This window comes from Pantoea sp. SM3, assembly GCF_000963995.1.
GTDB lineage: Bacteria > Pseudomonadota > Gammaproteobacteria > Enterobacterales > Enterobacteriaceae > Pantoea > Pantoea rwandensis_B.
On the sequence record NZ_JZRD01000052.1, the window covers coordinates 1 to 45,822 of the forward strand.

Below are 45,822 nucleotides of genomic sequence, written 5' to 3' on the forward strand. Positions count from 1 at the left end.
AAAACCATGCTCATCCAGTATCTGACTGACGACTTCCGGCACGGATTTATTCACAAAGAAGCGATGTGTGCGGTATTGCTTATCCAGAAGCGCAAAGCGGGGTTCAATAATAATGAGATAACTGACCTGGTCGGCGGAACCCGTCAGGCGGCGGAAATCGGTTATATAACCGTGAACAATCTTCTGCGATTCGAATTTCTGCAGAGGTCCAATGCCCATAGTTAGCGTCACCGCTTTGCGCAGCATCCGGTCTGGTGAAATGTCATTATCCGGGCTGTTGAACATCACGCTGTAAAGGTAGTTCTCGCTCAGCGCTTCCATGCCCGTAAGATTTTCCACATCAATCGGTGAATTGCAGGCTGGAATCAATAAAGAATAACGATTGAGCGTAGAGGAAAGTTCCGATACCGTACTTTGTATTAGGTCCGAGGGGATCATTGTCATTCTCTCCTTGATGACGAATTGTTATATCCCTCATAACGGCAGAAGGAATAACGTCTGGAAAAATCTAACTGATGTCCGAAAAGAGTTGCATTAATTTATGACAATCAATGCCAGTTCTTTGTATCATCGAAAATTCGTTTAAGTGCAAAACTGTAAAGAACATAGCCAACAACAAGCTCTAATAAAGACAACATCCCCCATCCTATTCGCCACTGATCCTTGGAAAAGAAAAAAAACCAGATTGCAAAGCTAAATCCTGAAATAGAAAGCCCTAACCCCAACCCCTGAAAAAACCTTGAAATTAGTGATAATAATATTTGTCGGATTTTCATAACCCCTCAAAGAAGTACTTACATATTTTCTTGAATTCTTCCGGATTGGTGTCAGCGATATCACATGCTTTTTCATAGGGAGCAACAACATCCTCTATAAGAAAATAAAATAAATCCAGGTCACCTCTACTCTTTAACTTGTACCAGCGGTCAAAATTTCTTTGCCTCAAAGCCAGAGAGGTATACACCGCCCTGGATTCTTCGGCTCCGATAGCCAGTAACCCAGATATCGCAAAGCCAGAAATAATGGATCCGAGCATACTGCTCAGCAGGACTCTTCCCAAGTTAACACCCGTCATTGAGGTAAAAGTGGCCCCGCCTGTCACAGTAGCGGATACGTTGCTCAAGACTTTCAACACATCATGTCTGTCAATTTTGTCCACAAACTCATCTGTGAACACTTCTATCGCTTGAGGGAGAATTTCATGACCTGAAAGGCCATTTTTAATTAGCTGAGCAAACCGAATTTTATCGTCAAATCGGCTGCTACGATTGTCAGTATCAAAAAAATCATATCCCAGATAGGCCAGTGATACGGGCAAGCGGATAAATCCCTTTGTAAAAGATGCCACTAAGCCTTTACTATCTGCATTAATTGCATTCAGCATATTTCGGGCAATTTCCTTTGCGCTGTCCATCTTGCTCAGGCTCCGAACTCTATAAGAACACCATCTTCTTCATACCAGCCCAGACCGAGGCTCTTCGGTAATTCACCAGTAGCCTGATACTGCAAAAGCTGCTGGCTCAGCACCGGCAATATCTGCTGATTGAGCAGGCTGTCTACGTTGCGCGCCCCGGTGTCCGGCAGCAGGCAGGCAGCGGTTAGAGAGTCGTACAGCGCATCCGAAATATCCGTGCGCAGGCCGTAGTGGCGTTGCAGCCGCTGACTGACCTGACCGAGCTTCATTTCGACGATGATACGCATCGCCTCAGCACCCAGCGGACGGTAAATCGCCGTCTGGAAACGTGCCAGCAGTGCGGGCTGGAAGTGGTCACGGATAACCGGACGCAGCAGTTCCTGCAGCTCAGCTTCGCTGGCGTCCGGCTGCTCGTCCATTTTCTGCATCAGCATGTCACTGCCGAGGTTGGAGGTCATCAGGATAACTGTGTTACGGAAGTCAATTTCACGGCCCTCGCCGTCGCGCATAAAGCCCCGGTCAAAGACCTGATAGAACAGGTTAATCACATCGCGGTGCGCCTTCTCAACCTCATCGAGCAAAACCACGCTGTACGGGCGTTTGCGCACCGCTTCGGTCAACACGCCGCCCTGCCCGTAACCGACGTAGCCCGGCGGTGAGCCCTTAAGCTGGCTTACAGTATGCGCTTCCTGGTACTCGGAGAGGTTAATGGTGATCAACGACTTTTCACCGCCGTACAGCGTGTCGGCCAGCGCCAGTGCCGTTTCAGTCTTGCCCGTACCGCTGGTGCCGACCAGCAAGAACACACCCTGCGGGCCGTTTTCTGCGGTCAGTCCGGTTTTTGAAGCGCGCAGGCGCTGTGCAATCGCGTTTAGCGCCGCTGGCTGCCCTACAACGCGCGCTTCCAGCGCTTTTTCCAGCGTCAGCAGCTCCGTCTGTTCGTCCTTCATCAAGGAAGAGAGCGGCACGCCGGTCCAGTCGGCAATGACGCCAGCCACCGTGCGTGCGTCCACGTCCAGCGTCATCAGCGGCTCGCCCTGTTGCAGCGCGTGCAGCGCAGACTGAAGTTCAGTACGATGCGACTGCTGACTGGCGTCCTGACGGCAGGCCAGCAGCCTATCCGTCAGCTCGCGCTCGGCCACCCAACTCAGCTCTAGCTGTTCCAGACGTTCATCAGCGCTGGCCAGCTCTCTCAAAATGTCATGCATGCGCGCTTCCTGTATGAGGCCGCCCAGCGCTTCATCATCCAGGATGGCGCGCTTCTCCATATTCAGGGCATCCGTGCGGGCGCGCAGCTGCGTGATGGCTTCCGGCACCGCGTCCTGGCTCATGCGCACTCGCGCACTCGCGGTATCAAGCAGGTCTACCGCCTTGTCCGGCAGCTGGCGCCCGGTCAGGTAGCGGCGAGACAGCGTGACAGCGGCGCGCACGGCTTCATCGGTGATGTGCACGCCGTGGTGTTGAGCGTAGCGCGACTTCAGGCCCCGCAGCATCAGGCAGGCGGTCTCGTCGTCCGGCTCATCGACTTTAACCATCTGGAAGCGGCGCTCCAGTGCGGCGTCCTTTTCAAAATACTGCTTGTACTCGCTCCAGGTCGTGGCGGCGATGGTGCGCAGCTCGCCGCGCGCCAGTGCGGGCTTCAGCAGGTTAGCCGCATCCGCGCCACCTGCCTGATTACCTGCGCCGATAATGGTGTGCGCCTCGTCTATGAACAACAGCACCGGCTGCACGGCCTGCTGCACCTCCGTAATGATGTTCTTCAGGCGCTGCTCAAACTCGCCCTTCACGCCCGCGCCTGCCTGCAACATGCCAAGGTCAAGGGTGCGCACGCTGACTGTGCTCAGGCTGGCAGGCACGTTGCCTTCCGCAATGCGCAGCGCCAGTCCCTCGACCAGTGCGGTTTTGCCCACGCCCGGCTCGCCCACCAGAATCGGGTTGTTCTTGCGGCGACGCGAGAGGATGTCCACCATCTGGCGGATTTCATTGTCGCGCCCGTACACCGGGTCAATCTTCCCGTTCCGCGCGTCGGCAGTGACGTCGCGTGTGAAGCGGGACAGCGCTTCAGCGCCTGCAGCAGGCGCAGCGCCCGCCAGCGTAGGTGACTCGCCCTCCTCTGCGTTCAGGCTACGCAGAGGTTCGTTCGGCTGCAGCACGTCCGGCCTTTCGTCCGACTGCGCGTCCAGCAGCGGTCGCAGCGCCATCATCTGGCGCGGGCTCAGGGTGAGGATGGGCCAGAGCGCGTCGCAACGTTTCAGCGAGTGGTTGCCAACCATGGCTGTCAGCAAGTGCACGCTACGGATGCGCTCCTCACCGTCTACCGAGGCCGCCAGCCAGGCTTCCTTCAGCAGGTGGTGCAGGCGAGTCGAAAGATCCGGGCGGCTGCGCACCAGGCGAGGCTGACCCTCCAGAAAGCTCAGCAGCCCCTGCCAGACGCCGTCCATATCCCACTCATAGCGGCGCGCCATGACCGTGATATCGCCCTCACCCTGCTCCAGCACCTTCAGCAGCCAGTGCTCGGGCATGATTTCCGCGTGTGCGCGGGTCTGACACAGCGAAGCGGCAGCCTCCAGCGCTCGGGCGCAGAAGGGGTTAAGACGGCGCAGCAGCGCTGCAGACTGGTGTTCCATTGGTGTTCTCTCCGTTGCTGGCACGCTACCGCCCCTGGCCGTAAACCGAGGCCCATAAGGTCTGTAGTATCTGCACATCAGTGTGTTTTTCAGGCGTGCACCCGCGCGCAGGCGCACGCCTGAAAAAGCGGACGGCGAACCGTCCGCACGGGCTTACGCGGTGGCGCGCTCGTTCCAGGAATCGGAATGAATGATGTTGCCGTCCTTGTAGGTCCAGGTGATTTTTTCGTAGCGCAGCTCAATCATCTCCAGATGATTGTGCTTCTCTTTGGAAGGGTCCTTAATGTCGTGCATCACCGGGTTAACCTTCACCACCTTCACGTTCTCAAGCTTGGTGTTGAAGTACTCGACTTCCTGGCCCGCGTCGCTGATGCGGTACCATTTGAACTCCGCCGACTTCAGGGTCTGGCCAGTGGTCACGGCCTTATAAAGGTACGGACTGGACGAATCGATTTCTTTAGTCAGGAAGAACGGCGTGTGGATACGCGTGCCGGTTAGTTTTCCGGTATTGTTGTCGGTCGGGATGTACAGGTTATGTTCCTGCGCTACCACCTCAATGCTGCCTTCACGATCCTGCACGTCCACTGAACCCTTGATGTCTGCACCGCCGTCGTCCTTGAGCCACAGATAAACTGGAATTGCCATGTTGTTACTCCTTTTCAGACTGAGAATGGCCATCATCCTGTGATGACCGGGTTTGAACGCCCGGCACGCGGCAGGCATCGGCCTGCGGTACCAGACTGATTTCGACCCGGCGGTTGAGCGCACGCCCCTCCGCCGACTCGTTTGTTGCTACCGGACGATCCTGACCGTAGCCCTGCACCGCAAAGCAACTCTCTGGCACGTCGCCCGTGTCACGCATCCAGTCGCGCACCGCTTCGGCACGCTGTCGGGAGAGCACCTGGTTCAACTGTGGATGGCCGGTGCTATCGGTGTGGCCGGCGACCACAATCAGCCAGCCGGGCCGGGCTTTGATGTCCACCAGCGCATTAATCAGCACTTTGTCAGAACCCGCTCTCAGCGCCGCTTTGCCCGATTCAAAAAGGGACAGACTGTCAAGGCGCACCGTCTGTGGGCCCTGCACAACCTGCTGAATCACGGGAGCAGGCGCAGGCGGGGGTGACCAGCGGTGGATGGCTGTGTTTACCGGCGCAATAAGCCGCATGCCCTGATAAAGTCCCATGCCGAACCGCAGTGGCTCACCGCTACGCTGCCAGGCATCCAGCAGCGAGCGATCATGGATAAGCGCATCGCGCGCAAGCGTTTTGGCCGCGATAGCGTCCTCCGGCAGGCTGCGCCACAGGGCAAGGTGATCGGCCACGCTGCGCACAAGGCGCTGGTTATGAATGAAGGAAGCAAGCATGGCCAGCGCCAGAAACAGGCCGAAAGTCAGTCCAGCTATTCGCGCCGAGCGCAGCCAGCGGCTAATACCCTGCTGCTGCGGAATATCGGACAGCAGCACATCCGGCAGCGGCAACGGCAGTGAAAGCTGAGAGGGGCTGTTTTCAGGCGACAGCGTGGTCAGCCCGGCGAGATGTTGCTGCCAGAGGTTGCCCGGTTGCGACGGCAATGGCGTCAGGCAGACGCCGAACTGGCACGGGTTCGCAGCATGCGGCACTGCAGCCTGATCCACATACCACTGCATCAGGCTTTGCAGTCTGAGCGCGTGATGAAAATGAAGGGGCTCCCGGGTGACCCACTCCGCCAGCGAAAGGCGGGCGTCATTTTCCGGATGAAACTGAAACTGCGGATGATCTGGCGTAAGGCTGAACCAGTGCATACCCTCATCCACTGACGAGCCCCATATCACCGTCCACAATGGCGGCAACCCATTCAACACATGCCGACACTGTGAAAAGGCACGCAGCCACCCATTCTGCTGTTGCGTTAATAGGTCTGCGGAGGTGTGCTGCCCGGGGATGATCGCCAGCATCACCGAAAGCTGAGGTACCAGTGCCGGATACTGCTGTGCCAGCCGTTCTGCCAGCGTGGGCAATTCAGCAGGCTGACGCACGTTCAGGTACCACCCATGCCGGGTCTCGCGGTGAGTCTGATCACCAAACAACGGCGATGTATCCCCTGTCACCAGAATCACCGGGCCATGATAGGTTTCCGGCGGCAGGCAGGCATCCATGGTTGGTCGATCACCAGGAGCATTACGCTGTAGACGCCACAGAATAAAACCGGTCACCAGCAGCACCAGTGCGCAGAGCACTGCCGTATTCATCGCCGTCAGTCCCGAAAAGCCCGTCACCAGCAGGATGGCGAACACGGTCCCCAGCAGCGTCAGGCCCTGGCGTGAATCGGGTCGTAACATTACTGTGCACCCGCCATGCGCGATACCATGTCTGCCAGCGCTGATTCCAGCACGAACCAGAGACCGCCAAGCAGCACGACGGCCATCGCCCAGCTCAGCCAGTAAAAGCGGCGGCCGGTGTGCAGACCTTTAGGTCGCACCACCAGCGGCGCATCTTCCGGCAACGCAAATGGCGGCACCCGCGCAGCCAATGCATTCACCACGTCCTCACGACGTTCATCATCCTGCGCGCGGTAATGCCCGACGAAACCCAACTGCAGCGTGCGGTAGAAACAGGTCAGCACCGTAACGTCTGCTGCAGGCTCGTTCAATACAGTGCGGATGCGATCCCAGAGCGCTTCGCCGCCGTTCAGTGAACCAAAGAAGCGCACCTGCAGTGGATCACGGGTCCAGCGCAGCCAGCCATCGTCCTGGCTCCCTCTGTTCAGGACAGCCTCATCCAGCAGCACGCAGAAGGCATACAGCATGTGGTCGCGGCTGGCGTCACTGAAGCCAGCCTCTGTCAGCGCCTCACGGGCTGACTTCACCCAACCTGCCGCCCGGCGATAAAGCGCGTCACCGTTCTCAATTTGCTGTCCGCAGCGCAACTGGCTCACCATCAGCCAGCCCTGAAAAAACAGTTTTTCTGTCAGTTTGTTATGATTATTCATGAGCGCAGCACCGCGTAGAGTTCCAGTTTCAACTCACCGAGCGATTCTGGCGTATAGAAAGTGCAGCCACCGGAGGCCAGCATCGCCCTGGCCGCATCCGTTGAGAGGTCCAGCGCAAAATACTGGTTCTCAAGGCGCAGCGGGATGGCCGCAGGAACGTGAGGCAGTGGGCGGATGACCATTCCGCTCAGCGCAATATTCACCACCTCAGAAACATCGTCCTGGCTGCCGGCTTTACACAACAGCGGGAAGCGCGCCTGAAGCTCGTGATTCGGCAGGGAAGAGCGAACGGACAGATAAAAGTCCGCGCCTTCGCGCAGTCGTGCGTCGTGGAGTTTTCCCCTCCACAGCACGCCCTGTTTTTCCAGGTCGATGGTGACAACCCGGGAAGGCAGGCTCGCCTCCAACAGCGTATCCAGCAGCGTGAAAAGCGGCGGGAAAACCTGCTCTGGCGCGTTGTGCAGGTAGGCCGGGATATCTTCCGGCACATTCTCGAGGGAAAATGTCAGCAGGCTGCCCGCAAGGCGCACCAGTTCACGGTAAAGCAGTTCAGGATGGCGCGACGGTGACTGGTACAACTCTGTCAGCACCGGCTCCGCACTGTTCAGCGCATTGAGCAGCCAGAACAGAGAAACGTCTGACACGGCAAAATCCGCCATGCGTTCGTTACTCTCGCGACGCAGTTGCATCAGACGCTGACGGCGTGCCTGCAGGCGATGAAGCAGGTCACCCAGCGCCGCGATCAGCGCCGGACTCCCAGCCAGTGACAGCAGGGGTGGAATAAACGCGGCGTCGCGCATCCACTGCCCCTGCGCGTTGCGCACCAAACGGGCAACCGGACAGGTCAGGTATGCCGCGTTTTCCTGATGCGCCAGCCGCAGGCGCAGTGCAAAACGCTGTACCGCAATCTCTGTACGCTCGTGACCTGCCAGCTCCTGCACGCGCTCCCGGGTGGCGACCCAACGGCGCGGACGTTCGCTGTCCGCACCGTTTTCCAGATTACCGCCGTTGGCGTTGATCAGCGGCAGCGCCAGTACCACCTCTACGCTGTCCCGGTCCGTCACCTCACTTAACTCACAGACAGGAGGCAATGTGTCAGCCAGACGGGTATCGAGCAGGGTGCCATCCGCAAAGCGGACGGCAATGCGCGTCGCATTCAGCTTCGACAGTGCCAGCGCACCCTCATCGAACTCAACACACAGCACGCCCCAGGGGTGTGCCAGCGTCATGCCTGCGATGGTGCCTGCCACATGCGCGTCCCACATGGCCTGCTGCTGAAACTGTTGCGGCGTCAGAAACGCGCCGTCTTCCCATAACGGACGGTAAATTTTCATTCCGGATAGCCGCCTTACGCTTTCGCTTTTGGCATCTGCGATACCAGCGAGAGATTGACGTCCATGCCTTCCACCTGGAAATGCGGCACTGCGAAGAGTTTCACGCGGAAGAAGCCTGGGTTGTCTTCGATATCTTCCACCACCACCTTCGCATCGCGCAGCGGGTGTGAGGCCTGCAACGCGTCACCTGGATCGGTCATCTCGGTCACCAGGCTCTTCACCCAGGTGTTTAGCTCGAGTTCGAGCAAGCGGCGATCTTTAGTGGTGCCGATGTTTTCGCGCTGAATCAGCTTCAGATAATGCGCGATGCGCGACAGCAGGAAGATATAGGGCAAGCGCGCGTTGATGCGGCTATTGGCGGTGGCGTCTGTAGTGTCATAAATCGCGGGCTTCTGCGCCGAGTTCGCTGAGAAGAAACAGGCATAATCACGGTTTTTGTAATACGAAAGCGGAATGAAACCCAGATTGGCGAATTCAAACTCGCGCGTTTCAGGGATCATCACTTCAGAGGGGATTTTCACCTGATTACCGGTGCCGAGGTCATACAGGTGAATCGGCAGATCCTGCACAGCACCGCCCGCCTGTGGACCACGAATCTGCACGCACCAGCCGTTGTTGATAAAGCTTTTCACCATGTTGGCGGCGAAAGCGAAAGACGAATTGGTCCAGAGATATTTTTCGTGATCCGGGCCTTTCACCTCTTCAACATAGTTAAAACTGCGCACCGGCACGGTATCAGGTCCGTACGGCAAACGTCCCAGCACACGCGGCATGGTCAGACCGATATACCGTGAATCATCGGTATCACGGAACGATTTCCACTTAATGTATTCCGCACGATCGAAGTAGTTGCCGATGTCTTTGATGGCTGCCACTTCTTCCATTGTTTCCTTAAGGAAAAACGCCGGACCGGCTGACCCGATAAACGGCATATGGGCGGATGCCGCAACTTTCGAGATATTACGCAGCAGTGCGATATCCTGCGCAGAAGCATCGAATTCATAGGCTGCAATCACCGCACCGATCGGCTCGCCACCCGGCGTGTCGTACTCAGCGACATACGTTTGCAGATAGAGGCCACTTTGGATAATTTCCGGCGCGTCTTCAAAGTCCTGACGCAAATCTTCTTTCGATACATCAAGCACTTCCAGTTTGACGTTTTGGCGGAAATCGGTCTTATCCACCAACGATTTCAAACCACGCCACACCGATTCGACTTTCTGGAATTCGTCGTGGTGCATCACCGCGTCCAGCTGTCGGCTGATCTGATAATCCAGCTCGGCAATGTGATGATCCAACAAGGTTTTATCCAGCTTTTCGACTTTCTCACCGCTGATTTTTAAGCGATTAAGAAACACCTGCATCGCCGCCGTCACGCGCTCGTCAGCAGTGGCATCTGACATTGCCTGATTGTCTTGCCAGACATTCAGGTCACTCAGTGAGCTAACCGGATTAAGATTAATTTTGTCGAACAGCGAGGCGTACACGCCTTCCGCTGCAGAGTTTTCAAGCACAGTGGTTTCACCGGAAGATCGGGTTTCATTCTGAACTGACATCAGCATCGTCTCTCATTTAGTCCGTTAAAAGGGGTTCAGCCGTTATCGCTGGCAAGCGCAGAAAGTTCCGCACGCAGTTCGTCACTCAGTGCCGGGTCTTTCAGGATGATCTCCAGTTCTTTGCGGAAATTGACGTTATCGAGCAGATTGGATTTGAGATCGCGCAGCAGATTACGCATCGCGAGCATCGCTTTGAGTTGCGGGATCTGACGAGCGACCTGTTCAGGTTCGAAGTCTTTGATGTTGCTGAATGTCAGATTGATGGCCTGTTCACTGCCATCCGCTGACAAGGTATCCGGCACGGTGAGTCGGACTGATGGCGAGAAGTCAGCGAGTACGCTGTCAAAATTGTTTTTATTGACGTTGACCTTTTCGCGTTCGCTCAGCACGCGATCTTCCTGGCCATTACTGAAATCGCCGGTCACCAGCAGTTTGAGCGGCAGCTCCATTTTGCGTGCAGCGCCGCCGGTGTGAACGTCGAGTTTGATATTAACGCGCGCTTTGGGTATTTCGTTTTGATAAGAATTACTCATACAACCTCCTGTTAGACAAGCGCGGAAAGCACGCTTTATGCACACTTTCCTTGTGTGATTCGAGGCGAATATATAACAGGCTAATTTGGGTTAGCAACAGATGAAGATGAACTTTGCGATCTGATTTATATAGGAAATTTCTGATACTTGGCTTTAAGTCGTTGAAGTTAATCCAGGATTAATGAGGAGAATGGTGATGATTTATTTTTTATGAGTGTTCTTATGCGCCTTATTTTCTTAGGATTTATCGTAAGAAACATCTCAATCATTAATATATTTCATGATGAAATGGTCGATAAGGTACATTAGTCGGAATGTGACATTCTGCCGTCTATTTTTTCTCTGCCCATTGAAACGAAAAACCCCGAAAGTTGGTTATCCAACTTTCGGGGTTCACGTTAAGAAGCGGGTTTGTCAGGATTAACTGTTGCGGTGTAAATGACTACTCACAAATGCGCGACATCGATCTGAGAGCGGATCAGTGAATACCTGCTGTGGTGGCCCCGACTCTTCGATTTTGCCCTGATGCAGAAACACCGCTTTGTTGGAGACATCACGCGCGAAGCCCATTTCGTGGGTGACGATGATCATCGTACGTCCCTCTTCAGCCAGGCTGCGGATCACCCGTAACACTTCGCCCACCAGTTCAGGGTCGAGTGCGGAGGTCGGTTCATCAAAAAGAAGCGCTTTGGGCTGCTGTGCCAACGCACGGGCTATCGCCACACGCTGCTGCTGCCCACCTGACAGCTGCGATGGCCACGCGTTGCGCTTTTCATACAGGCCGACTTTATGCAGCAGGGCTTCAGCTTCCTCAATCACCTCTTTATGGCCGCGTTTTTGTACATGCACGGGCGCTTCAATAATGTTCTGCAGCACCGTTTTGTGCGGCCACAAATTGAAACTCTGAAACACGAATCCCAATTGCATGCGCATCAGTTTGATACGGCGCAGTTGCTCCCGGCTCAGTTTCTCGTTGGGATTGTCAATGGTGACCACCTCATCCCCGACCGCGATTTCCCCGCCTTGCGGCACTTCAAGAAACGGAATACAGCGCAATAGCGTACTTTTTCCGGAACCACTGGCGCCAATCAGCGATATCACGTCGCCATCCTGCGCCGTCAGGCTGATGTCATGAAGCACCTCATGCCCGCTATAACTTTTTCTGAGATGACTCAGGGCGATAGTGGGTTTACTCATTGACGTGCTCCAACATGATAAGGTGACAAACGGCGCTCCAGCAGCGCCACCGCTTTACTGACCAGCACAGTCAGCAGCAGATAGATGATCGCCGCACTGATAAACACCTCCAGCGCGCGGAACGTCTCCGACACAATCGAGTCCGCAATACCGGTCATTTCCATCAAGCTGATGGTGCTGACCAGTGAAGTGGATTTGATCATCGAGATAATTTCATTGCTGTAAGCAGGCAACGCCTGACGCACGGCGAGCGGCAAGGTGATGCGGCGCAGCGTCGTGAAGCGCGACATACCGCTGACTTTGGCTGCCTCAAGCGACTGCACGCTAACGGCATTAAGACCACCACGAAGAATCTCCGAGGTGTAAGCCGCATCGTTAAGCACCAGCGCAATGAGCCCGCACCAGTAGGGATCGCGCAACAGCGGCCACAGCACGCTCTCGCGCACTGCCGGTAAACTCCCCAATCCGTAATAAATCATAAAAATCTGGATTAACAAGGGTGTGCCGCGGAACAGCCAAACGTAAAAGCGGGCAAAGACGCTACCATAGCGATTCTGGCGCAACAGGTTAAGTAATAACGCTAAAATCCCCCCACCCAGCAGTGACAAAACGGCCAGATTAAGGGTCAGTGGTAAACCGCGCAGCAACGCGGCCAGCGTATGCTGTAAAAAGGTGAAATCCATCGTGGCTCCTTACAACCGCGCGCGTTGTTGCCCGCGCATGGCCACTTTTTCCACATAGCGGAAAACAAAATCGGAACAGGTGGTGATGATCAGGTAGATCACCGCGCCAACGCTGTAAAAGAAAAACGGCATTTGCGTGGAGTTGGATGCAGTGGAAATCTGGTTCATGGTTTCCACTAAGCCGGTGACAGAAACCAGTGCAGACTCTTTGATCACTGATTGCCATTGATTCCCCATGCCTGGCAGCGCGGTGCGAAGCGCCTGCGGCACGATCATGCGGCGAAACAACATCAGTCGTCCCATACCTGTCACCGTAGCCGCTTCCAGCGTGCCTTTCGGGATGGCGTAAAATGCGCCACGAAACACACCACTCTGGTAAGCGCCAGAGATCAATCCGATGGCGATAGCCCCGGCGACAAAGCCGTTAACATCAAACGGCCCCTGCATGCCCAATGTTTCCCCGACGAAGGAGACCACCTGACGTCCGCCGAAGTAAAACAAATAGATCACCAGCAGCTCAGGGACACCGCGAAACAGCGTGATATAGCCATTAGCGAGGCGCTGTTGCCAGCGCGCACCACCAATTTGCATCCAACAGAGTAGGCTACCGAGCACCGCGCCCAACAGCCATGCACATAACGAAACGGTGACGGTCACCGTGGCGGCGTCAAGCAACACGCCGCCCCAGCCTTCGTCACCAAAACCTAACAGTTGCCAGTCAATAGTCATAAGCGCTCAGCATTACTCCGCAGGCGCGACGTTCTCGCCGAACCATTTCTCTGACAGCTGCTTCAACGTGCCATCTTTGATCATTGAAACTAAAGCCGTATCCAGCGCCGCTTTGAGCTCCGGGTTGTTCTTCTGAATAGCAATCGCGGAACCCTGCCCTAATACACCACCGGAGAAGCCGTAACCGGTGCTGTTCACGGTATCGGTGTGTTTTTTCACATAGGCATTCAGGTTGGTGCGTGACGCCATCACCGCATCAACGCGACCGTTAAGCAGGTCAGCAAACGTTTCCGGGCCAGCCTGATAGGTACGGATGGTGGCAACATCAGCCAGATATTTGTTGAGGAAGTCAGCCTGAATAGTCGCGACCTGCACGGCGATAGTTTTACCTTTGAATTTTGCTTTCAGCGCATCGATGGCTTTCGTCATGCCCGCCTCGTCACCCGCCTGAACGACTTCACCGTTACCTGGCAAGGTATCTACAGCGCTGCCTTTCAGGGTCACAAAACCAGATACGCTCACGGTGTACTGATGGGTGAAATCCACCACTTCTTCACGCTTAGGTGTCACGGTAACCGCATCAATGACAGCATCATATTTGCCATCGACCAGGCCTGGGATCATGCCAGACCATTTCTGCGCCACGATTTCATATTTGAAGCCCGCACGCTTAGCCAGTTCCGCCACCATATCGGGCTCATAGCCAACAATTTTGCCGCTCGGCGTAGACTGGTTGAACGGAGGATAAGCCGCTTCAGTCGCGAATTTCAGCGTGCCAAAATCTTTTGCCTGCACCAGTGCAGAAGCAGCTAGCAACAACAGGCCAGCGGAAGCGGTAAACAGCCCTTTACGCATTATCATAAAACCTCAGAGTTCATTATTTTAGGAGAGTAAATCGATGGCTAAACGGGCTAATGCCTGAGTGCCTGCATGAATGCTGCGTTCGTCGGGTTGGTAATCCGAATTATGCAGATGGTCGTCGCGTCCTGGCGCACCGGATCCAATGTGGATCTGGCAACCCGGCGCTCGCTCAGTAAACAGGGAGAAGTCCTCCGCGCCAAAACTGGCACTCGGTTTCGCCACAATCGGCTTACCAAACTGATGAGACAAAATCGGTTCGAGCGCATCAATCAGCGCATCATCATTCATTAACGGGGGCACGCCGCGCTGATAGTTGACATCAATGCGTGTATTCAGCGACAGCGCCACACCGGCACAGATACGTTTAAATGCGTGCTCAATATGCGCGCGTGACTCAGGTGACTTCGCCCGCACGGTGCCCTGAATCAGGCAGCTATCGGAGATGATGTTGTGCGTCGAGCCACCGTGAATATGGCCGATGGTCAATACGGCGGAATGTGCCGGATCGAGTTCACGTGAAATGATGGTTTGCAGTTGGCTGATGAGGTTCGCCGCCGCAATAATCGGATCGGTTCCCATATGCGGGCGCGCAGCATGAGTGGATTTGCCGTGGACGACGACATCGAATTCGTCGCTGGAAGCCGTGCTGGCGCCGCGCGTCAAGGCAATTTCACCTGCCGCCAGCTCAGGCTTGTTATGCAGGGTGATCGCCACATCTACACCCTCTGCCACGCCATCAGCTATCATCGCCTCGGCGCCACTCTCTGGCGTCTCTTCTGCTGGCTGGAAGATCAGCCGCGCGGTGCCTTTTAATTGGCCGCGATATTGCGCAACAATCGCCGCCACACCAAGCAGCGTCGCCGTGTGGATGTCGTGGCCGCAGGCATGCATCTTACCGGGATAGGTGCTGCTAAAAGGTAATCCGGTTTGTTCCTGGATCGGCAGCGCGTCCATATCGGCGCGGATCAGGAGGGTTTTGCCCGGCTGTTCGCCCACAATGTCCACGACCACGCCGGTTTTGCCGACGCCTGTTTGTGGCGAAAGACCAAGGCGCAGCAATTCCTGCTCGACGATATGAGCGGTACGAATCGTGTCAAACCCCAGTTCGGGATGCGCGTGAATATCACGGCGGATGGCAATGAGGTGCGCTTCCATGCTTTCGCTTTTGGCGCTGATGTCCCTGGCTAAAACATCTTTAAGGTCGGTCATGATGGCATTGATCTTTTCAGGCTGACGCCTGGCCTTTATGGCATTTTTATGATGATTGACCTCGTATTTATTCACAGCCATAGCAGGATTGCAACGCGCATTGCTAATGGTTACTTGCTGAAATATCGTGATATTTTGCTAATCCACTGCGTTTGCAGGATAAAAGCCCGGGTTCGCATCTTCAGTCAGTTATAACATTCATAATCCACATAAGATCATCAGATTTACTGATTTTGTGATTGAACAAAAACGAAGCAATTTTCGGCCCTTTACCGCTAATTTATCTGTTCAAGCAACCACGCACGCACGGCCTTTACGCTCGTGTGTTCACGTGGACGATGGGGAGAGACCAGATACCAGCCCGCATCAACGTTCATTTGCTGAGGAAAGGCGGGCACCAGACGACCGTGTGCGAGATCGTTTTCGACAAAGTGCGGACTGGTAAGCGCAATGCCTTGCCCGCTGATCGCTGCCTCTAAGGCCAGCGCAGTCTGGTTAAAACGCAAATGATGCTGATGACGTAGCGTGTTGTGCGGGAAAAGATAAGAGAGAAACACTGGCCACAAATGGTGCCCGTCATGCAGCAAAACATAGCGCTCAAAGCTAACCCGATCCTGCGGATCGCCCAACCCAGCCAATAAATCCGGACTCACCACTGCCAATACACTTTGACTGAACAGCAGCGTGGCATCCAGCCCTGCCCCAAACGGAGGGCGTCCATAACGCACCGCCAGATCAACCCCTTCATGATGAAACTGCACCAATCTTTCTGAGGCCAGTACGCGAAGGTCAATATCCGGCCACGCGGCGGTAAAGGCCGGTAAGCGAGGCAGCATCCAGCGGCTGGCAAAAGTCGGGGTGACACTCAAGGTCAAGCGGTCCGGTTCGGGTCGCAAAGCACGTGTGGCCTCATCGATCAACTCAAACGCCTGACGGACACTCACCGCATAACCTGCACCCGCTGCGGTTAACGCCAAAGTCCGCGGCAGCCGTTCGAACAATTTCAGCCCCAGGCTGCTCTCCAGTCCACGAATTTGCTGTGCCACCGCGCCCTGAGTGACACCAAGCTCTTCAGCAGCGAGGCGAAAATTGAGATGACGCGTTACCGCTTCGAAGACTTTCAACGCATTAAGCGGCGGTAGCGTGGAGAACCCCTGACTCATCCTGTAGTTTTCCTATCGTCAATTGCGAATCAGACTGACTCTCTGCAGCCAAATTTAGTCCCTATACTGCAATAAATCGACTTCTAAACTAATAAGGATACGAATTATGACAGTAGAAAAAGTCGCAGTCATTGTGGCTGGCGGCAGCGGCATGGGTGCCGCAGCAGCAGAAAAACTGGCGGCGGAAGGCTATAACGTTGCAATCCTTTCCTCCTCTGGCAAAGGGGAAGCGCTGGCTGACCGTTTAGGCGGAATAGGTATCACCGGATCCAACCAGTCAGTGGATGACTTACAAAAACTGGTTGAGGCGACAATGGCGCGTTGGGGCCGCATTGATGTGCTGGTCAATAGCGCCGGACATGGGCCGCGTGCGCCGATACTGGAACTAAGTGATGATGACTGGCAGCGCGGCATGGAGACTTATTTCCTGAACGTGGTGCGCGCAGCACGTCTGGTGACGCCTATCATGCAGAAACAGGGCGGCGGCAGCATTATCAATATCTCTTCGGCCTGGACGTTCGAACCCACCGACATGTTCCCGACTTCAGCGGTTTTCCGCGCCGGACTCGCCTCATTCACCAAAATTTTCGCTGATGCTTACGCAGCGGATAACATTCGCATCAACAACGTGTTACCGGGCTGGATCGACAGTCTGCCGAAAAGTGATGAGCGTCGTGAGAGTGTGCCACTAAAACGCTATGGCACTGCAGAAGAAGTCGCCGCCACCATCGCGTTTCTCGCCTCACCCGGTGCGGCTTACATCACTGCTCAGAATATCCGGGTTGATGGGGGAGTCACCCACAGCGTATAAAATCGACGCCTCCAGCCACGTAAAGTCCCATTTTGCGCGGCTGGGGCACCTCTCTCGCTTCTCCCCTCGCATAAACAAGACTGGTCTCGTCGATCGCTGCTTAAGAAATAGTCAGAATGTTCCTATCCGCTGCAAGACATTTCTGAACGCAGCCACGCAATATCCGATTAAACATTTTGACCCGAGGTGACTATGCAAACGATTTTACGTGCGCGAATTTATGCGCTTTTCAATCCTGAACGCCATCAGATCTGGCAATGGATGCTGACAGGCTGTGCCCTGTTTTGGATTGTGGCGGTCATCGCCGTCATGGGAATTCGCTGAATCAGTGCGCCTGCAGTCGCCCGGTTAATTGCGCAGGTGGCAACAGCTCAAATGCTCTTTTCATCACTCTGGCTTCCTCCGCCGGACTGCGGCCAAACATCCGTTTGAATTCGCGATTAAACTGGGAGTCGCTTTCATAACCCACACGCGCGGCGGCACCGGCTGCGGTGAGATTATCGCGAATCATCATTAATCGTGCCTGATGCAAACGCAGCGATTTAAGATATTGAATCGGAGACGTCTGCGTCACTGTTTTGAAATGCAGATGGAAACGGGGCACGCTCATCCCCGCTTCGTTCGCCAGATGCGGTACATCCAGTGGCTGCTGCCAGTCGGCATGGATGCGCTGCAGTGCACGGGCAATACGACCAAAATGGCCTTGATAGGTTAACGCCGCGCGCACCGCCCCGCCCTGCTCACCCATCAAAATACGGAAACAGATCTCCTCTACGCGCGCCGGTCCCAGCACTTTAGCCTCGAGTGGATCGCTGAGTGCTTCCAGCAATCGCAACGTACTTTCGGCCAGCACCTCATTAATCGGCGTGGAGATGATCCCTGCCGGCGGTACTGTGACCGCTGTTTCAACTTCGGCAAGTTGCGCGACCAAACGCGCGACCATCGTAGCATCCAGACGAATCGCAATCCCCAGCAGCGGCTCTTCAGAGGTCGCTTCGGTCTCGGCGGAAAAGGGCAACGGCACTGACAGCACCAGATAATGCTGCGCATCGTAGCGATACATTTTATCGGCGAGAAAGGCGCGTTTTGATCCCTGGCAAATAATGATAATGCTCGGCTCATAAAGTACCGGCGTACGCGCCCACTGCTGATCAGCACGCATAAAGCGCACATTCTCCAGTAAGGATTCGGTATAGCCTTCCTGGCACGCCAGTTGGCGCAACAGATGGCAGGTTTGCTGTTTTACCGTGTTCGACATAGATAGCGTTCCAAAGAGAGGTTCAGGCAAAGCATAGCCATTTCGTTCTGTCATGCACAATGGCGGCGAGAGAATAAGGCAAACATTCGCCACAATTCGGTCTGTTACGTCTGACTGACTTTTTCAACAATGACCTCGTCAACTACACGAGGAACCTATCATGAACTTCAACGAAAAAGTTATCCTGTTAACCGGTGCCAGCAGCGGGATTGGTGAAGGCATCGCCCGTCATCTGGCGCATCAAGGGCATAAACTGGTGCTCGGTGCACGCCGTAGCGATCGTCTGACCACCCTGTGCGATGCCTTGCGCCGCGAAGGTGCCAGCGTCGACTTTCTCGCAATCGATGTGACGCAACGAGGTGATACCCAAAAGTTGGCTGATTTCGCCCTGGAAAAATACGGGCGCATTGATGTGATGATCAACAACGCCGGCGTCATGCCGCTTTCGCCTATGAGTTCAATGAGAGTTGAAGAGTGGGATTTGATGCTGGATGTCAACGTTCGCGGCGTGTTGTACGGTATCGCTGCGGTACTGCCCACCATGCAGGCACAGCGCATGGGGCACATTATTAATATCGCTTCCGTGGGTGCGCTGACGGTTTCCCCCACCGCCGCTGTTTACTGCGCAACCAAATATGCGGTTCGCGCCATTTCCGATGGTCTGCGCCAGGAATCGCGTGAGCTGCGCGTCACGGTAATCAACCCCGGTGTGGTGGAGTCTGAACTGGCGGATAGCATCAGCGATAGCGTGGCGCGCGAGGGGATGAAAAGTTATCGACAGATTGCACTCAAGCCTGATGCTATCGCCAGGGCGGTAAGCTGGGCCATCGATCAGCCTGGCGAAGTAGACGTTAACGAAATCACCGTGCGCCCTACTGCCAGTGGACATTGAGGGGAAATATCCCTGGCGATTTCAGGCTGAAATTCGCAGAAATCGCTGCGAATTAACTCCGCAGCGATAATCAATTTCACCTTGATAATCGGCGTTTACAACGGGTGAATGAGCCACTCGTTAGCGCTTAAGTTTCGCAGCCGCCGCTTCTGTCGCTATCCGGCGGCGAGCAAGAAAGTCGTGCATTTGATTTTGCGCCTGCGTCAGTCGTTGCGGCGAGGCGCTGCGTGGTGAACCCGCATGAAACGGTGGCGCGGGATCGTATTCCATCTGCAGTTGAATGTTCTCCGCCACGTCGCGCCCAAACAGTTCCTCAGCCACGGTGAGTGCAAAATCGATACCTGACGTCACTCCCGCACCGGTTATCCGATTACGGTCGCGCACCACGCGTTCAGCCACGGGCGTTGCGCCCAACAGGCTGAGCTGATCCAGCGATCCCCAATGCGAAGTGGCACGATATCCCTGTAACAAACCGGCGGCCCCCAGCACCAGTGAACCGGTACAAACCGAGGTCACCCATTGCGCCTGTTGTGCCTTCTGCCGCACAAAATCCAGCGTCTCTTCATCCTCCATCAGCGCAATTTGTCCCGGACCGCCAGGAATGCAGATCAGATCGAGCGGCGGACACTCGGAAAACGTTGTCGTCGGTAGGATGGCTAAACCACGGTCGGACATCACCGGTTGCCGGTCTTTCCAGATAAGAAAGTTACTCACACCGGGCATGCGGGCAAAGACTTCCCACGGACCGGTGAGATCGAGTTGGGTGAGATCGGGGAACAGCAGCAGACCAATATTGAACGGCGAAGAGACGGCCATGATAGGCTCCGATTAGGGGTCAGAGCGTTATCATGGCCTTGATACGAAAAGGAATGCAACGGGTTAGTTCATCAGCGGTTTTGCCACCGGCGCTTTCACGCCATCAGCCAGCGCGAACAACGCTTCGACACGGGCTTTCTCCTTGTCGTCAACCGGGATCAGCACACCACACACCACAAACACTGCCACGTTACCCGCCAGACCAACAATGCCGCTGGTGAGCGAGCCGAGCGCCGGGATGTCATCCGGGAAGAACACGGTGAGCACGATAGCGATGATAATCCCGGTCATCATGCCCATCAGCGCGCCTTGTTTGTTTCCAAAACGGCTAAAGATGCCAAAGAACAGCGGCACTGCCAGCTGAATGATCCCCTGATAAGAGATCTGTGCCAGCAGCTGTAAACGGGAATAGTTGAAGGTGAAGTATGCCAGCAGCGCCGCAGCCACGATAAACACCACCATGCCCGACTTCGCCAGCACCGTTAGTTGACGATCGCTACGCGGTTTATTCCAGGTCGCCAGATCGTTGGCGAACTGGGTACCGCACACCTGCACGCAACCATCAACATGACCAATACTGGCAGCAAGAACAATCACCAGCGCCAGTGCCAGCAACCACGGACCGCCTTGATCAAACAGCGCAGTGAAGAAGCCATTTTGTGGATTCGCCTGTACGTTAGGATCCTGGCTGACTGCCGTAGCAAACAGCATCAGAATGGCATAGAAACCGCCCACCAGCAGAATCGTCAGCAGGGTGCCTTTCTTCACGGCACGGATGCCGCTGGCGGTATAAATACGCTGGAAGCTCATTGGCCAGCACATTGACCCAATCACGCCAGTGAAGATCAGGCTAAACATATACCAGGGACCATAGTGCGAACCTTCCGCGCCTGGAATCTGCAGCATTGCGGGCGGCAATGTCGCCAGCTGGCCGAAACCATGATCGCCACCAAACAGCAGCACCACGCACACCAGCGCGCCCAAACCGTAGGCGATGATGCCCTGATACATATCCGTCATGATCAACCCGCGCATGCCCATGCTGACGGTCCAGTACTGACGCACCAAAATCAACAATACGCCAGCGATCAGGCAGGTGGTGACACCCCAACGGCCAAAGCTGGCAAATTCAACCAACAACGCCAACGCCTGAATGCCCATCACCACCCACGGAAATACACAGATGATGCCGATAATTGACGCCACACGCTTTACCGCCGGGCTATTAAAACGCATGCCGAGCAGATCGGGTTGCGTGGTCAGGTTAAAGTGCTGGCCCCATTTCCACGCGCGGCGCGCCATCAGATACATGGCCGTCACGCCGAGCGTCGAGTACACCGCGCCGTAGAAGCCGATGACCCCGCTCACCGACAGTGAGAAGAAGGCGGTGAAGGTCGCCCCCGGCCACCACGAGTTGGTATAACTCATGGCGATATACCACGGCCCATAAGAACGGCCGCCGACGGCGTAATCGGAAAAGGAGGTGCTTTTACGATTGGTGGCGTACAGCACGGCAATCATGATTGCCAAAAACAGCCCAATCATGCCAAAGGTAATTAAATAATGGGGTTCTGCTGCGTTGATTTTCATGCGACTTCCTCATCGTCCGGAATTTCGCCAAACGCGCATTCCGCCAGATACATAACCCATAATCCCACACCGAGGAATACCGCAATCGCGAGCCAATAAACGATCGGCAGAGGTATTCCCAGCAATAATGCACTACTCCCGCTAACGCTTAAATAAAGCGGTGGACAAAGTGCCAGCAGCAATAATGCCAACAGGTATAGGGCAAATATTTTATTTTTAATACTTATGCGGGCGCGTAATTGCTGCGCCATGACCATCGAACTCATAATAACCTCCTCAATATTACTTGACGGTGTGCGCACTCCTTTACCTGCTGAATATCAGCATTTCCCCTTTGGTGTAACCTCAACGATAAAAAGCAAAAGCGCTGCCCGAAGGTACAACGGACCGATAATGTTATAACCTGACGAGCAAGGACTTAAGGACTCTGGGTTGAACTTACAATGCGCGCAGCCAGTTTTCCCAATCGGGATGATTTAGCACGCTGCGCGCCCGTAAATGTTTCCAGGCACCATATTTCGAAAAATCAAAATCGATATCAGCCACATGATGTTGAATAATGGCCCAGGTTGACCATTTCATATCGGCCAGGTATTTATGGACTTGCACGCGAGCAAATAATGCAGCATCCACTTTACCGAAATAGTCCTCCAGTAATTCCTGTTCAATTTTCGGAGTGAAAAACATTTCGCCAAACCATAGCGCTAACTCATAACAGCGATCGTTATTTGATGCATATTCAAAATCAACCAGGCGAATATCATTCTGCGCGTTAAGCATAAAATTACCGGCCAAAGTGTCATTCATGCATGGCACCAAATCTATTCCCGCTGCTTCTAACGCCTGCTGCGCGCGCTGTGCCTGTTTGTGCAACCAGGCGGCATCGGCAGAGAACGCGACATTGAGTGCACTGACCTGCTCAATGTGTTCGTTTAGCATGTCGAATACGGTTTTGTTCTGCTTGAGCAACGGCTGGTCGTTGAAGCTTTTCAAGCCCTGTAACGCACGATGGCGAATCGCGGATTGCTGAAAATCGAGGTTAGACGATGCGCGCCAGCCATCAATGAACTCAAACACTTCCACACCCAGATCGCGCAGATACGCCACCACCGGCACGCCGTAGCCGGTTTGCGCGGCTTTCAGGCTCGCTTCATGTGCGGTGTCACGATTGATAAAGCGTTCGGTGCCTTCGCCGGGAATTTTGACGAAATAAGCACAAGGCGCGCCTTCTACTGCGACATGCCAGTTGGCGTTAGAAATACCGCCGCTCACTGGACGATACTGCACCGCCCTGCCCTGCCATTCCGGCATCGCCGTGATGGCTTGTTCGACCCGCTGTTCCTGCCAGCTTTGTGCTTCACCCAGAGATTTGCTCATTTTGCCTGCTCCGCAGTCAGGTTTAACCAACGTTCAAAACGGGGATCGCTCAGGCTTTGACGGCAACGTAACAGCATCCACTGACCAAGCTTGGCAAACTCCAGACCGCGCGAGCTGGTGGCGCCGTTCAGCATGCCCCATAGCGTCCAGTGATAGTCATCAACCAGCGCATACAAGCGGCAACGCGCCACATCGGCCTCGCTGCAGTCCCCGCGCCACGCCCGAATAGCATCACGCCAGCGGTCGTCGGTAGGCAATTGTTCGTGGATGAGCGTGGCGATATCGTGCCAGGCATCGCCCCGTGCAGCGTAGTCAAAGTCCAGTAAGCGCCATTCACCCTGAGCGTTGACCATCCAGTTGCTGGCAATGTTATCGCCGTGGATCAACACGGGTGTAAACGATGCGGCGCTGAGGGCCTCCCACGCCAGATCGACACATTCCCCCATCCACTGCAGCTCCTCTGGCAATTGCACACCATGCGTTTCCACTTGCAGACGTAGCTGCAACATATCCTGTTGGCGACTGTGTGAGGGCAGTGGCAAACCAGAGTGGTGCAGTTTATCAAGCGTGCGCGTCAGGCTGGCAAAGTGATGCGGATCGCGTAACGCATCCAGTCGCGCCCAGCGGAAACCGTCATCCAGCGCCGCAAAGATCAGTACGCCAGTGTGCGGATCGGCGTGGCACAGCGCGGGCGCGATGCCCAACTCGCCCGCCTGACGGCTGATTTCGGCACTGCGCTGGAAATCGATCAAGGCTTTCTGATCATCGAACAGCACCTTGGCGTAATAACCCTGGCCCGCCGACTGCAAGCGAAATCCGGCCCATTCCGTCGCCAGCCGATGCGGCGACGCCACGCCAGCGGTACCGGGCTGAATATCAAAGGATTGCGTTGGCTGCCAATCCGCCAGCGCTTGCTGCAAACGTATCAACATAGGGCACCCTCCCCGTTAAGGCATAGCTCACTCAGCAGCGCCATCAGCAGATCGAGACCGCGATGCAGGTCGGCGACGGCGGTGAATTCACGTTCATTGTGCGAGAGACCGCCCACGCTAGGCACAAACAGCAATGCAGTTGGGCAGTGATAGCTCATGCTTATCGCATCGTGACCGGCCACCGAACGCATCGGCATCGCCTTCAACCCAAGGTTTTCCGCCTGCGCTAAGGCCAGTTCACTGAGTGCCGAATGTAACTGCTGCCGTGGACGATACTGCGATCTGTCGAGACTGACATCCGTTGCGGTTAACTGCGCAATCGATTGCATTTGCTGGCTGAAGCTGTCGCGCAATTGGCTCAACAGTGCTTCATCAGCAGAACGAAACTCTATAAATAAGGTGGCCTCAGAAGTCACGACATTTGGCGAATTAGGCGCAGTTTCCAGGCGACCCACTGAGCTGTGCAGCGCGTCGCCACAACGTTCGGCCTCGGCACGCACCGCCACAATGGTGTGCGCGGCCGCCAACAGCGCGTCCCGCCGACGCTCCATTAAGGCGGGGCCAGTATGGTTTTGCTCGCCGCGAAACGTCACCTGCCACTTCAGCGCCGCCCAGGTTTCTGTCACCACACCAATCTGCTTCTGCTGCAACTCAAGATGTGGACCTTGCTCAACATGCAGTTCGCAATAGGCCGCCACCGGCAGATCCGCTAACGCCGTTCCGCAATAGCCAATACTTTGTAACGCTGTTTGCAGCGAGATGCCTTCGCCATCACGGCATGCGAGCGCCTGCTCCAGCGAGAGTGCGCCGGTGAACACCGAACTACCGGTCAGACTGGGTTGAAAGCGCGCCCCTTCCTCATTGGTCCAGTTCACCACCGCCAGATTACGCTGCGCGGTGTGCGCCTGGTCGCGCAGCTGGCGAGCCAAGGTTGCAATGGTCACCGCTGCACCGGTGACGCCGTAGGCGCCATCGAAGCGTCCTCCCTGCGGTTGGCTATCCAGATGCGAACCGCACAGCACCCACGGCGCGCCTTCACAAAGCGTCATCAAGCCAAAGATATTGCCAATTTCATCCACGTGAACGTGAAAACCCTGTTGCGTCAGCCAGGTACAAAAGGCATCGCGCATTTGCTTATCCGCAGCGGACGCCGTCAGGCGATGTAAGCCGCCTGCGGGTGTCGCACCGATGCTGCTGCTGAGGGCGAACAGCGCATCAAACGCCTGATAATCTTGCGGTGTCATCCGCGGCATTGCCGGGATGGAGGATGTTGACATGGGCACTCTCCAGACTCGCTACAAAAGCTGCCGCAGGTCGCGCATTGGTCACTAAGATGTCGACCGCGCTAAACGGCAGCGTGTTCACAAAGGTTCGCAGTCCAAATTTGCCTTCATCTGCCAGAATCACACTCTGGCGACAGTGCGTGCTCAGCACGCGCCTTAATAACGCCTCAGGCTCTTCGTAATCCATAAAACCGTTGTCCCGATCCACTGCACCTATGCCCATAAAGGCAATGTCGTAGTGGAATTGACGTGCGAACTCCAGCGTATGGGGGCCAATGAGTGCGTTATCATTTCGCCGAACGCGCCCTGGTGTTAGCGTGACAGCGTTGTCGCTTTGCTGCGTCAGCAGCGCGGCGATATCCATTGAGTTAGTGACGACCTTCAAACGTGAGAAGCGGGTCAGCTGCTGCGCCAGTGCCAGCGTTGAGGTGCCGGTATCCAGAAACAGCGCCATCCCCTCTTCCACCAATTCGCTTGCCAGCTGACCGATTCGCGCTTTAGCACGTGGCTTGATACGGCTGCGGATCTGTAACGGCTGCTCTTCGCTGGGCACCGGTAAAATGGCACCGCCGTGCACGCGCCGTAATACGCTTTGCTCTTCCAGATATTTAAGATCGCGTCGAATCGTCTCTTCTGATACCACGAATTTCTGCGCCAGCTCCGTCACGCGTACCCGCTTTTCGTGGTGTAAAATCCGTTTTATTTCATCCAGTCGTGGCTGATTAATCATGCTTACCTTCTGTTTTGATCGACCAAAACCGCAGTATACCTTTCGGGCGGTCTCAAGGCCGCGCCCTACAGAGAAGGTTGATGTTGATCCCACGGCATCAGCGCTTCGAGCGCCGCACAGAACTGCAAGACGTCGCCTTCCGCATAACGTCGGCCAATCACCTGCAAACCCACTGGCAACCCCTGCGGGGTAAAACCACAGGGAATCGTCGCCGCCGGATTACCACTCAAATTGAATGGCCAGGTGAAAGGTGTCCAGCGCGCCCACTCTACTCCGCTGTCGCCCGGCGACTGATTTTCCGGCACATGGCGATCGGCCGCGAACGGCAGAACCGGCAGCGTAGGCGTGATCAGTAAATCCACGCTGTCAAACAAGGCGTGTACCTGTCCGGCAAAGGCCGCACGCTGTTTTTGTGCCGCCAGGTAGTCGGCTAGATTCAGGCTTTGCGCGCGTTCAATCAGCGCGGCAAAGCCCGGATCGAGCTGGTCGAGCTGCTGCTGCAGTGCGGCGCCATAAGCCACACCGCGCCCGCCGCTCCATAAGGTGTCAAACGCATCGAACGGTGATGACCAGTCCAGCGGGCGTGCCATTAGCGTCACTGGCAAAGAATGAGCAATCTGCTCTACCGCCTGTTCAACGCAACGCGCAATCTGCTCGTCGACCGGGGTGTTGAACAGCGTTGGACTGTAATGCACACGCAGTGAAGGCAGCGGCTGGTCGCAGCGTGCCAGCCAGGATTCACTTTTGGCTGGCAGCGCCTGGTGGTCGCGCGCATCCGGTCCCGAAAGCAGATCAAACAGCAGCGCGCTATCACGAACGGTGCGCGTCATCGGTCCGGCATGGCTGAGCATTTCAGTCGCAGACCACGGCCAGGTCGGGATGCGTCCCAGCGAGGCTTTAAGGGCGAAAATGCCGCAAAATGCACCGGGAATACGCACCGAGCCACCACCGTCAGAGCCCAGCGCCGCAGGCACCATGCGCGCCGCAACACTGATTGCCGATCCCGAACTGGATCCACCACTGGTTAGCGCCGGGTTCCACGGATTGCGCCCATGGCCAAATACCCGTGAATAGCTTGATCCGGTCCAGCCAAACTCGGTGGTTGCGGTTTTACCGACAATGATTGCTCCCGCCGCCTTCAGTCGCTCAATAATGGGGGCGTCACTTTCTGGCACGTTATCCAGTGAGGTCAGTGATCCTTTGGTCGTGCGCAAGCCTGCCGTTGAGAACAAATCTTTCACGCCGAACGGCACACCGTGCAGTGGGCCACGAATCTTGCCTGACTGACGTTCGCGGTCGCAGCTTATAGCCTCTTCCAACGCCTGCTCATCGTAAACATCGCCAAAGGCATTCAATGTGGGATTGTGGGTTTTGATTTGCTTAAGGCAATTTCCCACCAGCGTTTCGCTGCTCACCTCGCCGCAACGTATCTGTTGCGCCGCATTAATGACATCAGGCATTGAATGAGATAAAGCCGGGTCTTTCGCCATTGTTACACCCTGTGTTTCTGGCATCACTATGAAGCGATAGTGGCAACTGTTGGCGAATGAAGCAAGACCGGGTTATGTGGTTAATGTGGGATATGTTGTATTTAATCTGCCGTTATTATAGGAAAAGATGATGATGGAAAAAGCAGCAAGATGACGAATCCATGGCAATTCGGTGAAGGTTTTGCGTGACAACACGCGCAGCGACTCAGATGCTGGAAATTCGCTCGGGGAAATGTGCGGAAAGGAAATCTCAACTCACTGCGCCGCTATCACCAGCGCAGTGATAATAAAGTCATCTGATAAAAAGATTACAACCAGCCCGCTTTTTTCAGTCGTGACCACATCACGCCACAAATCGCCAACGTGACAACCAGCACCGCAGGGTAGCCGAAGTGGGTTTTTAGTTCGGGCATATCAGAGAAGTTCATGCCGTACATACTGAAGACAATGGTCGGGACGATCAGCACCGCACCCCAGCCAGCCAGCTTCTTATTCACCTCACTCTGCTGAACCGACACCAGCGCCAGATTAACCTGCATCGCACTGGTCAGCATTTCGCGCATGTCTTCGGCATCGATCATCACATGGTGAGCATGATCCTGGACGTCACGCAGGTAGGCCCGCAAATTCTTCGGGATAATGTCTTCGTGAAAACGCGCCAGCTGGGCGCAGATTTCAGTCACCGGCATCGCGGCATTACGCAGCGCCAGCAGTTCGCGCCGCAGATGATAGACATCTTCGAGGGTTTTACTGTCAAAGCGCGTGGTAAACATGCCCTCTTCCAGCGTACCAATGCGTTCACTGAGTGATTCGGTGATTTTGCTGTAGTGGTCGACGATAAAGTCGAGGATGCAGTAAAACGCGTAACCCGGTCCCTGACACAACATGGTGTGGTTTTTTTCTGCTCTGGCGCGAATCGCCGCATAGCCTTCTGATGATCCGTGACGCACGGTGATCAGGAAGTTTTTACCAAGGAAAAAGTGGGTTTCACCAAAGCTGATACGCTGCTGATCATCAAGATGTGCCGTTTTCACCACGATAAAAACCGATTCACCGTACTGCTCAATCTTCGGGCGCTGATGGGCTACCAGCGCATCCTCAATGGCTAACTCATGTAAGCCGAACTCTTCCTGCAACGTCTGCATAAAAGCCGGTTCAGGCTGATTCAAACCCAGCCAGATAAACGCACTCTCGTCTTTGAGTACTTCGCTAATGTCGGCGACATCGACATGCTCTTCACGTTTTCCGTGGCGATAGGCCACGCAATTAATCACCATTTTGGCGCTGTCCATGTTGTTTTCACTTACTTAATCATAGTGTCAGTATCATTTCGACGCAGGGGAGATCGGCTTTGGCTAATGCGGAAGGATACAAGGCCTCACGCACGGTGCTAAAGCCATGCCGCAGATAAAAACCGCTGGCATTGGGGGTTGCGGCCAGGGTCAGTTGACGGAAACCGCGCTGGCGGGCTTCCGCGATAATCGCGATCATAATGGCGCTGGCATAGCCTTTGCCGTTGCACGCTGGCAGGGTAAATATCGCTTCTACGCTGCCGCTTTTGAGATCAAGAAAACCCGTGGCTGCGACACCCAGTTCAGGATCGTCAATCACGAAGAAGGGATTACCCTTGATCGCCTCAAAGTAACCTGACGGCAACGCGTCAGGCGTCCATGCAGCAATCACTTCAGGCGGATAAACTGACTGGCAGCCATAGCGAATCGCGAGATTGCGGATGCGCCACAAGTCGGCTGCTTCATGTGGATGAGCTAAGCGCGGTGTCATGGATTTTTCTCTGTGCGATGATGACGGATATCCCACAGTAGCAAAACGCTTGCCGCGCGTGTGTTCTTTTTGGTTCAGGGTACGCCCAGATAACGCAGCAAGGCGGTCATTGCGGCCGCGCCAATTATCACCAAAATCAGCGGCGTACGACGCCAGGCGAGAAACACGGCAAATAACACACCGGCTATCCGCGCGATACCCGCAAAATGGCTCCCTTCAAATAATGCCGTGGTGACGGCAACCGCCAGCAACAGCACCGTCGCAGCATCCGAGAGCATATTGCGCACGGACTCCGACATCTGCATACGACTTCCCAAACGGTAGCCAGCAAAGCGCATCACGTAAGTGCCAACGGCCAGCAGCGCGATGCCGGCGATCACGAGGTTATTATGCATTTTTGCGCTCCCGCCAGCTAAGTAAACCCAGTAACGAGAACAATACCGGCATTCCCGCCGGAACAAACGGCGTGGCGAGCACTGACAATGCGGTGCCGAGCGTGGCCGGAATAAGCGTGCGACGTTGGCGCAAGGCGGGAAAGATCAGTGCGATCAAAATAGCGGGAAAAACCGCATCCAGACCCATCGCTGAGACATCGGGGATGAAGCGCCCGATAAACGCGCCGCACACCACGCTGAGTGGCCAGATTGCAAAAATGCCCAAACCACATACCCAATATGCGGCACGTCGCTGAGAGTGCGTCTTTTGCGAAATGCCAAACACCACGCTTTCATCATTCATGATATGGCAACCCAGCAAACTGCGTCCGCCCTGCCCGACCAGATCTTTCACCGCAATACCAAACGGTAAGTGACGCGCATTGACCAGCAAACCTGCCGCCGCTGCCGTAAGCGGGCTCCCACCCCCAGCTACAATACCGATAAAGAGAAATTCAGATGCGCCTGCCAACACCATCGTGGAGAGCGCGATCGGCACCCACAGCGGAAAACCATCTGCCGCTGCCAGCGAACCGTAAGAGAGTCCAACAATACCGTCGGCCAGACATACCAGAAAAATCGCTTTTAATACGCCGCGATCAAGCGGAACTGCACCCAGACGCATCACAATTTGATCTCATATCGAACAGGAAAGCCGTTATAATGAACGCACCCTGAGTGTTTTACAAGATGAACAAAACGTTCGATATAAAGAACAGGAGTAATTGTGACGCCGCCTATCGATCTTATCTCTGCTGGATTAGTGCGTGAACGTCAGCGTGCCGGACTCTCGTTAACCGAAGTCGCTCGTCGCGCCGGTATCGCGAAATCCACGCTATCCCAGTTGGAAGCGGGCAACGGCAATCCCAGCATTGAGACGCTATGGTCATTGTGCGTGACGCTGAATATTCCTTTCGCCCGTTTGATGGAACCGGAAGTGAAGCGTTTACAAGTGACCCGTCGCGGCGAGGGCATGATGGTGTCGGCTGAATTAGCGGATTATCAGGCAGCACTTCTGGCCAGCTGCCCGCCGGGGGGACGCCGCGATCTCTACCTGATCACCAGCCAGCCAGGCGCACCGCGCGCCTCGCATCCGCATCCACCGGGTTCCGTAGAGCACATTATCATTGCTCAGGGTCGCGCATTAGTCGGCCCGACTGATGCGCCCGTTGAGTTGCATCCCGGTGACTACATCTGCTATCCGGCCGACGAACCGCACATCTTCGAAGCGCTGGAAGCGAATACCATGGCGGTGCAGCTTTCCGAGCAAAACTAGCGACGGTCCCGTATACCCTCGCCCACTCGGGCGGGGAGCCGTTACCCATAATAATTTCCTCTGATAAAACCCGATGATCGCCACGCAGCGCAGTGGCATGCTGTGTTTTTCGCTAGCCGATTATCAGGAACATATGGATATTATTCCCGCCCGACCGCATCACGCCGCCGCCATTCAAAAAATCTATGCCTGGCATGTGTTACACGGCACCGCCACCTTTGAGACAGAGCCTCCCAGCGAAAGTGAAATGCTAAACCGTATCAAGGATGTCCAGCAGCGCGGTGGCTTCTGGCTGGTGGCGCAGGAGGATGAACAGGTGCTGGGTTACTGTTATCTGGCGCCTTATCGACCGCGCTATGCCTATCGTTTTACGCTGGAGGATTCGATTTATCTCGACCGCGAGCAAACCGGACGTGGCGTAGGGCGGGCGTTATTGCAAAAAGCGATTGCGCTGGCAGAAGCAGCTGGTTTCCGTCAGATTATCGCCATCGTCGGGGATAGCGCTAATCAGGGATCGCTGGGTTTACACCGGGCGCTCGGCTTCGAGCACACCGGTGTGATGAAATCGGTGGGCTTCAAACATGGCCGCTGGCTCGACACCGTCGTGATGCAGCGCTCACTGGGTGTCGGTGATAGCCAGCCGCCAGAGCGTTAAGCCGCCTGCATCGCGATCACGCGATCTGTCCCTTTCTCCAGCAGTTCGCGATCGTGACTCACCAGCAGCACGCCACACTGCTGCTGACGCGCCATCTGGGTGATCAGTTGCAGGGTTTGCTGCTGTACCAGCGGATCGAGTCGCGATGTCGGCTCATCAGCGAACAGGAAAACCGGTTCAAGCAGCATGACGCGTAGCAGAGAAAAGCGCTGTAATTCGCCGCCCGAGAGCGAATCCGGGCAGCGCGTGAGCAATGAAGGATCTAAAGCCAATTGCTCCATTAGCCTGTCGCGTTTTGACCGTTCAATGCGATGACGGCGCAGCACATCCTCCAGGCTTTGTGACAGCTTGCGTGTGGCGGGAAACAGCGCCGAAGGATCCTGATAGATCTTCTGATACTTCAACGCGCTCGCCGCAACATGACGTGTGATGCTGCCCTGTTGCGGTGTGAGTAACCCCAGCAATACGTCGCCAAAGCTGCTTTTCCCACTGCCGCTGGCACCATGTAAACCGACCATTTCCCCAGCATGCAGGACGAAGTTTTCTGGCACGCCCAACGTATTTCCGCCGCGCTGCAGTTTTATACCCTGCGCACTCACCACGGGTTTGCTGCGGATCACCGTGGTTTGCCGTTGCGGCCAGGCAGCGGGATCGGCGGCCAGCAATTCGCGGGTATAACCCTGCTGCGGGGTGTGCAGCACTAGCTGTGCTTGGCCTTGCTCGATCACTTTGCCTTTGTGCATGACGATGACATTTCCGCCCAGCTGACGTGCTAGCGCGATATCGTGAGTGATGGTCAGCAACGTCCCACCTTCCGCCACTTCACGACGCAGCAATGCAGAAACGTCATCGCGTCGGGAGGCATCCAACCCCTTGGTCGGTTCATCTGCTATCAGGATTTCTGCACCGCCTGCGCGCGCGGCGGCAAATGCCGCGCGCTGTGCCATGCCGCCGGATAATTGCCACGGGAATTTCTGTGCCGCAGCCTGTAACCCTAATTGTGTGAGGTCATCCTGCGCAGCTGCCACACTACGCGGCGCTGAATGTCCTCGGATATAGCGATAACCTTCCGCGACCTGCTGCTGAATCGCCATGGTGGGATCGAGCGCCAGCCAGGGTTCTTGTGGCAGGGAGGCCAGGGTGCTTCCCCATAAGCTGCATAACGCATCACGATCCTGCGGTAACTGATAACGTTGACCGTTGATGATTAAAGTTCCGCTAGCCTGCAAGGCCTCCGGCAAGATTCCCATCACCGCTTGCGCCAACAGGCTTTTTCCTGAGCCTGTCTCACCCAATAAGGTGAGCGGCTGGCCAGGTTGCAGCTGAAAATCGACGGGTTCCACCAGCGTGGCATCCGCCGTTGTTATCGTGATGCCGATGGCCTGTAATCCTTTCATACACGCTCCTTTTTCATCATCAGGTTGAGGCTAATCAGCAATAAAAACAGGGTGACGACAGGCTGCAGCAGCAACCACGGGGCTTCCCAGGCAAAGGGCAGCAGCTCGGTCATCATCAAGCCTAGCTCCGGTGTGGGTGGACGGACTCCCACGCTGATAAATCCAAGCGCCGATACCGCCATAATGGCGTTGCTGAACGAGAACAGCGCAAGCGTGAGCAGTACCGGTGCGAGGGCTGGCCACAGATGACGACGAAAACGATAGATTGGGTTGAAACCCAGCATGCTGGCGGCCTGCATGCCCGGCGAATGCACAATAGGACGCAAGGTGGCACGCGTGACGCGGAAGAATTCCACCCAAAGCACCAATGAGATCCCTAACCACAACATCTGCGGCGAGTCAGGTGCAATTGCGGCGAGTAACAACACCAGCAGTAGCCCTGGCAGCGCCAGGCACATCTCCCCCAGCATACTGACTACACGGTCGATCACACCGCCATAGAGCGCGCTAAGTACACCTGCCAGCACTCCGACCAGCATTGCACTGATCACGCACAGCGCTGCCAGGCCCAGTGACAGGCGCAACGCCGCACTCAGGCGCGGTAGCATGTCACGCCCCAGGTGATCGAAACCTAGTAAATTGGCCTGGCTGGGAGGCTTTAACATGTTGAGCAGTTCTTGTTGCAGAGGATCACCATGATGGAACAGAGGCAGCAAAAAGGCGTAGCTCAGCAGTAGAGCCAGCAACAACCCACCGACGTGGCGTGAAGTCAATTTCATGCGCGCGTCCCTCGCGGATCAAGCAGATGACAACCTGCATCTACCAGCATATTCAGCAGGACAAACAGCAGGCCGAGCGTCATCGCACTGGCCTGAATCACCGGCACATCGCGGGCAAAGATGGCATGAACTAATGCATGACCAATGCCCGGCCAGGCAAACAACGTTTCCACCACCACCACGCCTTCCACCAGCCAGACAAACTGCATGCCAAACCAGGTGAGTACCGGGGTGCCGAGGTTACGTAGACCGTGACGTTGCAGCAAGATGGCGGGCGCCAGACCTTTTTGCGCCCCCCACTGGTAATAGCCCGCATTCACCACCTGCCAGGTGGCTTCACGCACCACGCGTACGCCCACCGCGCTCAGCGACAAGGCCAGCGTCATCGCCGGTAACAGGAAATGCCGTAATTCACCGTGTCCCGCACTCGGCAGCCAGTCGAGTTGCAGCGCGAACAGCACAACCAGCAGCATACCCAGCGCAAAATGCGGCACCGACTTAAGCAATGATGACAGCCAAAACAGCAGACGATCCAGTTTGCCATTGGCGTGGCAACCGGCCCAGATACCCAACGGCAGTGTGATAGCCAGCGCCAGCAGCAAAGATACCCCGGCTAACGCCAGCGTCTGACTCAGTTGCCAGCGCAGTTCATCCATCACCGGTTCGCCGGAGACCAGTGAACGGCCAAAGTTAAATTGCAGCAGGTCCAACAACCAGTGCAGTAACGCACTGCCTTGCTCAGCAGCCCCGCTTAACTCCTGCTGCACGCGTGCGACAGCATCGGCATCAACCCGGTCATAGCCGTAGCGACCGCTGGCAATGCGCCACGCCATGTCACCGGGCAATGACCGCACCAGAAACCAGGTGAGTAAGCCCACTGCGAGCACCACAAAAAACGCCTGCATTAGACGCCAGCATAATTGTCTCATCATCACGGCTCCCAACGCAGTTGGCGCAGGCCGAAGTGACGCTCAAACGGATCGAGCGCGACGTTTTGCAACTGACTGTTGATCGCTGCAGATTGTTGATACCAGGCGATGGGAATCACCGGGAGATCCTGTTGCAGCGCCGAAGTGATGAGCGTTCGAGCTTTGGCACGCGCGGAAGCATCGGTGGATTGCGTCAGGGTATGCAGTGCGCCACTGAATCCTGTCGGATGCCAGTTCATCGCCCCCCAGTCGCCACCTTTCTCGGCATAATCTTGCAGCAAGGTGCCGGTAGGATCGGGTGTCAGGGCGAAATTACGTGAGAACAGCGCCATTTGTAATTTCCCGCTGTGATGCTGGGCGGGAATTTCGCTGGCATTAGTTGAGTTGATCTTCACTTCAATACCGACTTTGCGCAGCTGTTGCTGGATAACCATTGCCATCAACGGCAGTTCCGGGCGATCCGGGAAGGTCAGCAGTGTCAGGCTGAAACGCTGGCCGTTGCGCGTTAGCACTCCGTCTGATCCTGATTGCCAGCCGGCTTTTTGCAGCAGGGTAACGGCCAAATCGGGCTGATAGGCCAATGGTTGCAGCGTCGCGTTATGCCATTCGCCCATGTTTGGCGGGAACAACTGGCTGGCAGCACCTGGATAACGCAACACCGCCATCGCCAACGCATTGCGATCAATGGCCATGCTAATCGCTTCGCGCACCGGCTGTTCCGCTAACAGGGGATCCCCCAGATTAAGCTTCAGCATGAGCGTGCGCGGCACTGGAATGGCGGGAAGCTGCAGCGTCGGCTTGCGTGCCAGACGCTGACGGCTGGCCGCATCAAGATTGAACACATAATCCGCATCACCGCTTTCTGCTAATAGCGCGCGGGTTTCTGCCCGGCCAGAAGAGAGATAACTGGCAGCGGCGATATGCGGTTTCTCTCCCCAGTACTCTTCAAAACGTTGCACCGCTAACGACTGCGGCGGTTGAAATGCCGTCAGCATAAACGGTCCAGAGCCGATGATGCGTGTGATGTTGCCCTGTGCATCCCAACTGGATAACGCCAAAATTTGGGAGCGGCTTTCCGCCAGAACGGAAAGCAACGGGGTGAAAGGCTCGCGCAGTGTGATGGTCACCACTTGCCCTGCCCCTCTGATCTCACTGATCGGTGTCTTGTCCAATAATCCCGCTTTACTGCGTGCCGTATTAAGTGATTTCACCACCGCTTCCGCATCGAGTCGCGAACCATCATGAAAATGCACGTTCTCGCGCAGCTGTAATTGCCAGCGCAAACCGTCTTCCGATACCTGCCAACTTTTAGCTAATGCTGGGATGGGCTCACCGCGTTCGTTCACTTCCACCAGCGTTTCCACCACATCCATACGCAGGAGAATGTCGCCAGAAAGCGCCGGATCGGCTCCTTTAATTTCAAACGGAGCGGCAATGCGCACCGTGTTTTCCTGATGCTGCGCCGCGAATGAGGCGCACGAAGCCAGGCCGAGCGCCGTGGCGATCAGCATTTTTTTCATTGATTTCATTATAGTTTCCGAAAAATACCGCTACAAAAAACCCAGAGAAATTACGTTATAACATAACAATACACATTTAAACACAGATCGCCTGCAGGGATAAACGGTTGCGGGGGTGTTTATGACAAATTGGCGCTGCATGCTCGGGCGTGACTGGGTTATGCTGAAACCGAATCTGAACCCTGTAGGAGAAACAGAAATGCCAGAGATCGTTGTTTATGCTGCGGAAGGCCGCACGGTTGAGCAGAAGAAGAAGTTGCTGAAAGCAGTCACTGCCGCAGTCGCAGACTCGTTTGAGATTGAAGCCAATTCGGTGACGGTCTCAATCATCGAAACGCCTAAGCATCACAAATCCAAAGGCGGCGTGCCGTTTGATGAGCGGTGATTGAAGATTTGATGCATAAAAGCCCGGATGGGCTTTTATGTTTTAAAGGATGAAAACCGCTGGGCCTTTATCCTCAATGGTGTTGAGGATACGTAAAGCCGCTTTATTGGGTTTACTTTCGTTACGTTCCCACTTTGAAACACTCTCAACTGACATGCCGGTGGTCATAGCTAAAGCAGCCTGCGACATCTTCCATCTTAAGCGTACCGCTTTAATCTCAATCCCAGACATATCGCGCACAGGAGGGATATTACGTGCTTCGATCGCCGCACAGATTTCAGCAACCGTCTCGTCCTGAACGACACCTAGTTTGTTGTAGCGCTGCGCCATTTCATGGAGTTTCTTCAAGCGATCAGTCATCACAAGTTACCTCGATCAATTCTTTTAGCTTAATCAATTCCCTGACCTTCTCATCTGACATCGCAATAAAATCCCGAGCGATACGGCAATAAACATCAATTTCATCATCTTCCAGTTCTTTGCCTTTCTTCTTTGACAACTGACTTTTCAAGTACATATCAAAGAAATAAATGTTGTTGCCATAATTGAAGAAAACAATACTACGCGCGCCGTCAGATGCCCCCACGCCGGGCAACCCAAGTCGTTTTTTGAACGTGTAACGTCCTAATGGGTCGCCATATAATCCCGCAAAAATCGACTTAGCAGCTTTACACAGAATTTTATCGTTGATGCGTGCATGACGTCTCTCTTCCTGAAATTCTGGCGTCAGGTAAATGCCCATTTACCCCTCCCTGCCTTAAAGAATCCGTAAGCAAGACTATAGTCTTCGTTACGGGTAAGGTCAAATTATAAGCGAAAGAATTGATTGAACCTATGTGCTAATAACCGCAATAACATGCGGTTAAAGTCTCTACGCGAACGGTCAAAATTCAGTATCATATCTTCCCTTGATAAACCCTATTGAGTGTCTCAGCCCGCTATGACTGAACAGAATCCGCTGTTTTCGCGGCTTACCACCACACTGGCTGAAGAGAGCCGCACGCCGTTGTACAAGCGCTTTGCCACCAGCATCAAAGAAGCAGTGCGCGATGGTATTCTGCTGCATGAAGAGATCCTGCCCAGTGAACGAGATTTCAGCCAGTTGCTTGGCATCTCGCGCATTACGGTGCGTAAAGCAATGGATGAACTGGAAAAAGAGGGAGTGGTATTCCGTTCACGCGGTTACGGTACACAGATTTGTAGCCAGTTTGAGTATTCGCTGAAAGAGCCCAAAGGTTTGTCACAGCAGGCCGTTTTACGCGGTAAAAAGCCGGATACGGTGTGGATTAATAAGAGCAAAATTCTTTGCAGCGCGGAGATCGGTGAAAAACTGGGATTAAGCAAAGATAGCGAGGTCTACTTGCTCAAGCGTATTCGTTATGTCGACCAGCAAGCGGTCTCCGTGGAAGAGTCCTGGGTGCCGGCACGCTTTATTGCGGATGCCGATGATATTGGGATTTCTTTGTATGATTACTTTAACAAGCATCAGATTTTACCCGTTAAGTCGCAAAGTAGAGTGAGTGCCCGCATGCCTGATGAGGCGCTCCAGCAGCAGATTGCCCTGCCCGCCAATGTCCCTGTGCTGGTGATCAAACAGCTGGCACTTGACGCTCAAGGCAATCCGCTGGAGTACAGCATCAGCTACTGTCGCAGCGATATGTACGTCTTTATTGCTGAATGAGCCTTTGCTGCCAATAAGCCTGCAGCGTGGCACGTTCCGGTGCGCAATCACCTCCGCGTTGAGACACCACATAAGACGCGACAACATTGCCCAACGCCACGCTCTCGGCCAGCGACCAACCTGAAGCGAGCCCCGCTAAAAGTCCCCCCGCATGGCTGTCACCGGCGCCAATCGTGTCAACCACTTTCGTCGCCAGAGCAGGGATCCAGCCCTGAGAGTCCGCATCAACATAACCTGCGCCATCACTGTCCAAACGCACCACCAGCGGCGATCCAAAGCGTTGTTGCCATTGCGTCATTAACTGGCGGGCGTCAAAGGATTCATGTTGATTTAAACGCTCCTGCCAAAGTAATTCCGCTTCCTGTCTGTTCACTGTAATCAGTGGTTTTAGCGCCATCACGCGGGCAAATTGGCGCTCACCGATATCAGCCAAACGCGGACCGAAATCCACCAGCAGCAGATAGGTCTGAGCCTGCTGCTCAAGCCACTCAATCAGCACATCGCCGCTTTTGCTGGTGAGTTGATAGCCAGAAAGGTAGATCCAACGGTGTGCGGCTTGTGGCAATGTGCCCAGCAGTTCGGCATCCCACAGATTTTCGACACCGCTAACAGACAGAAACGTGCGCTCGCCGTCTGGCTCCACCAGTGCCAGACACCAGCCATTATCTCCTTTGCTGGTTTCCATCACGCTGGTAATGCCATATTCCGTCAGCTTCTGCCGCACAATATTGGCCCAAATACCGTTACCCAGTGGCAGCGCATTGGTGGAAGGAATGCCCAGTCGATGCAACGCGATCGCCACATTCAACGCACATCCGCCCACATTAACGCCCTGCTGGTGGAGTTCAATGTCACTTCCCCGATGCGGTAATGAATACGCATCGGCAATCACATCAACCACAGCTGCACCAATGACGCAAACGGGCAAACGGCCTTCCAACCGATTCAGGTCATCTGGCGTCAGCATAAGCGGCCTCACGCAGCTGACGAAACTGCACAAAAGCGCTGCTGTAGCGCGTGAAATCAAGCGCGTTGGCAGCATCCAGCTCCGCTTTGAGCTGTGAATCAATCCCATCAATGCCATGCAGCGCACCGCAAATGGCGACAGCCATCGCGCCGATAGTATCGGTATCGCCCCCCAGATTGGCACACAGAATGGCGCAGCGATTCGGGTCAGTGTTAGCCAACTCAACCATTGCAATAGCCGCCGGGACCGATTCGATAGTGGCCGTCCCGGTGCCCACCAAATCATAAATTTGCTGCATCGTTGATTCCACACCTCTGCCCAGTGCCACAACGCTCAGTCCCAACTCAACACGCGCGGCCATGGAAGCGCTGAAGGTCGTGACGCGTTTTTCCTGCGCAGCGCGTGCAATCGCAGGCAGCTCATCGCGGATGGATGTCCAGCTTGCTCCGTCAATAGCACGTGAGACGGCCCAGGCAATCACCGTTGCCCCCGCGATAGCGACATCTGATTTGTGCGTGGGACTGGAAGCCAGTGCGACAGCGTCAATAAAAGCGTCCAGATCTTTGGCTGGCAAAAGACAACCGAGTGGCGAAACGCGCATTGCCGCACCATTGGTCATGCCGTTGTTATCCAGTTGCGTCACTGGCGTACCCATTTTCAGTGCATTCAGGGCTATCTTTGATGTGGGTCCTAACACGTTTTTGTTAAAGGCATCAAACTCCTCCGCCCAACGCAGGATATTGGCTCCAATAGTCTCGGCGTTTATATCGCCATCATGGGTGACTATCGCATCGGCCAGCGCCAGCGCCATCGACGTATCGTCAGTAAATGCTGCGCGGCCAAAATAACAGGCCGCATTGTTTTCGGCAGGTCCCGGCAGAAAACCATCAATCCAACCAAAATGCTGCTTAACGCGACTGCGCGGCCACAATTCCGATGGCATACCCATCGCATCGCCCAGAGCCTGACCATAAAAAGCGCCTAAAATCCGTTTTTCCTGGAGTGTCATTGTCATTATTACATCTCTTATTTATGGCTATCAGCGGTCGCTGATTGCTCGAAAGCGGTTAATTCTTCACTGCGTTTTTTGCCATCGCGGAACAGCACGATGAAGGCGATAGTGATAATGATGATCATCACGCTGCCGAACATCCACATGCCCGCCCAGTTGAACGTCTGGCCATTGCGTGGCTGGTCGTAAGCGAACATCTCCTGCATCAAATATCCGCCGAGACGATAGCCCAGTAAGCTGCCAATACCCTGGCATGCGAGCGTAATCAGGCCCTGTGCCGCGTTGCGCATCGCCACCGGTGCTTTTTTGTCAACGTAGATATAAGCGGTGATGAAGTAGAAGTCATAGCTGACGCCGTGCAACAGGATGCCCATAAACAACAGGCCAATCGTCAGGGCATTTTGATCTCCGCCAAACACGAAGAATATGTAGCGCAACGCTGCGGTGGTTAAGCCAAGCAGCAACACCTTGCCGATACCAAAACGCTTGATAAAGAACGGCAATGCCAACAGGAAGAAGATTTCCGATACCTGTCCCAGCGTCATCCAACCGGTGGCGTGCGGCAGGCCCACTTCCGTCAGATAGCCTTCGGCAAAGATGTAGTAAAACGCCAGCGGCATACTGAACAGGAAGGAACAAACAAAGAACACCAGGAAACTGCGATCTTTCAGGAGATGCAGTGCATCCAGCCCCAGCGCCACACGCAGACTGAATTTCCCAGTGCTCTTCGGCTCAGTGGCTGGCAGCATCAGCGAAAAGATCCCCAGCACCAGTGAACTGGCAGCTGTGATTAGTAGCGGGACATTACTTGCTGAAATGTCGCCAAAGCCCATCAACGGTGGCAAGAAACCGCAGGCGATCCCTGACGCAATCCAGCCTAAAGTACCCATCACGCGCACGCGTGGATAATCACGTTCAACATCGCCAACATGCGAAAAGGCAATGCTGTTCGTTAGCGCAATGGTTGGCATGTAGGTGAGCGCATACAACAACAGCAGTGGGAAGAAACCACTGAAGTGCGTCTGCTGTGCCGCAAAATACATCAGAATGGAACCGACGATCATCAGCAGCGACAATACCTTTTGTGCCTGGAAGAAGCGGTCTGCCAAAGATCCAACGAGGATCGGCGACAGGATGGCGGCTATCGACGTGCAGGCATAGCACCAGGCAATCTCAACGGGCGAAAAACCATTTTTGCTGAGAAAAGCCCAGAGCGGCACAAACCATGCGCCCCAGATAAACCACTCAAGAAACATCATGAAGGATAATTTTGGGATTGTTGTTTTCATTTAAAAAGGACTCCCCGGTGTAGGTGAGGCCAATCTAACACCACTAACAATACCTTTGTAATACCATTAGCGGATTCTTTGAGCTACTCCACAACAATTTTAACGGGGAATTAACAGTGGGACGAGAGTGAGTTCGAGGTATAAGGGCGTGCAGTGCACGCCCTGAAATTTTTAACGACGGTTTTTCCAGACAGTCTGAATATTGCAGAACTCATGGACACCAAAGCTGGAAAGCTCGCGACCGTATCCGCTCTTCTTCACACCACCAATGGCCACGCGAGGGTCGGAAGCACCGTTGCCATTGATAAAGACTGCGCCCGTTTCTAGCTTCTCTGCCAGCTCATTGGCTATCGCTTCGTTACCGCTCCACACGGTAGCGCTCAAACCAAATTCGCTGTTATTCGCCAGCTCTAAAGCATGTTGTGCATTACGTGCCACGGTAATCGCTGCCACGGGGCCAAAGATCTCCTGCTGGAAAGCGGTCATGTCTGGTGTCACGTCAGCAAGGATCGTTGGGGCATAGTAGTTACCGACACCATCGATCTTGTGGCCACCGATGACCAGGCGAGCTCCCTGCTTCAGGGTCTGCTGTACTTGCTGATCCAATTCATCACGCAGGTCATAACGCGCCATTGGACCGATATAAGTTTCTTCGCTCAGCGGATCACCGATCTTTAATGCTTGCACAGCAGCGCTAAAACGCGCCTCAAACGCTTCTGCGACACTTTCTTCAATGATGAACCGTTTGGCTGCCATACAGACCTGTCCGGTGTTCTGGTAGCGCCCAGTGACCGCTGAAGCTACTGCTGCATCCAGATCGGCATCTGCCAGAACAATAAAAGGATCTGCGCCGCCGAGTTCCAGCACGGTTTTTTTCAATACCGCACCGGCTTGTGCTGCAATAGCACCGCCCGCCCGCACACTTCCTGTCACCGCAACAGCCGCAATACGCGGATCTTTAATTGCAGCCGAAACGCCATCGTTATCAACGTTAATCACTGTGAAGCCACCTTTTGGCAGATCGGTTGCATCAAACAGCTCTGTCATCAGATTGGCTGAACCCATTACGCTTGGCGCGTGTTTGAGCACATACGTGTTGCCTGCCAGTAACATGCTGACTGCACCACGCAGCACCTGCCAGTAAGGGAAGTTCCACGGCATTACCGCAAGAATCACGCCTAATGGACGAAACGATTGCCAGGCTTGCTGATTTTCCACCAGCGTGGGCTTGTCTGCCAACATGGCTGGGCCCTGCTCAGCGTACCAGTCACAAAGATTTGCGCATTTAAGGACTTCAGCACGAGCCTGTGCAATGGGTTTACCCATCTCCAGGGTTGCCATGGTGGCGAGTTGATCCTGACGCTGGCGGATCTGTTCTGCTAACTGGCGTAATACGATGACGCGCTGCGCCATGCTGGTGGCTCGCCATTGTGCGAATGCATCGGTGCTACTCTGTAACGCAGCTTCGAGCTCAGCGGCATTCTGCAATGGATAGGATGCGATGATTTCGCCAGTGGTTGGGTTACGTGAAATAACGTTGTCAGTCATAAGATGCCTTCGTCATGAGTTGTAGGGGATGAATATGAGTTTTACCTTACGCTCGGTGAAGGTTGATGAAAAATGAATAATAATGAGGAAGTTGTTCTCTTCTGATGAAATTCACGGATCTTCTTCGCAGGGAATTAATGTTTTTTCGCCATTGGTGGGATCAATCTTAATGACCAGCATTTTCTGACAGTTTTTGAGGGTAGAAGCTGATTCTTCATAGGGTTATGCAGTTATACAGTGAATAGATCTAAAAGAAAGATCATAGAGAGATCTTAAAGAGATCCTAAGAGATCCCCGATCGCTGCAAGCCGCACCCCACAAGGCCTGAGAAGGTGATCGCGTTCACTATAATCAGAAAAACGTTCACTACAATCAGCATAATATTCACTATAGACTGTAGAATGTTCACTATAAACAGTGTTAATGTTCACTGTAATCAGAAATCGATCCTTTTCATCCACAGAATGAAGATCTCAGGCTATGGCAGATAAAGAGAGTGAAAACAAGGCGTTACTAGAACCTTTTCTGTCGGTGACAAAAAACAGCGGTGAGGTTATCCAGCTTCATCCTAATAAAAATAACACCGTACAACCGGTCGCGTTGATGCGCCTGGGTCTGTTCGTTCCGACACTAAAGTCTACTGCGCGTGGTAAATCGGGCGCGATGGCTTCAACGGACGCCACTAAAGAGCTCAAGAACCTTTCGTTAGTTAAAGCGGAAGGCTATGAAAAGATTACCATTACTGGCGCAAGGCTGGACATGGATAATGATTTCAAAACCTGGGCTGGCATCATTCAGTCTTTCTCGCGTTATCCCTCAAAGGGCGACACCGTGACGCTGCCGTTTATTGATTTCGTGAAAATGTGCGGGATCCCATCGGCAAACTCGTCAGCGGCCTTACGTAAGCGTTTAGATGCCTCTTTAAGACGCATCGCAACCAATACGTTGTCCTTTGAAGGTAATGGCAAAGCGTATCATACCCACCTTGTGCAGTCGGCGTATTACGATCGTGAAAAGGATCTGGTGCGCATTCAGGCCGATCCTAAACTGTTTGAGCTGTATAACTTTGACCATAAAGTTTTGCTACAGCTGCGTGCTATTTCACGGCTCAAGCGTAAGGAATCGGCTCAGGCGTTATATACCTACCTGGAAAGCCTGCCAACCAATCCTGCACCTATATCGCTGGCGCGTCTGCGCATGCGTTTAAACTTAGGCTCTAAGACCACCACGCAAAACCACGTGGTCCGACGCGCGATGGAGCAGCTTAAGGAGATTGGCTACCTCGACTATTCAGAGGTGAAGCGTGGACGTTCTGTGTTCTTTATTATCCATAGCAGAACGCCGAAGCTGGACGGTATCAGCAATCTTGAGAGCATTGATTCTCTCGATGATATTGAGTTTGAAGACTGATTATTCACGTTCACTGTAATCAGCCCCCTTCCCTCGAGTGTGTCACTTAATCGCCAAAAGTGACACACTTCTTCTCCGCACTGTTCACTGTAATCTGCATCCCATCATGCATTCACTGTAATCAGTAACGTTCACTGTAAACAGTATTCAGCGACACGTTAGTCTTACATCCACCTACGGTGTTATCAGATTCGACGGGTTATTGGGCTTAAATATGATAGTGAGTACTTACTAGGTGGGTATTTAACACTTGCACGCCCTCTTTTGCAGTTGGTTTGCTGATTACAGTGAACATTAGCCATAGCGCATTTGGATGCTGATTACAGTGAATGGTGGTGATGCGGTGAAAACAGATTATAGTAAATGATTTAATATAACCATCTGAATATTATAGGTAATATTCAATGATCGGCATTCGTTCACTGTAATCAGCATATTGTCTGTACAAATAAACAGTAAAAGTGACAGGGTTGGTCACCTTCACTGATTACAGTGAATTTTTCCCTTAATTGCAGATTGCAGTGAACGTTAGGCCAGTGCGGTTGGGGGATGGATTTGAGGCCTCAATCGTGCGCGTCACGCTGTCACTGATTACAGTGAATGCTCAGCAGCCCTTCCCTCTTCCGATACATTTTCTGCCAGATCGTTGTGGTCACTGAGGATCGCTTTACTGATTACAGTGAACGTAAATGAATTTGTCAGCGAGCAGCAGTTACTGATTACAGTGAATGTTACGACTCGGGATTCGGGAGTGTCAGGAGAACGGTCTTCACCTGCTTTGCTGATTACAGTGAACGTTGGAGTTCAAAGATAAACATTGCGTTTCGTGTTGAGCCGGCAATGGGAGCATGTAATAACCCCCGTTCAATCCGGGCACTTCACCAGTAAGAGCAGTTGAAATGCTCTTCTCTCTTCTTTCTCTTCTTATCTTTAATTGGTCATTTGCCATTGGTCATATATCACCGAGCGCGCCTCTCCAGTCGTTCTTGCTCTGGCCATTGCTTATCGAAGACTCTTCAATACCGCCTGTAGGGCATGGTGTACCCGCCAGAACTTGGCAGTTACTGCTTACCCGCTATCGTGCACTTGTCATGGCCCAACGCTGAGCATTTACCCGTTTTCACTCACGTACAGGCAGTCATAAGCCACCGATGATTTAGCGTCACTCACTCACTCATAAACAGCAAACCCACATTCGCAAACCTTAAATCACAACTAAAAACGCAAATTGGGTTACTGATTACAGTGAATGTTGACAGTCATTCCAGCCCGTATTTACATCCCTGACTCCTGACTCCTGACTCCT

Annotated in this window: 46 protein-coding genes; 8 read left to right on the forward strand and 38 right to left on the reverse strand. The window is 54.3% G+C overall.

Annotated elements, in window-relative coordinates:
• The 15 genes from VI01_RS22875 to VI01_RS22945 form a co-directional block, all read right to left on the reverse strand.
• A partial coding sequence (locus VI01_RS22875; RefSeq protein WP_231638580.1) for a contractile injection system protein, VgrG/Pvc8 family occupies nucleotides 1–444 on the reverse strand: 444 nt, incomplete at its 3' end.
• Between the two features lie 328 nt (nucleotides 445–772).
• Complete coding sequence (locus VI01_RS22880) at nucleotides 773–1,414, reverse strand: hypothetical protein (protein WP_045816757.1); 642 nt, start codon at nucleotides 1,412–1,414, stop codon at nucleotides 773–775.
• 5 nt (nucleotides 1,415–1,419) lie between these two features.
• Nucleotides 1,420–4,041 (reverse strand): type VI secretion system ATPase TssH, encoded by a 2,622-nt coding sequence (tssH, locus tag VI01_RS22885; protein ID WP_045816758.1) that lies wholly within the window; start codon nucleotides 4,039–4,041, stop codon nucleotides 1,420–1,422.
• A 153-nt stretch (nucleotides 4,042–4,194) separates the two neighbouring features.
• Complete coding sequence (gene hcp / locus VI01_RS22890) at nucleotides 4,195–4,686, reverse strand: type VI secretion system effector Hcp (RefSeq protein ID WP_045816759.1); 492 nt, start codon at nucleotides 4,684–4,686, stop codon at nucleotides 4,195–4,197.
• Between the two features lie 4 nt (nucleotides 4,687–4,690).
• Nucleotides 4,691–6,358 (reverse strand): OmpA family protein, encoded by a 1,668-nt coding sequence (locus VI01_RS22895; protein ID WP_082082102.1) that lies wholly within the window; start codon nucleotides 6,356–6,358, stop codon nucleotides 4,691–4,693.
• Entirely contained in the window at nucleotides 6,358–7,008 is a 651-nt protein-coding gene (tssL, locus tag VI01_RS22900) for a type VI secretion system protein TssL, short form (protein ID WP_045816760.1), read from the reverse strand. Before tssL ends, VI01_RS22895 begins: the two co-directional genes overlap by 1 nt.
• Nucleotides 7,005–8,342 carry a type VI secretion system baseplate subunit TssK gene (tssK, locus tag VI01_RS22905; RefSeq protein WP_045816761.1) on the reverse strand — a complete coding sequence of 446 codons (1,338 nt, stop codon included), beginning with the start codon at nucleotides 8,340–8,342 and terminating at the stop codon, nucleotides 7,005–7,007. Before tssK ends, tssL begins: the two co-directional genes overlap by 4 nt.
• A 14-nt stretch (nucleotides 8,343–8,356) precedes the next feature.
• Nucleotides 8,357–9,904, reverse strand: a complete 1,548-nt coding sequence (tssC, locus tag VI01_RS22910) for a type VI secretion system contractile sheath large subunit (protein ID WP_045816762.1) — start codon at nucleotides 9,902–9,904, stop codon at nucleotides 8,357–8,359.
• 29 nt (nucleotides 9,905–9,933) lie between these two features.
• On the reverse strand, nucleotides 9,934–10,431 hold the full coding sequence (gene tssB, locus VI01_RS22915) for a type VI secretion system contractile sheath small subunit (protein ID WP_045816763.1): 498 nt from the start codon (nucleotides 10,429–10,431) through the stop codon (nucleotides 9,934–9,936).
• Between the two features lie 420 nt (nucleotides 10,432–10,851).
• On the reverse strand, nucleotides 10,852–11,628 hold the full coding sequence (locus VI01_RS22920) for an ABC transporter ATP-binding protein (protein ID WP_045816764.1): 777 nt from the start codon (nucleotides 11,626–11,628) through the stop codon (nucleotides 10,852–10,854).
• Nucleotides 11,625–12,311 (reverse strand): ABC transporter permease, encoded by a 687-nt coding sequence (locus tag VI01_RS22925; RefSeq protein ID WP_045816765.1) that lies wholly within the window; start codon nucleotides 12,309–12,311, stop codon nucleotides 11,625–11,627. The genes VI01_RS22920 and VI01_RS22925 overlap by 4 nt, the downstream gene beginning before the upstream one ends.
• A 9-nt stretch (nucleotides 12,312–12,320) precedes the next feature.
• Nucleotides 12,321–13,040, reverse strand: coding sequence for an ABC transporter permease (locus VI01_RS22930; RefSeq protein WP_045816766.1), 720 nt, complete (start codon nucleotides 13,038–13,040; stop codon nucleotides 12,321–12,323).
• Between the two features lie 12 nt (nucleotides 13,041–13,052).
• Complete coding sequence (locus VI01_RS22935; RefSeq protein ID WP_369801891.1) at nucleotides 13,053–13,901, reverse strand: transporter substrate-binding domain-containing protein; 849 nt, start codon at nucleotides 13,899–13,901, stop codon at nucleotides 13,053–13,055.
• Between the two features lie 21 nt (nucleotides 13,902–13,922).
• A complete protein-coding gene (locus VI01_RS22940) occupies nucleotides 13,923–15,110 on the reverse strand; it encodes a M20 family metallopeptidase (RefSeq protein WP_082082107.1) in 1,188 nt (395 codons plus the stop codon).
• Nucleotides 15,111–15,385: 275 nt separating this feature from the next.
• A complete protein-coding gene (locus VI01_RS22945) occupies nucleotides 15,386–16,273 on the reverse strand; it encodes a LysR substrate-binding domain-containing protein (protein WP_045816767.1) in 888 nt (295 codons plus the stop codon).
• 106 nt (nucleotides 16,274–16,379) lie between these two features.
• Between VI01_RS22945 and VI01_RS22950 the strand changes: the two genes are divergently transcribed.
• Nucleotides 16,380–17,084: an SDR family oxidoreductase gene (locus VI01_RS22950; protein WP_045816768.1), complete on the forward strand. Its 705-nt coding sequence runs from the start codon at nucleotides 16,380–16,382 to the stop codon at nucleotides 17,082–17,084.
• 192 nt (nucleotides 17,085–17,276) lie between these two features.
• A complete protein-coding gene (locus VI01_RS25855; RefSeq protein ID WP_255353489.1) occupies nucleotides 17,277–17,408 on the forward strand; it encodes a hypothetical protein in 132 nt (43 codons plus the stop codon).
• A 1-nt stretch (nucleotide 17,409) separates the two neighbouring features.
• Here the strand turns inward: VI01_RS25855 and VI01_RS22955 are convergent, their stop codons facing one another.
• Entirely contained in the window at nucleotides 17,410–18,342 is a 933-nt protein-coding gene (locus VI01_RS22955; RefSeq protein ID WP_045816769.1) for an AraC family transcriptional regulator, read from the reverse strand.
• A gap of 160 nt (nucleotides 18,343–18,502) precedes the next feature.
• Between VI01_RS22955 and VI01_RS22960 the strand changes: the two genes are divergently transcribed.
• A complete protein-coding gene (locus tag VI01_RS22960; protein ID WP_045816770.1) occupies nucleotides 18,503–19,234 on the forward strand; it encodes an SDR family oxidoreductase in 732 nt (243 codons plus the stop codon).
• A 120-nt stretch (nucleotides 19,235–19,354) separates the two neighbouring features.
• Here the strand turns inward: VI01_RS22960 and VI01_RS22965 are convergent, their stop codons facing one another.
• From VI01_RS22965 to VI01_RS23020, 12 genes are all read right to left on the reverse strand, one after another.
• A complete protein-coding gene (locus tag VI01_RS22965; protein ID WP_045816771.1) occupies nucleotides 19,355–20,050 on the reverse strand; it encodes a DJ-1/PfpI family protein in 696 nt (231 codons plus the stop codon).
• 63 nt (nucleotides 20,051–20,113) lie between these two features.
• Nucleotides 20,114–21,640 carry a sodium:solute symporter gene (locus VI01_RS22970; protein WP_045816772.1) on the reverse strand — a complete coding sequence of 509 codons (1,527 nt, stop codon included), beginning with the start codon at nucleotides 21,638–21,640 and terminating at the stop codon, nucleotides 20,114–20,116.
• Entirely contained in the window at nucleotides 21,637–21,906 is a 270-nt protein-coding gene (locus VI01_RS22975) for a hypothetical protein (RefSeq protein WP_034822302.1), read from the reverse strand. The genes VI01_RS22970 and VI01_RS22975 overlap by 4 nt, the downstream gene beginning before the upstream one ends.
• 172 nt (nucleotides 21,907–22,078) lie before the next feature.
• Nucleotides 22,079–23,017 (reverse strand): choline kinase family protein, encoded by a 939-nt coding sequence (locus tag VI01_RS22980; RefSeq protein ID WP_045816773.1) that lies wholly within the window; start codon nucleotides 23,015–23,017, stop codon nucleotides 22,079–22,081.
• On the reverse strand, nucleotides 23,014–23,949 hold the full coding sequence (locus VI01_RS22985; protein ID WP_045816774.1) for a phosphotransferase: 936 nt from the start codon (nucleotides 23,947–23,949) through the stop codon (nucleotides 23,014–23,016). The genes VI01_RS22980 and VI01_RS22985 overlap by 4 nt, the downstream gene beginning before the upstream one ends.
• The gene (locus tag VI01_RS22990; protein ID WP_045816775.1) at nucleotides 23,943–25,226 is read right to left on the reverse strand and encodes a Zn-dependent hydrolase; all 1,284 of its coding nucleotides are present in this window, start codon (nucleotides 25,224–25,226) and stop codon (nucleotides 23,943–23,945) included. The genes VI01_RS22985 and VI01_RS22990 overlap by 7 nt, the downstream gene beginning before the upstream one ends.
• Complete coding sequence (locus VI01_RS22995) at nucleotides 25,165–25,962, reverse strand: DeoR/GlpR family DNA-binding transcription regulator (protein WP_045816776.1); 798 nt, start codon at nucleotides 25,960–25,962, stop codon at nucleotides 25,165–25,167. Before VI01_RS22995 ends, VI01_RS22990 begins: the two co-directional genes overlap by 62 nt.
• Nucleotides 25,963–26,027: 65 nt before the next feature.
• Nucleotides 26,028–27,452, reverse strand: coding sequence for an amidase (locus tag VI01_RS23000; RefSeq protein WP_231638582.1), 1,425 nt, complete (start codon nucleotides 27,450–27,452; stop codon nucleotides 26,028–26,030).
• Nucleotides 27,453–27,760: 308 nt separating this feature from the next.
• On the reverse strand, nucleotides 27,761–28,729 hold the full coding sequence (gene corA / locus VI01_RS23005) for a magnesium/cobalt transporter CorA (protein WP_045816797.1): 969 nt from the start codon (nucleotides 28,727–28,729) through the stop codon (nucleotides 27,761–27,763).
• Nucleotides 28,730–28,763: 34 nt separating this feature from the next.
• A complete protein-coding gene (locus VI01_RS23010) occupies nucleotides 28,764–29,234 on the reverse strand; it encodes a GNAT family N-acetyltransferase (protein WP_045816777.1) in 471 nt (156 codons plus the stop codon).
• 74 nt (nucleotides 29,235–29,308) lie between these two features.
• A complete protein-coding gene (locus tag VI01_RS23015) occupies nucleotides 29,309–29,629 on the reverse strand; it encodes an AzlD domain-containing protein (RefSeq protein ID WP_045816778.1) in 321 nt (106 codons plus the stop codon).
• The gene (locus VI01_RS23020; protein WP_045816779.1) at nucleotides 29,622–30,293 is read right to left on the reverse strand and encodes an AzlC family ABC transporter permease; all 672 of its coding nucleotides are present in this window, start codon (nucleotides 30,291–30,293) and stop codon (nucleotides 29,622–29,624) included. The genes VI01_RS23015 and VI01_RS23020 overlap by 8 nt, the downstream gene beginning before the upstream one ends.
• 102 nt (nucleotides 30,294–30,395) lie before the next feature.
• Between VI01_RS23020 and VI01_RS23025 the strand changes: the two genes are divergently transcribed.
• Both VI01_RS23025 and VI01_RS23030 read left to right on the forward strand, forming a co-directional pair.
• Complete coding sequence (locus VI01_RS23025; RefSeq protein WP_045816780.1) at nucleotides 30,396–30,944, forward strand: helix-turn-helix domain-containing protein; 549 nt, start codon at nucleotides 30,396–30,398, stop codon at nucleotides 30,942–30,944.
• Between the two features lie 133 nt (nucleotides 30,945–31,077).
• Entirely contained in the window at nucleotides 31,078–31,599 is a 522-nt protein-coding gene (locus VI01_RS23030) for a GNAT family N-acetyltransferase (protein WP_045816798.1), read from the forward strand.
• Here the strand turns inward: VI01_RS23030 and VI01_RS23035 are convergent.
• The 4 genes from VI01_RS23035 to VI01_RS23050 are packed head-to-tail and all read right to left on the reverse strand — an operon-like array spanning nucleotide 31,596 to nucleotide 36,233.
• Nucleotides 31,596–32,996: an ABC transporter ATP-binding protein gene (locus VI01_RS23035; RefSeq protein WP_045816781.1), complete on the reverse strand. Its 1,401-nt coding sequence runs from the start codon at nucleotides 32,994–32,996 to the stop codon at nucleotides 31,596–31,598. The two genes, VI01_RS23030 and VI01_RS23035, sit on opposite strands and share 4 nt — an antisense overlap.
• Nucleotides 32,993–33,775 carry an ABC transporter permease gene (locus VI01_RS23040; RefSeq protein WP_045816782.1) on the reverse strand — a complete coding sequence of 261 codons (783 nt, stop codon included), beginning with the start codon at nucleotides 33,773–33,775 and terminating at the stop codon, nucleotides 32,993–32,995. Before VI01_RS23040 ends, VI01_RS23035 begins: the two co-directional genes overlap by 4 nt.
• Nucleotides 33,772–34,707 carry an ABC transporter permease gene (locus VI01_RS23045; protein ID WP_045816783.1) on the reverse strand — a complete coding sequence of 312 codons (936 nt, stop codon included), beginning with the start codon at nucleotides 34,705–34,707 and terminating at the stop codon, nucleotides 33,772–33,774. The genes VI01_RS23040 and VI01_RS23045 overlap by 4 nt, the downstream gene beginning before the upstream one ends.
• Nucleotides 34,707–36,233: an ABC transporter substrate-binding protein gene (locus tag VI01_RS23050; RefSeq protein WP_045816784.1), complete on the reverse strand. Its 1,527-nt coding sequence runs from the start codon at nucleotides 36,231–36,233 to the stop codon at nucleotides 34,707–34,709. The genes VI01_RS23045 and VI01_RS23050 overlap by 1 nt, the downstream gene beginning before the upstream one ends.
• 190 nt (nucleotides 36,234–36,423) lie before the next feature.
• On the opposite strand from VI01_RS23050, the gene VI01_RS23055 reads away from it, so the two are divergent.
• Entirely contained in the window at nucleotides 36,424–36,609 is a 186-nt protein-coding gene (locus tag VI01_RS23055) for a tautomerase family protein (protein ID WP_045816785.1), read from the forward strand.
• Nucleotides 36,610–36,651: 42 nt separating this feature from the next.
• On the opposite strand, the gene VI01_RS23060 is transcribed toward VI01_RS23055, so the two are convergent.
• Nucleotides 36,652–36,969 (reverse strand): DNA-binding transcriptional regulator, encoded by a 318-nt coding sequence (locus VI01_RS23060; protein ID WP_045816786.1) that lies wholly within the window; start codon nucleotides 36,967–36,969, stop codon nucleotides 36,652–36,654.
• Complete coding sequence (locus VI01_RS23065; RefSeq protein WP_045816787.1) at nucleotides 36,962–37,351, reverse strand: type II toxin-antitoxin system RelE/ParE family toxin; 390 nt, start codon at nucleotides 37,349–37,351, stop codon at nucleotides 36,962–36,964. Before VI01_RS23065 ends, VI01_RS23060 begins: the two co-directional genes overlap by 8 nt.
• Nucleotides 37,352–37,549: 198 nt before the next feature.
• On the opposite strand from VI01_RS23065, the gene VI01_RS23070 reads away from it, so the two are divergent.
• Complete coding sequence (locus tag VI01_RS23070) at nucleotides 37,550–38,290, forward strand: GntR family transcriptional regulator (protein WP_045816788.1); 741 nt, start codon at nucleotides 37,550–37,552, stop codon at nucleotides 38,288–38,290.
• On the opposite strand, the gene VI01_RS23075 is transcribed toward VI01_RS23070, so the two are convergent.
• The 4 genes from VI01_RS23075 to VI01_RS23090 all read right to left on the reverse strand — a co-directional run bounded on the left by VI01_RS23075 (nucleotide 38,277) and on the right by VI01_RS23090 (nucleotide 43,106).
• Nucleotides 38,277–39,257, reverse strand: a complete 981-nt coding sequence (locus VI01_RS23075) for a PfkB family carbohydrate kinase (RefSeq protein ID WP_045816789.1) — start codon at nucleotides 39,255–39,257, stop codon at nucleotides 38,277–38,279. The genes VI01_RS23070 and VI01_RS23075 overlap by 14 nt on opposite strands.
• Nucleotides 39,241–40,272, reverse strand: a complete 1,032-nt coding sequence (locus VI01_RS23080; RefSeq protein WP_045816790.1) for an ADP-ribosylglycohydrolase family protein — start codon at nucleotides 40,270–40,272, stop codon at nucleotides 39,241–39,243. Before VI01_RS23080 ends, VI01_RS23075 begins: the two co-directional genes overlap by 17 nt.
• 11 nt (nucleotides 40,273–40,283) lie before the next feature.
• Entirely contained in the window at nucleotides 40,284–41,558 is a 1,275-nt protein-coding gene (locus VI01_RS23085) for a nucleoside permease (RefSeq protein ID WP_045816791.1), read from the reverse strand.
• A gap of 171 nt (nucleotides 41,559–41,729) precedes the next feature.
• On the reverse strand, nucleotides 41,730–43,106 hold the full coding sequence (locus VI01_RS23090) for an aldehyde dehydrogenase family protein (RefSeq protein ID WP_045816792.1): 1,377 nt from the start codon (nucleotides 43,104–43,106) through the stop codon (nucleotides 41,730–41,732).
• Nucleotides 43,107–43,586: 480 nt separating this feature from the next.
• Between VI01_RS23090 and VI01_RS23095 the strand changes: the two genes are divergently transcribed.
• Nucleotides 43,587–44,516 carry a RepB family plasmid replication initiator protein gene (locus VI01_RS23095; protein WP_034822338.1) on the forward strand — a complete coding sequence of 310 codons (930 nt, stop codon included), beginning with the start codon at nucleotides 43,587–43,589 and terminating at the stop codon, nucleotides 44,514–44,516.
• The last annotated feature ends 1,306 nt before the right edge of the window (nucleotides 44,517–45,822 follow it).

Bases quoted from the DNA above. Each gene is read 5' to 3' on its own strand.
- VI01_RS22880 (WP_045816757.1), bottom strand. From the start codon at position 1,414: ATGGACAGCGCAAAGGAAATTGCCCGAAATATGCTGAATGCAATTAAT.
- tssH (WP_045816758.1), bottom strand. From the start codon at position 4,041: ATGGAACACCAGTCTGCAGCGCTGCTGCGCCGTCTTAACCCCTTCTGC.
- hcp (WP_045816759.1), bottom strand. From the start codon at position 4,686: ATGGCAATTCCAGTTTATCTGTGGCTCAAGGACGACGGCGGTGCAGAC.
- VI01_RS22895 (WP_082082102.1), bottom strand. From the start codon at position 6,358: ATGTTACGACCCGATTCACGCCAGGGCCTGACGCTGCTGGGGACCGTG.
- tssL (WP_045816760.1), bottom strand. From the start codon at position 7,008: ATGAATAATCATAACAAACTGACAGAAAAACTGTTTTTTCAGGGCTGG.
- tssK (WP_045816761.1), bottom strand. From the start codon at position 8,342: ATGAAAATTTACCGTCCGTTATGGGAAGACGGCGCGTTTCTGACGCCG.
- tssC (WP_045816762.1), bottom strand. From the start codon at position 9,904: ATGCTGATGTCAGTTCAGAATGAAACCCGATCTTCCGGTGAAACCACT.
- tssB (WP_045816763.1), bottom strand. From the start codon at position 10,431: ATGAGTAATTCTTATCAAAACGAAATACCCAAAGCGCGCGTTAATATC.
- VI01_RS22920 (WP_045816764.1), bottom strand. From the start codon at position 11,628: ATGAGTAAACCCACTATCGCCCTGAGTCATCTCAGAAAAAGTTATAGC.
- VI01_RS22925 (WP_045816765.1), bottom strand. From the start codon at position 12,311: ATGGATTTCACCTTTTTACAGCATACGCTGGCCGCGTTGCTGCGCGGT.
- VI01_RS22930 (WP_045816766.1), bottom strand. From the start codon at position 13,040: ATGACTATTGACTGGCAACTGTTAGGTTTTGGTGACGAAGGCTGGGGC.
- VI01_RS22935 (WP_369801891.1), bottom strand. From the start codon at position 13,901: ATGATAATGCGTAAAGGGCTGTTTACCGCTTCCGCTGGCCTGTTGTTG.
- VI01_RS22940 (WP_082082107.1), bottom strand. From the start codon at position 15,110: ATGACCGACCTTAAAGATGTTTTAGCCAGGGACATCAGCGCCAAAAGC.
- VI01_RS22945 (WP_045816767.1), bottom strand. From the start codon at position 16,273: ATGAGTCAGGGGTTCTCCACGCTACCGCCGCTTAATGCGTTGAAAGTC.
- VI01_RS22950 (WP_045816768.1), top strand. From the start codon at position 16,380: ATGACAGTAGAAAAAGTCGCAGTCATTGTGGCTGGCGGCAGCGGCATG.
- VI01_RS25855 (WP_255353489.1), top strand. From the start codon at position 17,277: ATGCAAACGATTTTACGTGCGCGAATTTATGCGCTTTTCAATCCTGAA.
- VI01_RS22955 (WP_045816769.1), bottom strand. From the start codon at position 18,342: ATGTCGAACACGGTAAAACAGCAAACCTGCCATCTGTTGCGCCAACTG.
- VI01_RS22960 (WP_045816770.1), top strand. From the start codon at position 18,503: ATGAACTTCAACGAAAAAGTTATCCTGTTAACCGGTGCCAGCAGCGGG.
- VI01_RS22965 (WP_045816771.1), bottom strand. From the start codon at position 20,050: ATGGCCGTCTCTTCGCCGTTCAATATTGGTCTGCTGCTGTTCCCCGAT.
- VI01_RS22970 (WP_045816772.1), bottom strand. From the start codon at position 21,640: ATGAAAATCAACGCAGCAGAACCCCATTATTTAATTACCTTTGGCATG.
- VI01_RS22975 (WP_034822302.1), bottom strand. From the start codon at position 21,906: ATGAGTTCGATGGTCATGGCGCAGCAATTACGCGCCCGCATAAGTATT.
- VI01_RS22980 (WP_045816773.1), bottom strand. From the start codon at position 23,017: ATGAGCAAATCTCTGGGTGAAGCACAAAGCTGGCAGGAACAGCGGGTC.
- VI01_RS22985 (WP_045816774.1), bottom strand. From the start codon at position 23,949: ATGTTGATACGTTTGCAGCAAGCGCTGGCGGATTGGCAGCCAACGCAA.
- VI01_RS22990 (WP_045816775.1), bottom strand. From the start codon at position 25,226: ATGTCAACATCCTCCATCCCGGCAATGCCGCGGATGACACCGCAAGAT.
- VI01_RS22995 (WP_045816776.1), bottom strand. From the start codon at position 25,962: ATGATTAATCAGCCACGACTGGATGAAATAAAACGGATTTTACACCAC.
- VI01_RS23000 (WP_231638582.1), bottom strand. From the start codon at position 27,452: ATGGCGAAAGACCCGGCTTTATCTCATTCAATGCCTGATGTCATTAAT.
- corA (WP_045816797.1), bottom strand. From the start codon at position 28,729: ATGGTGATTAATTGCGTGGCCTATCGCCACGGAAAACGTGAAGAGCAT.
- VI01_RS23010 (WP_045816777.1), bottom strand. From the start codon at position 29,234: ATGACACCGCGCTTAGCTCATCCACATGAAGCAGCCGACTTGTGGCGC.
- VI01_RS23015 (WP_045816778.1), bottom strand. From the start codon at position 29,629: ATGCATAATAACCTCGTGATCGCCGGCATCGCGCTGCTGGCCGTTGGC.
- VI01_RS23020 (WP_045816779.1), bottom strand. From the start codon at position 30,293: ATGCGTCTGGGTGCAGTTCCGCTTGATCGCGGCGTATTAAAAGCGATT.
- VI01_RS23030 (WP_045816798.1), top strand. From the start codon at position 31,078: ATGGATATTATTCCCGCCCGACCGCATCACGCCGCCGCCATTCAAAAA.
- VI01_RS23035 (WP_045816781.1), bottom strand. From the start codon at position 32,996: ATGAAAGGATTACAGGCCATCGGCATCACGATAACAACGGCGGATGCC.
- VI01_RS23040 (WP_045816782.1), bottom strand. From the start codon at position 33,775: ATGAAATTGACTTCACGCCACGTCGGTGGGTTGTTGCTGGCTCTACTG.
- VI01_RS23045 (WP_045816783.1), bottom strand. From the start codon at position 34,707: ATGATGAGACAATTATGCTGGCGTCTAATGCAGGCGTTTTTTGTGGTG.
- VI01_RS23050 (WP_045816784.1), bottom strand. From the start codon at position 36,233: ATGAAATCAATGAAAAAAATGCTGATCGCCACGGCGCTCGGCCTGGCT.
- VI01_RS23055 (WP_045816785.1), top strand. From the start codon at position 36,424: ATGCCAGAGATCGTTGTTTATGCTGCGGAAGGCCGCACGGTTGAGCAG.
- VI01_RS23060 (WP_045816786.1), bottom strand. From the start codon at position 36,969: ATGACTGATCGCTTGAAGAAACTCCATGAAATGGCGCAGCGCTACAAC.
- VI01_RS23065 (WP_045816787.1), bottom strand. From the start codon at position 37,351: ATGGGCATTTACCTGACGCCAGAATTTCAGGAAGAGAGACGTCATGCA.
- VI01_RS23070 (WP_045816788.1), top strand. From the start codon at position 37,550: ATGACTGAACAGAATCCGCTGTTTTCGCGGCTTACCACCACACTGGCT.
- VI01_RS23075 (WP_045816789.1), bottom strand. From the start codon at position 39,257: ATGCTGACGCCAGATGACCTGAATCGGTTGGAAGGCCGTTTGCCCGTT.
- VI01_RS23080 (WP_045816790.1), bottom strand. From the start codon at position 40,272: ATGACAATGACACTCCAGGAAAAACGGATTTTAGGCGCTTTTTATGGT.
- VI01_RS23085 (WP_045816791.1), bottom strand. From the start codon at position 41,558: ATGAAAACAACAATCCCAAAATTATCCTTCATGATGTTTCTTGAGTGG.
- VI01_RS23090 (WP_045816792.1), bottom strand. From the start codon at position 43,106: ATGACTGACAACGTTATTTCACGTAACCCAACCACTGGCGAAATCATC.
- VI01_RS23095 (WP_034822338.1), top strand. From the start codon at position 43,587: ATGGCAGATAAAGAGAGTGAAAACAAGGCGTTACTAGAACCTTTTCTG.